At 72.5% G+C, this 56,375-nt stretch carries 56 protein-coding genes (1 of these 56 running past the window's edge); 28 read left to right on the plus strand and 28 right to left on the minus strand.

Annotated features, from left to right (window positions below):
- A partial coding sequence (locus K4B79_RS46375) for a maltotransferase domain-containing protein (RefSeq protein ID WP_232033512.1) occupies positions 1-661 on the minus strand: 661 nt, incomplete at its 3' end.
- Between the two features lie 76 nt (positions 662-737).
- Entirely contained in the window at positions 738-1,037 is a 300-nt protein-coding gene (locus K4B79_RS46380) for a DUF5133 domain-containing protein (protein ID WP_232033513.1), read from the minus strand.
- 305 nt (positions 1,038-1,342) lie between these two features.
- Between K4B79_RS46380 and K4B79_RS46385 the strand changes: the two genes are divergently transcribed.
- On the plus strand, positions 1,343-1,855 hold the full coding sequence (locus K4B79_RS46385; RefSeq protein ID WP_232033514.1) for a pep a2: 513 nt from the start codon (positions 1,343-1,345) through the stop codon (positions 1,853-1,855).
- Positions 1,852-3,993 (plus strand): glycogen debranching protein GlgX, encoded by a 2,142-nt coding sequence (gene glgX, locus K4B79_RS46390; RefSeq protein ID WP_374208596.1) that lies wholly within the window; start codon positions 1,852-1,854, stop codon positions 3,991-3,993. Before K4B79_RS46385 ends, glgX begins: the two co-directional genes overlap by 4 nt.
- A gap of 22 nt (positions 3,994-4,015) precedes the next feature.
- On the opposite strand, the gene K4B79_RS46395 is transcribed toward glgX, so the two are convergent.
- Entirely contained in the window at positions 4,016-4,819 is an 804-nt protein-coding gene (locus K4B79_RS46395; RefSeq protein WP_232033515.1) for a VOC family protein, read from the minus strand.
- Positions 4,820-4,983: 164 nt separating this feature from the next.
- Between K4B79_RS46395 and K4B79_RS46400 the strand changes: the two genes are divergently transcribed.
- Entirely contained in the window at positions 4,984-5,316 is a 333-nt protein-coding gene (locus tag K4B79_RS46400) for an ANTAR domain-containing protein (RefSeq protein ID WP_232033516.1), read from the plus strand.
- A gap of 15 nt (positions 5,317-5,331) precedes the next feature.
- Here the strand turns inward: K4B79_RS46400 and K4B79_RS46405 are convergent, their stop codons facing one another.
- Positions 5,332-6,123, minus strand: coding sequence for an RNA polymerase sigma factor SigF (locus tag K4B79_RS46405; protein WP_232033517.1), 792 nt, complete (start codon positions 6,121-6,123; stop codon positions 5,332-5,334).
- Positions 6,124-6,394: 271 nt separating this feature from the next.
- Between K4B79_RS46405 and K4B79_RS46410 the strand changes: the two genes are divergently transcribed.
- From K4B79_RS46410 to K4B79_RS46425, 4 genes are all read left to right on the plus strand, one after another.
- Positions 6,395-6,850 (plus strand): MarR family winged helix-turn-helix transcriptional regulator, encoded by a 456-nt coding sequence (locus tag K4B79_RS46410; RefSeq protein WP_232033518.1) that lies wholly within the window; start codon positions 6,395-6,397, stop codon positions 6,848-6,850.
- Complete coding sequence (locus K4B79_RS46415) at positions 6,847-7,695, plus strand: ABC transporter ATP-binding protein (protein WP_232033519.1); 849 nt, start codon at positions 6,847-6,849, stop codon at positions 7,693-7,695. The genes K4B79_RS46410 and K4B79_RS46415 overlap by 4 nt, the downstream gene beginning before the upstream one ends.
- Entirely contained in the window at positions 7,655-8,515 is an 861-nt protein-coding gene (locus K4B79_RS46420; RefSeq protein ID WP_232033520.1) for an ABC transporter permease, read from the plus strand. Before K4B79_RS46415 ends, K4B79_RS46420 begins: the two co-directional genes overlap by 41 nt.
- A gap of 226 nt (positions 8,516-8,741) precedes the next feature.
- Complete coding sequence (locus tag K4B79_RS46425) at positions 8,742-9,257, plus strand: hypothetical protein (RefSeq protein ID WP_232033521.1); 516 nt, start codon at positions 8,742-8,744, stop codon at positions 9,255-9,257.
- A 44-nt stretch (positions 9,258-9,301) separates the two neighbouring features.
- Here the strand turns inward: K4B79_RS46425 and hemC are convergent, their stop codons facing one another.
- The 7 genes from hemC to K4B79_RS46460 form a co-directional block, all read right to left on the minus strand.
- Positions 9,302-10,237: a hydroxymethylbilane synthase gene (hemC, locus tag K4B79_RS46430; RefSeq protein WP_232033522.1), complete on the minus strand. Its 936-nt coding sequence runs from the start codon at positions 10,235-10,237 to the stop codon at positions 9,302-9,304.
- A 71-nt stretch (positions 10,238-10,308) separates the two neighbouring features.
- A complete protein-coding gene (locus tag K4B79_RS46435; RefSeq protein ID WP_232033523.1) occupies positions 10,309-10,776 on the minus strand; it encodes a GNAT family N-acetyltransferase in 468 nt (155 codons plus the stop codon).
- Positions 10,773-11,291, minus strand: a complete 519-nt coding sequence (locus tag K4B79_RS46440) for a hypothetical protein (RefSeq protein ID WP_232033524.1) — start codon at positions 11,289-11,291, stop codon at positions 10,773-10,775. The genes K4B79_RS46435 and K4B79_RS46440 overlap by 4 nt, the downstream gene beginning before the upstream one ends.
- A gap of 50 nt (positions 11,292-11,341) precedes the next feature.
- Positions 11,342-12,358, minus strand: a complete 1,017-nt coding sequence (locus K4B79_RS46445; protein ID WP_232033525.1) for a questin oxidase family protein — start codon at positions 12,356-12,358, stop codon at positions 11,342-11,344.
- A 105-nt stretch (positions 12,359-12,463) separates the two neighbouring features.
- Entirely contained in the window at positions 12,464-13,240 is a 777-nt protein-coding gene (locus tag K4B79_RS46450; RefSeq protein ID WP_232033526.1) for an NPP1 family protein, read from the minus strand.
- Positions 13,241-13,435: 195 nt separating this feature from the next.
- Positions 13,436-14,416: an ATP-dependent DNA ligase gene (locus K4B79_RS46455; protein WP_232033527.1), complete on the minus strand. Its 981-nt coding sequence runs from the start codon at positions 14,414-14,416 to the stop codon at positions 13,436-13,438.
- A 95-nt stretch (positions 14,417-14,511) separates the two neighbouring features.
- Complete coding sequence (locus tag K4B79_RS46460) at positions 14,512-15,285, minus strand: SDR family oxidoreductase (protein ID WP_232033528.1); 774 nt, start codon at positions 15,283-15,285, stop codon at positions 14,512-14,514.
- A 112-nt stretch (positions 15,286-15,397) separates the two neighbouring features.
- Between K4B79_RS46460 and K4B79_RS46465 the strand changes: the two genes are divergently transcribed.
- Entirely contained in the window at positions 15,398-16,129 is a 732-nt protein-coding gene (locus tag K4B79_RS46465; RefSeq protein ID WP_232033529.1) for a TetR/AcrR family transcriptional regulator, read from the plus strand.
- Between the two features lie 52 nt (positions 16,130-16,181).
- Here K4B79_RS46465 and K4B79_RS46470 read toward each other — a convergent pair whose 3' ends face one another.
- On the minus strand, positions 16,182-16,865 hold the full coding sequence (locus tag K4B79_RS46470; protein ID WP_232033530.1) for a response regulator: 684 nt from the start codon (positions 16,863-16,865) through the stop codon (positions 16,182-16,184).
- Positions 16,866-17,119: 254 nt separating this feature from the next.
- Complete coding sequence (locus tag K4B79_RS46475) at positions 17,120-18,589, minus strand: MFS transporter (protein ID WP_232033531.1); 1,470 nt, start codon at positions 18,587-18,589, stop codon at positions 17,120-17,122.
- Positions 18,590-18,825: 236 nt separating this feature from the next.
- On the opposite strand from K4B79_RS46475, the gene K4B79_RS46480 reads away from it, so the two are divergent.
- The 6 genes from K4B79_RS46480 (at position 18,826) to K4B79_RS46505 (ending at position 23,772) form a co-directional block, all read left to right on the plus strand.
- On the plus strand, positions 18,826-19,476 hold the full coding sequence (locus K4B79_RS46480; RefSeq protein ID WP_232033532.1) for a TetR/AcrR family transcriptional regulator: 651 nt from the start codon (positions 18,826-18,828) through the stop codon (positions 19,474-19,476).
- 52 nt (positions 19,477-19,528) lie between these two features.
- On the plus strand, positions 19,529-20,254 hold the full coding sequence (locus K4B79_RS46485; RefSeq protein WP_232033533.1) for a response regulator transcription factor: 726 nt from the start codon (positions 19,529-19,531) through the stop codon (positions 20,252-20,254).
- A 217-nt stretch (positions 20,255-20,471) separates the two neighbouring features.
- Positions 20,472-21,704 carry a cytochrome P450 gene (locus K4B79_RS46490; protein ID WP_232033534.1) on the plus strand — a complete coding sequence of 411 codons (1,233 nt, stop codon included), beginning with the start codon at positions 20,472-20,474 and terminating at the stop codon, positions 21,702-21,704.
- A 53-nt stretch (positions 21,705-21,757) separates the two neighbouring features.
- Complete coding sequence (locus K4B79_RS46495; protein ID WP_232033563.1) at positions 21,758-21,952, plus strand: ferredoxin; 195 nt, start codon at positions 21,758-21,760, stop codon at positions 21,950-21,952.
- Entirely contained in the window at positions 21,949-23,136 is a 1,188-nt protein-coding gene (locus tag K4B79_RS46500) for an NAD(P)/FAD-dependent oxidoreductase (protein WP_232033535.1), read from the plus strand. Before K4B79_RS46495 ends, K4B79_RS46500 begins: the two co-directional genes overlap by 4 nt.
- Positions 23,137-23,256: 120 nt before the next feature.
- Positions 23,257-23,772, plus strand: a complete 516-nt coding sequence (locus K4B79_RS46505; RefSeq protein WP_232033536.1) for a MarR family winged helix-turn-helix transcriptional regulator — start codon at positions 23,257-23,259, stop codon at positions 23,770-23,772.
- Positions 23,773-23,778: 6 nt separating this feature from the next.
- Here K4B79_RS46505 and K4B79_RS46510 read toward each other — a convergent pair whose 3' ends face one another.
- Positions 23,779-24,933 carry an MFS transporter gene (locus K4B79_RS46510; protein ID WP_232033564.1) on the minus strand — a complete coding sequence of 385 codons (1,155 nt, stop codon included), beginning with the start codon at positions 24,931-24,933 and terminating at the stop codon, positions 23,779-23,781.
- Between the two features lie 81 nt (positions 24,934-25,014).
- Here K4B79_RS46510 and K4B79_RS46515 point away from each other — a divergent pair, with 81 nt between their 5' ends.
- From K4B79_RS46515 to K4B79_RS46530, 4 genes are all read left to right on the plus strand, one after another.
- Positions 25,015-25,785, plus strand: coding sequence for an AraC family transcriptional regulator (locus K4B79_RS46515; RefSeq protein WP_374208597.1), 771 nt, complete (start codon positions 25,015-25,017; stop codon positions 25,783-25,785).
- A 77-nt stretch (positions 25,786-25,862) separates the two neighbouring features.
- Positions 25,863-26,243: a MauE/DoxX family redox-associated membrane protein gene (locus K4B79_RS46520; RefSeq protein ID WP_232033537.1), complete on the plus strand. Its 381-nt coding sequence runs from the start codon at positions 25,863-25,865 to the stop codon at positions 26,241-26,243.
- Complete coding sequence (locus K4B79_RS46525; RefSeq protein ID WP_269464796.1) at positions 26,240-26,707, plus strand: peroxiredoxin; 468 nt, start codon at positions 26,240-26,242, stop codon at positions 26,705-26,707. The genes K4B79_RS46520 and K4B79_RS46525 overlap by 4 nt, the downstream gene beginning before the upstream one ends.
- Positions 26,708-26,771: 64 nt before the next feature.
- Positions 26,772-29,117: a SpoIIE family protein phosphatase gene (locus K4B79_RS46530; protein WP_232033538.1), complete on the plus strand. Its 2,346-nt coding sequence runs from the start codon at positions 26,772-26,774 to the stop codon at positions 29,115-29,117.
- Positions 29,118-29,132: 15 nt separating this feature from the next.
- Here K4B79_RS46530 and K4B79_RS46535 read toward each other — a convergent pair whose 3' ends face one another.
- The 4 genes from K4B79_RS46535 to K4B79_RS46550 all read right to left on the minus strand — a co-directional run bounded on the left by K4B79_RS46535 (position 29,133) and on the right by K4B79_RS46550 (position 32,211).
- A complete protein-coding gene (locus K4B79_RS46535; RefSeq protein ID WP_232033567.1) occupies positions 29,133-29,570 on the minus strand; it encodes a cupin domain-containing protein in 438 nt (145 codons plus the stop codon).
- 111 nt (positions 29,571-29,681) lie between these two features.
- Positions 29,682-30,701, minus strand: coding sequence for a non-homologous end-joining DNA ligase (gene ligD / locus K4B79_RS46540; RefSeq protein WP_232033539.1), 1,020 nt, complete (start codon positions 30,699-30,701; stop codon positions 29,682-29,684).
- Positions 30,702-30,706: 5 nt separating this feature from the next.
- The gene (locus K4B79_RS46545) at positions 30,707-31,321 is read right to left on the minus strand and encodes a DNA polymerase ligase N-terminal domain-containing protein (protein WP_232033540.1); all 615 of its coding nucleotides are present in this window, start codon (positions 31,319-31,321) and stop codon (positions 30,707-30,709) included.
- Between the two features lie 59 nt (positions 31,322-31,380).
- Positions 31,381-32,211 (minus strand): aldo/keto reductase, encoded by an 831-nt coding sequence (locus K4B79_RS46550; protein WP_232033541.1) that lies wholly within the window; start codon positions 32,209-32,211, stop codon positions 31,381-31,383.
- Between the two features lie 95 nt (positions 32,212-32,306).
- Here K4B79_RS46550 and K4B79_RS46555 point away from each other — a divergent pair, with 95 nt between their 5' ends.
- The gene (locus K4B79_RS46555) at positions 32,307-33,371 is read left to right on the plus strand and encodes a LacI family DNA-binding transcriptional regulator (RefSeq protein ID WP_232033542.1); all 1,065 of its coding nucleotides are present in this window, start codon (positions 32,307-32,309) and stop codon (positions 33,369-33,371) included.
- Here K4B79_RS46555 and K4B79_RS46560 read toward each other — a convergent pair.
- The 4 genes from K4B79_RS46560 to K4B79_RS46575 are packed head-to-tail and all read right to left on the minus strand — an operon-like array spanning position 33,334 to position 37,956.
- Positions 33,334-34,737, minus strand: a complete 1,404-nt coding sequence (locus K4B79_RS46560) for a glycoside hydrolase family 32 protein (protein ID WP_232033543.1) — start codon at positions 34,735-34,737, stop codon at positions 33,334-33,336. The genes K4B79_RS46555 and K4B79_RS46560 overlap by 38 nt on opposite strands.
- On the minus strand, positions 34,734-35,588 hold the full coding sequence (locus K4B79_RS46565) for a carbohydrate ABC transporter permease (protein WP_232033544.1): 855 nt from the start codon (positions 35,586-35,588) through the stop codon (positions 34,734-34,736). Before K4B79_RS46565 ends, K4B79_RS46560 begins: the two co-directional genes overlap by 4 nt.
- A 14-nt stretch (positions 35,589-35,602) precedes the next feature.
- A complete protein-coding gene (locus K4B79_RS46570; protein WP_232033545.1) occupies positions 35,603-36,550 on the minus strand; it encodes a carbohydrate ABC transporter permease in 948 nt (315 codons plus the stop codon).
- Positions 36,547-37,956 (minus strand): extracellular solute-binding protein, encoded by a 1,410-nt coding sequence (locus K4B79_RS46575; RefSeq protein WP_232033546.1) that lies wholly within the window; start codon positions 37,954-37,956, stop codon positions 36,547-36,549. Before K4B79_RS46575 ends, K4B79_RS46570 begins: the two co-directional genes overlap by 4 nt.
- Positions 37,957-38,210: 254 nt before the next feature.
- On the opposite strand from K4B79_RS46575, the gene K4B79_RS46580 reads away from it, so the two are divergent.
- Both K4B79_RS46580 and K4B79_RS46585 read left to right on the plus strand, forming a co-directional pair.
- The gene (locus K4B79_RS46580) at positions 38,211-39,764 is read left to right on the plus strand and encodes a glycoside hydrolase family 32 protein (RefSeq protein WP_232033568.1); all 1,554 of its coding nucleotides are present in this window, start codon (positions 38,211-38,213) and stop codon (positions 39,762-39,764) included.
- Positions 39,765-39,910: 146 nt separating this feature from the next.
- The gene (locus K4B79_RS46585; RefSeq protein WP_232033547.1) at positions 39,911-40,897 is read left to right on the plus strand and encodes a TauD/TfdA dioxygenase family protein; all 987 of its coding nucleotides are present in this window, start codon (positions 39,911-39,913) and stop codon (positions 40,895-40,897) included.
- 3 nt (positions 40,898-40,900) lie between these two features.
- Here the strand turns inward: K4B79_RS46585 and K4B79_RS46590 are convergent, their stop codons facing one another.
- Complete coding sequence (locus K4B79_RS46590) at positions 40,901-41,929, minus strand: LLM class flavin-dependent oxidoreductase (protein ID WP_232033548.1); 1,029 nt, start codon at positions 41,927-41,929, stop codon at positions 40,901-40,903.
- A 96-nt stretch (positions 41,930-42,025) separates the two neighbouring features.
- Positions 42,026-43,555, minus strand: a complete 1,530-nt coding sequence (locus K4B79_RS46595; protein WP_232033549.1) for a metallophosphoesterase family protein — start codon at positions 43,553-43,555, stop codon at positions 42,026-42,028.
- Positions 43,556-43,859: 304 nt separating this feature from the next.
- Here K4B79_RS46595 and K4B79_RS46600 point away from each other — a divergent pair, with 304 nt between their 5' ends.
- Positions 43,860-46,304 carry a zinc-dependent metalloprotease gene (locus K4B79_RS46600; RefSeq protein ID WP_232033550.1) on the plus strand — a complete coding sequence of 815 codons (2,445 nt, stop codon included), beginning with the start codon at positions 43,860-43,862 and terminating at the stop codon, positions 46,302-46,304.
- Between the two features lie 76 nt (positions 46,305-46,380).
- On the opposite strand, the gene K4B79_RS46605 is transcribed toward K4B79_RS46600, so the two are convergent.
- From K4B79_RS46605 to K4B79_RS46615, 3 genes are all read right to left on the minus strand, one after another.
- Entirely contained in the window at positions 46,381-47,316 is a 936-nt protein-coding gene (locus K4B79_RS46605) for an MHYT domain-containing protein (RefSeq protein ID WP_232033551.1), read from the minus strand.
- Between the two features lie 228 nt (positions 47,317-47,544).
- The gene (locus tag K4B79_RS46610; RefSeq protein ID WP_232033552.1) at positions 47,545-48,300 is read right to left on the minus strand and encodes a dienelactone hydrolase family protein; all 756 of its coding nucleotides are present in this window, start codon (positions 48,298-48,300) and stop codon (positions 47,545-47,547) included.
- 124 nt (positions 48,301-48,424) lie between these two features.
- Entirely contained in the window at positions 48,425-49,045 is a 621-nt protein-coding gene (locus K4B79_RS46615) for an L-threonylcarbamoyladenylate synthase (RefSeq protein ID WP_232033553.1), read from the minus strand.
- A gap of 139 nt (positions 49,046-49,184) precedes the next feature.
- Here K4B79_RS46615 and K4B79_RS46620 point away from each other — a divergent pair, with 139 nt between their 5' ends.
- From K4B79_RS46620 to K4B79_RS46635, 4 genes are all read left to right on the plus strand, one after another.
- A complete protein-coding gene (locus K4B79_RS46620) occupies positions 49,185-50,117 on the plus strand; it encodes a MerR family transcriptional regulator (RefSeq protein ID WP_232033554.1) in 933 nt (310 codons plus the stop codon).
- Positions 50,118-50,164: 47 nt separating this feature from the next.
- Positions 50,165-50,764: a GNAT family N-acetyltransferase gene (locus tag K4B79_RS46625; RefSeq protein ID WP_232033555.1), complete on the plus strand. Its 600-nt coding sequence runs from the start codon at positions 50,165-50,167 to the stop codon at positions 50,762-50,764.
- Between the two features lie 52 nt (positions 50,765-50,816).
- Positions 50,817-52,361: a helix-turn-helix domain-containing protein gene (locus tag K4B79_RS46630; protein ID WP_232033556.1), complete on the plus strand. Its 1,545-nt coding sequence runs from the start codon at positions 50,817-50,819 to the stop codon at positions 52,359-52,361.
- Positions 52,362-52,608: 247 nt separating this feature from the next.
- The gene (locus tag K4B79_RS46635) at positions 52,609-52,845 is read left to right on the plus strand and encodes a hypothetical protein (protein ID WP_232033557.1); all 237 of its coding nucleotides are present in this window, start codon (positions 52,609-52,611) and stop codon (positions 52,843-52,845) included.
- A gap of 106 nt (positions 52,846-52,951) precedes the next feature.
- Here K4B79_RS46635 and K4B79_RS46640 read toward each other — a convergent pair whose 3' ends face one another.
- On the minus strand, positions 52,952-53,830 hold the full coding sequence (locus tag K4B79_RS46640; protein WP_232033558.1) for an alpha/beta fold hydrolase: 879 nt from the start codon (positions 53,828-53,830) through the stop codon (positions 52,952-52,954).
- A 124-nt stretch (positions 53,831-53,954) separates the two neighbouring features.
- On the opposite strand from K4B79_RS46640, the gene K4B79_RS46645 reads away from it, so the two are divergent.
- Both K4B79_RS46645 and K4B79_RS46650 read left to right on the plus strand, forming a co-directional pair.
- A complete protein-coding gene (locus K4B79_RS46645; protein WP_232033559.1) occupies positions 53,955-55,937 on the plus strand; it encodes an AfsR/SARP family transcriptional regulator in 1,983 nt (660 codons plus the stop codon).
- 95 nt (positions 55,938-56,032) lie between these two features.
- Positions 56,033-56,375: the start of a hypothetical protein gene (locus tag K4B79_RS46650; protein ID WP_232033560.1), read on the plus strand. It continues 1,346 nt past the right edge of the window; 343 of the gene's 1,689 nt are visible here — the first part of the coding sequence; the start codon lies at positions 56,033-56,035; its stop codon lies off the right edge, out of view.

Raw genomic sequence — 56,375 nt, forward strand, 5'->3', positions numbered from 1 at the left:
AGGTGCCGTGCGGTTGTTGGGGGGTGCCCTCGGAGCGGGGGAAGAACTCGTACCAGGCGCCGTACAGGGCGCGTTCGCGTTCCACCAGCAGGGGCAGGGTGTCGGAGGCGGTGAGCAGCTCCCGCAAGGGGTGGCGGGCCAGCACCGCGTCCACCTCCGGCGTCAACGCCGACGCCAGCCGCGTGGCCACGGGCAGCGAGTCGTCCCGCAGTGTCTGCACGGCGGCCAGCATCGCCGCGCGCCCGGGCCCCTGGGGCACTCCGGCCGCCGCCCGCTCGTAGAGGTCGGCGCCCTCCTCCAGGACCAGCCCGGTGTCGATGCCGGCCGGGACCTTGATCCGGGCCGTGCGGCGCCAGGTGGACAGCGGGTCGCTCCAGGCCTCGACGCGGAAGGTCCAGTGGCCCTCGACGTCCGGGGTGACCTCGGCGCCCCAGCGGTCGGAGCCGGGGGACAGTTCCCGCATCGGTGTCCAGGGGCCGTGACGGCCCTCGGGGTCGGTGAGGACGACGTTGGCGGCGACCGCGTCGTGGCCCTCGCGGAACACGGTCGCGGTGACCTCGAACGTCTCGCCGGCCACCGCCTTCGCGGGACGCCTGCCGCAGTCCACGGCCGGCCTGACGTCCCGGACGGGAATGCGGCCGATGGCCTGGTGGGAACTCATGGGGAAACACCTCCGCCGTGCTCGACTGGGCCGGGTGCGTTGACCCGACGGGGAACGAAGCTGCGCCGGAAGGTGTCTACCTCCCCGCGGGGGACCGCCGATCAGTGGCCGGCGGGCCGCGTCTGGTCACCGGATGCGGGCCCGGACGGTCGCCCTCCTCCCGGAGGTAGGCGACCAGAGTGGTCCGCAGATAGCGCTCGGCGGCGTTCGCGGCCTCGCGCGCGCACCGCTTGCCCATCAGCACGCAGAGGGTGTAGCCCGAGTCCTCGAAGGTGGCCCGGATCCTGTGGTCGGTGGGGGCGGCGAGCATCATGCGTTCCCACGCCCGGTACCGACGCAGTTGGCGGGCCACTTCGGCTTTGGCCGGTAGCAGCATCGTGCGGTTCACCCTCCAGGGCTCGATCGCGGCTGTCCTGCCCGTAAGAGCTGTGCGCGTCCGCGCGCGAACGCGCACGGATCCGTTACGGGCATCGAGGTCTTCACACATGGTGCACGCGTGACGACTCAGCGTCTTGTTGGATCTTCAACCACCTCCTCCGTCGCTCGTGTTGCACGAATGGCGTAGCCCTCGCACAGTTGAGATGACTCAGAAGCGATCAGTGCTCACGCTTCGTGTCCGGGGCCCGTGCCCCGCAGGGGGCGAGGAGGAGCGAGAGCTTCGCCGGTGAGGAGCCAACGACGATGAAGACCGCAGTGCCCTGCTACTACCACCTCGATGTCGAGGTCAGTCCGGAGCGGGTCGGGCAGGTCAGGCGCATCCTGGCCGCACACCTCCGGTACTGGGACCTTCAGATCCTGGTCGAGCCCGTCTGCCGCGGCGCCGAGATGCTGCTGACGGCCATCGACGAGCACGCCACGGACAAGAACACGTCGATCGAGATGTGGTGGAACGGCCAGCATCTGATCACCGCTGTCGGGGACAACGACCGCGACCTGCGCCCGGACCAGGACCTGCGCGCCTGTCTCAGCCGCATCGCCGCGATGAGCGACGGCTGGGGCTGCTGCGCCACCGATACCGGCAGCAAGGTCATCTGGTTCTCGCAGCGCGCCCGCGCCGGCGAGCGGGTCCCGCTGGTGCCCACCGGGCCTGTGCCCCGGCTGCGCGAGGTGCTCCAGGTGCCGCGCGAGATCCCCGTGGCGGCACTGGCCGCACCCGGGATCGCGCCGGACGGCGTCCTCCAGGACGCCCGGTGACCGGGCGACGCAGCCGGAAAGGGGTGCCCGCGTGGAGCGGGCACCCCTACCCGTTGGGCGCCGTCCACGACGGCCAGGGCACCAACTTCGCCCTGTTCAGCGAGGTCGCCGACCATGTCGACCTGGTCCTGGTGGACGACGACGGCACCCACCGCCGGGTCCCGATGGCCGAGGTCGACGGGTTCGTCTGGCACTGCTACCTGCCCGGCGTCGGACCGGGACAGCGGTACGGCTATCGCGTGCACGGCCCCTGGCAGCCCGCCCTCGGGCACCGGTGCAATCCGAAGAAACTGCTGCTGGACCCGTACGCCCGAGCGGTGGACGGGCAGATCGACAACCACGCCTCGCTCTTCGAGCGCGCGGCCGACGGCCCGTCCCGGTCCGACAGCAAGGGGCACACCATGCTCGGCGTGGTCACCGACCCGGCCTTCGACTGGGGCGACGACCAACCGCTCGGACGGCCGTACGCCGACAGCGTGATCTACGAGGCCCACGTCCGCGGCCTCACCCGCACCCACCCCGAAGTACCGCCCGAGCTGCGCGGCACCTACGCCGGTCTCGCCCACCCGGCGGTGATCGACCACCTCACCTCGCTCGGCGTGACCGCGGTCGAGCTGATGCCGGTGCACCAGTTCGTGCAGGACGGCGTGCTGCAGAGCCGGAACCTGTCCAACTACTGGGGCTACAACACGATCGGCTTCTTCGCCCCGCACAACGCCTACGCCGCCGACGGCAGCCGCGGCCGGCAGGTCCCCGAGTTCAAGGCGATGGTGAAGGCGCTGCACGCGGCCGGCCTCGAAGTCATCCTCGACGTCGTCTACAACCACACGGCCGAAGGCAACGAGAAGGGCCCCACGCTCTCCTTCCGCGGCATCGACAACGCCTCCTACTACCGCCTGGTCGACGGCGACTGGGGGCACTACTACGACACCACCGGCACCGGCAACAGCCTGCTGATGCGGCACCCGTACGTGCTCCAGCTGATCATGGACTCGCTGCGGTACTGGGTGACCGAGATGCACGTCGACGGCTTCCGTTTCGATCTCGCGGCCACGCTCGCCCGGCAGTTCCACGAGGTGGACCGGCTGTCGGCGTTCTTCGACCTGATCCAGCAGGACCCGGTGATCAGCCGCGTCAAGCTGATCGCCGAGCCGTGGGACGTCGGCGAGGGCGGCTACCAGGTGGGCAACTTCCCGCCGCTGTGGTCGGAGTGGAACGGCAAGTACCGGGACGCCGTACGGGACTTCTGGCGGGCCGAGCCGGGCACGCTCGGCGAGTTCGCCTCCCGGCTGACCGGTTCCGCCGACCTCTACCAGCACAGTCGGCGCCGCCCGCGCGCGAGTGTCAACTTCGTCACCGCGCACGACGGGTTCACCCTGCGCGACCTCGTGTCGTACAACGACAAGCACAACGAGGCCAACGGCGAGGGCAACCGGGACGGCGAGAGCCACAACCGGTCCTGGAACTGCGGGGTCGAGGGCGACACCGACGACCCGGCGGTCCGCGACCTGCGCGCCCGCCAGCAGCGCAACCTGCTGGCCACCCTGCTGCTCTCGCAGGGCATCCCGATGCTCTGCCACGGCGACGAACTCGGCCGCACCCAGCGCGGCAACAACAACGCCTACTGCCAGGACAACGAGATCTCCTGGATCGACTGGCGGCTCACCGAGGAGCAGCGCGACCTCGCCGCGTTCACGCGCCACGTCATCGCCCTGCGCGCCGCCCACCCGGTCCTGCGCCGGCGCCGCTTCTTCCGCGGCGAGACCATGACGCACGCGGACCAGCCGCTGCCCGACCTGGTGTGGCTGCGGCCGGACGCCCGCGAGATGGCCGAGGAGGACTGGCGGCGCCCCGAGGCGTACGCGGTCGGCGTCTTCCTCAACGGGGACGCCATCGCCGAACCCGACCCGTGCGGCCGGCCCCTCGTGGACGACTCCTTCCTGCTCCTGTTCAACAGCCACTGGGAGCCGGTGGAGTTCCGCCTGCCGGACATCGCCTACGGCGAACGCTGGACGACGCTGATCGACACCGCCGAGCCGCAGGGCGCCGACGAGGCGGAACACAAGGCGGGAACGCGGATGACGGTCGAGGCACGCAGCCTGGTCCTGCTGTCGCGGCCCTCACGCACCGCCACCTGAAGACCGGCGTCGGCGCGGCCGATCAGCGTTCGCGGCGCGAGGTCACCGTGAACTGCGCGCCGTCCGGGTCGCGCAGCACGGCCTCGTCGCTGCCCTTGGACAGCACGCTCCCGCCGTGGATCTCCGCGGCCCTGGCGCAGGCCGCCACGTCCGCCACCGCGAAGTGCACCTGCCAGTGCGGCCGGATCGACGGATCGGGGGCCGACCCCAGCGCCCCCGACTCGATCCGGGCCACGATGTCGCCGCGGCTGCGCAGCACGACCTCGCCGCCCTCGTAGTGGACCTCGCAGCAGCCCGGGCGCTCCGACGCCCAGTCGAGGATCTCGCCGTAGAAGATGGCGGCGTCGAAGGCGTCGCGGGTGTGGAGCTTGATGAACGCCGGCTGCGCCTGGCGCCAGGCCTCCCAGTCGGCGAAGAGCTCGCCCTCCCAGATGCCGAAGGTCGCGCCGTCCCGGTCGGCGAGCAGCGCCGCGCGTCCGGGCGGGAAGGACAGCGGTCCGACCGCGGCGGTGCCGCCCCGTTCCTGGGCCCGCGCCACGGCCTCGTCCGCGCTGGGGACGGCGAAGTACGGCGTCCAGGCCACCGCCATCTGCCACATGGTGGCGACCGCGGCGATCCCGGCCGCCGGTGTGCCGTCCGCCAGGGCGATCCGGAAGCGGTCGCCGAGCTTGGCCGCCTGCCACTGCCAGCCCAGCACGGCCCCGTAGAACGCCTCCGTGGTCTCCAGGTCGCGGCTGGTCAGGCTCACCCAGCAGGGTGCGCCGAACACGGAATGCGTGGACAGGATGTCCGTCGTGGCACTGGGTGGTCGCGCGTCGTGATTCATGAAGTGATGTCCTGCTCTCGTCGGCCGGGGCACGCGCCCTGGTTCCAGTGTCCGGCCGGAATCGCTCGGGGCGCCTGCCGAGTACCCCTGAGACGGCGCCGAAACGGTGCTCCGTCTGCCTCCGGCCCGGTGGCGCCCACCCGAACGAGTGACAGGATGGAGGAGTGTCAGGACCATCGGACGAACCCTCCGACGAGCTGGACCGCGTCTTCGCGCTTCAGGCGGAGGTGGACCAGCTCAAGGAAGCCGTCGCCTCGCACGCCGTCGTGGACCAGGCGATCGGCATGGTCGTCGCGCTCGGCAGGCTGACGCCGGACCAGGGGTGGGAGGTCCTCAAGGAGGTCTCCCAGCACACGAACATCAAGCTCCGCAACGTGGCGGACCTGATCCTCGTGTGGGGGCGTGCCGGAGAGATGCCCCGGGAGATCCGCGCCGAGCTGGAGGACGCCCTCGACCGCTACGGACCGACGCAGATCCCGGGAGCTCCGACAGAGTGACGGCGGCCGCGTCCCTCAGCGGGCGTCGGTGAGGATCTCCTCGCGCAGCCGGTCGAAGCAGCCGCTGAGCAGCCGGGAGACGTGCATCTGCGAGATGCCGAGCTGCTCGGCGATCCGGCTCTGGGTCATGCCGCCGAAGAACCGCAGGTAGAGGATGGTGCGCTCGCGCTCGGGCAGCGCCTCCAGACACGGCTTGACGGCCACCCGGTCGACGACGGTGTCGAATCCGGGGTCCGGACCGCCGAGCGCGTCGCCCAGGGCGTACCCGTCGGTGCCCGGCATCTCGGCCTCCAGGGAGAGCGCCGAGAAGCACTCCAGGGCCTCCATGCCGGTGCGGGCCTCCTCCTCGGTCATCCGGGCGTACGCGGCGATCTCGGCCACGGTGGGAGGGCGTCCCGGTGTCGTCTGGGACAGCTCCTTGATGGCCTGGCGTGCGCGGTTGCGCAGATCCTGGACCCGGCGCGGCACGTGCAGCGTCCACATGTGGTCGCGGAAGTGCCGCTTGATCTCGCCGGTGACGGTCGGCACCGCGTACGCCTCGAAGGCGCAGCCCCGTGCCGGGTCGTAGTGGTCGACGGCCTTGACCAGACCGAGCGCGGCCACCTGGTACAGATCCTCCAGGCTCTCGCCGCGGCCGCGGAAGCGGACGGCGATGCGCTCGGCCATGGGCAGCCAGATCTCCACCAGTTCGTCCCGGAGCGCTTTGCGTTCCGGGCCCTCGGGCAGCCCCGCGAGCCGACGGAAATCCGCGGCCGTGTCAGGGGCGTCGTCGTGCGGGTGCGGCTTCGCCCTGCCGGTAACTGGCATGGTGCGCGCCTCCCTCAGCAGGTGCTGGATGGACGGACACCGGGGGAGGCGCGGGCGCGGACCTGACGGAGGGAACCCGGGGACCGGCCGGTCGGCCTCCCACGGACGTGCCTCCTGTCCGAAGCACATACCTGCTGATTCCCGGAGCCGATGTCCCCAAACAAATATGGGCAAAAGCTACTTTATGGATTCACCGGAGATCGGCGCGTGACCAACGGTCTTGACCGTCCTTTGGGTTCGTTACCTCTGCTACAGAGCTAATGTCGACAGTGTGGAACCAGAGACCTTTCCGGAGGAGCTGGCCGACGCGCTCGTCGCGGTCCAGCGGCTGATCCGGCGCCGCCTGCGCCCGCAGATGTCCGACCCGCGCCTGCGCGGAGCCGAGGTGGAACTGCTGCGCCTCGTCGTGACCCGGCCGGGCATCCGCGTCTCGGACGCCGCCAAGGAGCTGTACCTGGCGGGCAATTCGGTCTCCACGCTGGTCAACCAGCTGGCCCGGGAGGGCTATCTGACCCGCGAGACCGACCCCGCCGACCGGCGGGCCGCTCGACTGCTGCCCACCCCCGCGGCCGAAGCCCGGCTGGGCGAGTGGCGCAGGCGCCGCGCCGACCTCGTCGGACGCCAACTGGCCCGGCTGGCCGAGGCGGACCAGGAGGCCCTGCGCGCCGCCCTGCCGGCCCTGCGCCAACTCGCCGTCAACCTGCACGAGGAGGCCGAGGACTCATGACGTCGGACACCGAGGAAGCCGTCAGCTGCACGGGTCTGACCCACGCCTTCGGCGACACCACCGCCGTCGACGGGCTCGATCTGACCGTGCACGAGGGCGAGGTCTTCGGGCTGCTCGGCCCCAACGGAGCCGGGAAGACCACCGCCATCCGCTGCATCACCACCCTCCTGCCGGTCCCGGCGGGCATGGTCCGCGTCTTCGGCCGGGACACCGCCGAGGACGCCATGGCCGTACGGCGTCTGCTGGGCTACGTCCCCCAGCAGCTGTCCGCCGACCAGAGCCTCACCGGCCGGGAGAACGTCGCCCTGTTCGCCCGCGTCTTCGACGTGGCCCGCAGGGAACGCGCCGAACGCGTCGGCCAGGCCCTGGCCGCGGTCGACCTCACCGGGGCCGCCGACCGGCTCGTCGGCACCTACTCCGGCGGCATGGTCCGCCGCCTCGAACTCGCGCAGGCACTGGTCAGCGCACCCCGCCTGCTGATCCTCGACGAACCGACGATCGGGCTCGACCCCATCGCCCGCACCGGTGTCTGGGAGCACATCAACGCCGTGCGCGCCGCCACCGGCATGACGGTCCTGGTGACCACGCACTCCATGGACGAGGCCGACCAGTACTGCGACCGGGTCGGCCTGATGCACCACGGCCGCATCCGCGCGCTGGGCACCCCGGCCCGGCTCAGGGAGGGGCTCGGCGAGCGCAGGCGCGCCGCCGGCGCGGCGGCCACGGACCCGCTGCCCACGCTGGAGGACGTCTTCCGCGACATCGCGGGCAGCGGCCTCGACGACGAGTCAGGAGACTTCCGCGATGTCCGAAGCACCCGCCGCACCGCAGGCCGCGTCGGCTGACCGTGCTCACGAGGAGGCCGGGAACCTTCTCGTCCAGCCGCCCGAACCGCGCGCGGGCTGGCGGCTGCTGCCCGCCCGGGTCGTGGCGATGTGCGCCGTCGAACTCCAGAAGCTGCGCCACGACCGCACCGAGCTGTACACCCGGGCCGTCCAACCCGCCCTGTGGCTGCTGATCTTCGGCCAGACCTTCACCCGCATCAAGGCGATCCCCACCGAGGGCATCCCCTACGTCGACTACCTGGCCCCCGGCATCATCGCCCAGTCCGCGATGTTCATCGCCATCTTCTACGGCATCCAGATCATCTGGGAGCGGGACGCCGGCATCCTCGACAAACTGCTCGTCACGCCGACTCCGCGCTCGGCGCTGATCACCGGCAAGGCGTTCGCGGCCGGGGTGAAGTCGCTGATCCAGGCCGTCGTCGTGATCGTCATCGCCGCACTCCTCGGTGTGGCCCTGACCTGGAACCCGCTCAAGCTCCTCGCCGTCGCCGGGATCGTGATCCTCGGATCGGCCTTCTTCTCCTGCCTGTCGATGACCATCGCCGGCATCGTGCTCAGCCGCGACCGCCTGATGGGCATCGGCCAGGCCATCACCATGCCGCTGTTCTTCGGCTCCAACGCCCTCTACCCGCTGTCCGTCATGCCGGGCTGGCTCCAGGCGGTCAGCAGGTTCAACCCCCTCAGCTATCAGGTCGACGCCCTGCGCGGGCTGCTCCTGGGCACGCCCGCGCACCTGGCGCTGGACTTCGCGGTCCTGTTCGTGGCCGCCGCGCTGGGCATCGCCGCGGCCTCCCGTCTCCTGGGCCGACTGGCCCGTTGAGGGGCGGTCCGGGGGCGGTCCGGGGAGAGGTCGAATGAGGCGGCCGAAAAGTGATGTGCGGCACGCGGACGAACCGGGCCGTCCGCCCGGTCGGCGGATTCTTCCTGCGCAGCGCTTGATCACCGATCAAGGGGGCGAATGGGCTGGCCACAGCGCATTCTGCTCATTTGACAGTGTGCTGAGCGCAAAGATAGGAAGCAGCTCTCTGAGGTCGAAGAGGTGCACTGTGTACGAGCCGAACGTGGTCGGGGACTGGCAGGAGTACGACGCGCATGCCGGTCTGCGTGTCCGCGTCCACCGTCTGGAGGCCACCGAGCCACCCCGCGGACGGGACGACGCCGCCGAGGGGCTCACGTATTTCCGGCTCCGGGTCACCGTGGAGAACCGGGGCGAGCGGCCCTTCACCGTCCACCTGGAGGACGGTCAGATCGACGTGCGCATCGGTCCCGACGGGGAGAGCGCGTTCATCGACTGGCGCAACTCCCAGTTCATCGAGGGCTTCGACGTCCACCCGCTGCGCCGGGCGACCGCCGTGCTGTACGCGGCCGGACCGGAGACGTCCCTGAGCCACGTCGACGTCCAGATCCAGCTGCGGGTCGACGACGACTGGGCGGACCGCCGGCTGTGGGCGGGCGGCATCGGCCTGGCCGAGGGTGCCGTCGGCACCGGCGTGGTGCGCGACAACCTCGCCCTCCAGGTGAGCAACTTCCTGCGCGACCAGGCCGAGGAGGGCACGGCCTGACAGGGTGCCGTCGCTCGCCCGCGACCTGATCCGCCGGACAGTGCCTAGTGCGGGATCCCGTCGATGATCTCGCGTGCCCCCTGGCGCAGCAGTGCCACGGCGACCGAGGTGCCGAGGGTGGCCGGGTCGAGGCGGCCGGCCCATTCGTGGGCGTTGAGGCGGGTCTTGCCGTCGGGGGTGAAGACGCAGGCGCGCAGGGACAGTTCGCCGCTGCGGTCCACGCGTGCGTAGCCCGCGATCGGGCTGTTGCAGTGCCCCTGGAGGACGTGCAGGAACATGCGTTCGGCGGTCGCCTCGCGATGGGTCTCCGGGTGGCCGAGCGCACTGACCGTGTCGATGACCTCGGTGTCGCCCTCCCGGCACTGGAGCGCCAGGATGCCGGCGCCGATGGGCGGCATCATCGCCTCGGGGGAGAGGACCTCGCTGATCACGTCACGCCGGTCGATGCGCTCCAGGCCGGACATGGCGAGCAGCAGCGCGTCCGCCTCCCCGGCGGCCAGCTTCTCCAGCCGCCGGTTGGCGTTGCCGCGGAAGGGCACGCACTCCAGGTGCGGGTGGGTGGCGGACAGCTGGGCGATCCGGCGCACCGCGGAGGTGCCGATACGGGTGCCCGCCGGGAGTTCGTCCAGGGTGAGCCCGCCCGGATGCACCAGGGCGTCGCGGATGTCGTCCCGCTTCAGGAACGCGGCGAACGTCGTGCCCGCCGGGAGCGGCCGGTCGGCGGGCACGTCCTTGACGCAGTGCACCGCGAGGTCGGCCGCACCGGCCAGCAGCGCGGCGTCGACCTCCTTGGTGAAGGCGCCCTTGCCCTCGACCTGGGCCAGGTCGCCCATCCACTTGTCACCGGTCGTCTTCACCGGCACGACCTCGGTACGGATCTCCGGGTGCAGGGCCGCCAACTCGGTGCGGACGCGCTCCACTTGGGCGAGTGCCATGGGCGAGTCGCGGGAGACGATACGGATCAGTTCGGGCACGGACATGCGGCCACGATAGTCCCTCCGCGAGGTGCCGTGGCGCACTGCCTCCCCCATGCCCCGCAGGGCAACCCCCGTCAGCCCTCCACCGGGAGGCTGTACCGCAGCTTCTCCTTGGCACGGGCGCCGAGACGGTCGTAGAAGCGGATCGCGCCCTCGTTCCACGCGGGGGTGTTCCACTGGATCTCGGTGAGGCCGAGGGTGCGGGCCTCGGCGCGCACCGCGTCCATGAGGAGTCCGCCCACGCCGAGACCGCGGTGGTCGGGGGCGAGGAACAGGCAGTCCATGTGCAGGTACTCGCAGGCGCCCCAGGTGGAGACCTCGGGCGCGCAGGTGGCGTATCCGACGATCTCGTCGCCGGGCAGTTCGGCCACCAGGCAGCGCAGCCGGGGCGCCGGCGTGTCGAAGAGGAGCGCGGTCAGGCGGACGGCGAGGTCGCCGGCGGGCGGCGCGGCGCGTTCGTACTCCGCGTGCAGGGCGGCGAGTTCGGCCACCCGGGGCAGGTCGGCGGGCTCGGCGCGGCGGACGAGGGGGGTCTCGCTCACCGGACGTCCCCCTCGACGGTGTCCGCGCTCCAGGCGGCGAGACGTTCGGTGAGCGGACCGGTGCCGTCGAGCACCTGCCGGGAGAACGCGTCCCGCTCGTGCGCGAGGACGGCCGCCTCCCACACACAGGGCGTCAGACCGGCCCGGCCGGGACGCAACGCCTCGGGCTTGTCCCTCGGGCCGGCGAAGATCGCCAGGTCCGACATGTCCCCCTCGATCCAGGTGTGGATCAGCAGGTAGTCGCCGTCGCCGCCCGCGTGCACGATCAGCACGGCGAGCCCGAGGGTGCCCCGCAGCCGCCCGAGTTCCAGATGCGCTCCGGCGATCCGCAGCGCCGCCTCGGCGTCCTGCTCGGACACCGTGCGGCCGGGGGCCTCGATCGCGTACACCTTGACCAGGTGGCCGGCGGTGTCCCGGGTACCCAACGGCCGGGCGGGACGCGCGTGATGGGAGTCGGCCAGGGCGAGCAGCGCCTCCGTGTCCACGGCGGCGGGCAGGTTCTCGTGATGATCCATTCGGTCATCCTGGAACGCGGGCCCGCGGGATGTCCACCGTGAATACGGCCTCAGACCAGTGGCTCGCTCATGTCGACGGAGCGCAGCGCGGCGGCCAGCGCCTGTTCGTCGCCGACGTCCAGGGCCGTGTCCGTCAGCTTGATGACGTGCTCGTCGCCGTGGGCCAGGGCGCGTTCCATGACCTCCTCGGCCGTCAGACGCGCGGGCGGCGTGTACGCCACCGGCTCCACGGGCGCGTACATCGCGGTCACCGCCGCGGACGCCGACCAGGCCGCCCTGAGGCTCGGCGCCCACAGGTCCCGGGGCAGGGACTCCAGCGTGCGCAGTACGGCGTTGGGGGCGGTGGCCGCGTGCACGAGCATGGTCGGCTCGCCGTGGCCATGGGTGGCGTAGCGGTGGGTCGCGGCCCGGACCAGCTCGGTGAGCCGGTCCTTCGCGGTCTCCGGGTCGGTGACGTCCTCCGCCCACACGGGCAGTCGGCGCACCGCGGACAGACGGTCGCGGAATCCCAGGTGCCCCGCCTCGATCGCGGGTACGGCGTCCAGGGACGCGGTGGCCGACGGCGCGCCCGGGAGCGGCTCGACGCCGGTCACGGGCTGGTGGCGGGCCGCCCAGTAGCCGAGCGCGTGGGCGAGTTCGGTGAGCCGGGGCGCGTTCTCGCCGCTTTCCACGGCCCGTACGGCGTGGCCGACCCGGATGACCGTGTGCGTGGCCCCGCCGTACAGGCCGGGCAGCAGGCGCGGCCACCACTCGGCCAGGACGCTCCGCCAGGGACGCTCGGCGAGTGCGCGGGAGAAGTGGTCGGTCCAGTCGGCGATCCGGCGGGGATCGCCCAGCGCGGAGGGCCAGTTGTCGTCCGTGACGGGTGCCACGCGGTCGGGGAAGTCCTCCAGCTTGTCCCGGTAGAGGTCCACCCAGCGGTGCACCGCGTCCGCCTGGCCGTGCGCGGCCAGCGACTCCACGACCATGGGGGCGTGGTTGGACAGCCAGCCTCCCCGTTCCGGACCGGAGGCGTGCAGGCGTTCCAGGGCTTCTTCGAGCTGTCCGCTCGTGCTGCTCGTGTCCATGAGGGGGACGCTATGACGTGCCGGACCGGCCGGGATCGGGCGCGGGACGGAAGCAGTGGACACCGAGGTCCTAGGTCCCGCGACCGATCTCCGGGCGTCCGGCGGTCAGGCGTTCGGGTCGAACGCGATCCCCGAGGGCTTCGCCAGCGACAGGTGGTTCGCGAAGTTGGCGTCCTTCAGACCGAAGTTGGCGCTGCCGAAGTCGTACGCGCTCAGCTTGTCCCGCAGCCCGGCCGGGTAGCCGTTCCAGCCGACCAGCGGCGGGTACTGCCAGGTTCCCTTGTGGTTCTCCGGCGGCTCGTCATTGGAGTTGGCCAGGCGGAAGCAGTGCGTGCTCGCGCCGTCCTTGTGGTAGACGATCTTCGCGTGGGTGCCGTCGAAGCGGACCCCGGACGCGGCCGTGACGGTGAACGAGCCGTGGTTGGACGTCGACACGTACTGGATCGTGCCGTTCTGCACCCAGACGACGACGTGTTCGAAGTCGTGCCGGTGACCGCCGATGCTGCTGCCGGCGATGGCCTGGTCCTTCTCGAAGTACAGGCCGTACATGTAGGCGCACCAGCCGCTGTTGCACTTGGAGCGCGAGTAGCTGTTGGTGTTGTCCAGGTCCGAGGCGTCACGGCAGTCGCCGCTGAGTGAACCGGTCGGGTTGAGGCCGCCGTTGATCGTGCCGTCGGGTCCGATGGCGGGCGTGGGGTAGCACCCGTCCGTGTCGTAGTCGAAGGCCGGCTGGTACGTCTTCTCCGCGGTCTCGGCATTGGCCGGCAGGGCCTGCGGCGGGGCGGCGAAGGCGGCGGTGGGGAAGGCGACGACGAGCGCGGCGGCGCCGGCCAGGCCGGTGAGCCATCTCCTGCGGTGTGCCTTGAACGACGGTGACGACACTGCGTCCTCCTCTGGTGTGGGCGCAGCCCAACGGCTCTAGGGAAAGGGGAAGTTCAGCTTCCCCTCTTTACATGTCCCCGCCAAGAGGTCGTAGGCGTCTCTCCGGTTACGGGTTCCCCAACAATTGGATCTTGGGGGCCCGCCGGGCCCGCCGGGATCGCGGACGGAGTGTCGGGACGGACCGCCGACGGTGCCTCAGGCGAGATCGTCCGGCAGGTCGGCCGAGGACTCCTCGGGGGTGAGGTCCGGTCGCAGCCGCAGCCAGGACGGCTGTCTCAGCATTCCGGCCCGGGTGCGGGTGCTGTAGCGGACCTCGCCGACCAGCCGGGGCAGCACCCAGTGCGCTCCCGGCGCGGGCGGCACGGGGTCGAAGGGGCACACGTCGGTCTCGACGGCTCCCAGCAGCGCGGCGAGCCGGTGTCGTTCCGCCTCGCTCCAGCCGGTGCCCACCCCGCCGACGTAGCGCAGGCGCCCGGCGGCGCGCTGTCCGACCAGGACGGCCCCCGGCAGACCGGTCAGCCGCCCCTTGCCGGGCAGCCAGCCGCCCACGACGACGTCCTCGCTGCGCATGTTCCGGATCTTGATCCAGGCCCGGGAGCGCGTCCCGGGCTCGTACGCCGAGTCCAGGCGCTTGCAGACCAGGCCCTCCAGGCCGTGCTCCCGGGTGGCACGCAGGGCCTGCGCGCCGTGACCGACCAGCGCGGCCGGGGTCGACCAGTGGGGGCCGGTCAGGGCCAGTGCCTCCAGCAGTCCACGGCGTCGGACGTAGGGGAGCCGGAGCAGGGACTGCCCCTCCAGGTGCATGACGTCGAACAGCACCAGGTGCACGGGGAGTCCGGCCGCCCGACGGGCCGCCCTGCCGGGTGCCCGCACCAGGCCCATACGGGACTGCAGCAACTGGAAGTCGGCACGCCCCTGTTCGTCCAGCGCCAGCACCTCCCCGTCGAGCACCGCCGGTGTGGCACCGAGCGCGGCGCCCAGCGGCTGCAGTTCGGGATAGGCGCCGGTGACGATCTCCCCCGACCGGGCGCGCAGGACCAGGCTGCCGTCCCCGGCGGCGTAGACGACGACCCGCTGTCCGTCCTGCTTCGTCTCGTAGGCCCAGCGCGCGTCCTGGGCGGTGGGCGGGAGGGTGCCGGGCGTGGCCAGCATGGGAGGGATCAGCGGGAGGTCCACGGGTCAGTTGTCGACGGGCCCGCGCTCCCTCACGCCGGCTCCCCGGCGGTTTCCCCTGAACGGACGCCTCGCGCGGGGGCGGTTCCGGTGTGCGGTCAGATGATGCCGCCGTTGGCCCGCAGCACCTGGCCGTTGACCCAGCGGCCGGCCGGGCCGACCAGGAACGACACGACCGAGGCGATGTCCTCGGGGGTTCCGAGGCGCTCCAGCGGAGGCTGCGCGGCCAGCCGGGCGACGGTCTCCTCGTCCTTGCCGTCGAGGAAGAGCTCCGTGGCCGTGGGGCCCGGCGCCACCGTGTTGACGGTCACGTCCCGGCCGCGCAGCTCGCGGGCGAGGACCAGGGTCAGCGCCTCGACCGCGCCCTTGCTGGCCGCGTAGGCGCCGTAGCCCGGGAAGGCGAGGCCGACGATCGAGCTGGAGAAGTTGACGAGCGCGCCACCCGGACGCAGCCGGCGCGCGGCCTGCTGGTCGACGACGAAGGCGCCGCGGATGTTCGTGCGGTACAGCGCGTCGAGCTCGGCGAGGTCCAGCTCCGTGATCGGGGAGAGCGGCATCCGGCCCGCGGCGTGCACCACGGCGTCGATCCCGCCGTACCGGGCCTCCGTGAGGTCGAAGACGGCGGCGACCTCCGTCTCGTCGGCGACGTCCGCGCGCGCGGCGAAGGCGGTGCCGCCGGCGGTCTCGATCTCGCGCACGAGCTCCTCGGCCGCTTCCTTGTTGCCCGCGTACCCGACGGTGACGGCGAACCCGTCGGCGGCGAGCTGCCGGGCGATCTGCCGTCCGATGCCGCGCGAGCCGCCGGTCACGAGCGCCACACGCGTGGCCGTGGAGGACTGGGCGGACTTCTGAGTGGAGGACTGAGTGGTCACGACTGCACCCCTGTTATCGACGTTACGTTCAACTCGTATCGACGATAACACAGATTCGTAACGACGCTACCCCCGATTCGTATCGGCGCTACGAATGCCGTACGGTGAGCACATGGATGCGAGGGAGAAGATCCTGGAAGCGGCCACCGCGCTGCTGGCCGAGGCGCCGGTGGCCGATGTCTCCACCCGGGCCGTGTGCGAGGCGGCCGGGGTCGGGGCGCCGATGCTCTACCGGCTCTTCGGGGACAAGGCCGGGCTGCTGGCCGCCGTCGTGGACCGGGGATTCGAGCGGTACCTCGCGTCCAAGCGGGCGGCCCGCCCCGGTGACGACCCGGTGGCGGACCTGAAGAAGGGCTGGGACAACCACACGCGGTTCGCGCTGGAACACCCCAACCACTACCGCCTGATGTACTCGCCCGGCCTGACCGTCCCACCCGCCTCCGCCCAGGAAGCGCACGCGCTGCTGCACGCGATCCTGGAACGCTGCGCCGCCGCGGGCCGGCTGACCGTGCCGCCCGCCCTCGCCACCCAGGTCATCATGTCGGCCAACGTCGGGGCGGCGCTGTCCCTGCTCACCCGGCCCGAGCAGTACCCCGACCCGCGGTTCTCCGAACGGCTGCGCGACGCGGTGATCGGCTCGCTGACCCGCCCCGCCGACCCGGCCGACGCCACCGACGCCCCCGCTTCCGACGGGCAGGCCCCGGTCCCCGTCGCCGCCGCCACGCTCGCCGCCCGACTGCGGGCCGAGGTGCCGCCGACGTTCACTGCGGCGGAGTCGGCCCTGCTCCAGCAGTGGCTGGAGAAACTCTCCGCCGACCAGGGCGTTTCCGGTCGGCGCCGGTGAGGTCCCTTCGGGGAGGCGGCCCTACCCGTACCGGCCTACGCCGTACCGGCCCCTACGCCGTACCGGGCGGAAGCGCCTGCGCCAGCCCCGTCTGGTAGGCCATCACGACCAGCTGGGCCCGGTCGCGGGCGCCCAGTTTGGTCATCGCGCGGTGCACATGGGTGCGGACGGTCAGCGGGCTGACGAACAGCTTCTCGGCGATCTCGTCGTTGGAATGTCCCTCGGCCACCCAGATCATCACCTCGCGCTCCCGTGTGGTCAGGGCGGCGAGGTCGTCCGAGGCGGCCAGCCGGGTCCCGAGGCCGGGCGCGGTCAGGAAGCGCGTGATCAGGGTGCGGGTGGCACCGGGGGAGAGAAGCGAGTCGCCGGCCGCCACCGTGCGGATCCCCGCCAGGAGCGCGTCGGCGGTGACGTCCTTGCCGAGGAAGCCGCTCGCGCCCGACCGCAGCGCCTGGGCGACGTACTCGTCGATCTCGAAGGTGGTCAGGATCAGCACGCGCGTGCTGGACAGGTCCGGGTCCGCGCAGATCGCCGATGTGGCGGTCAGGCCGTCCGTCCCGGGCATCCGGATGTCCATCAGGACGAGGTCGGGGTGGTGCAGCCGCGTCAGGTCGACGGCCTCCGCGCCGTCGGTGGCCTCGGCGACCACCTCCATGTCGTCGCAGGAGTCGATCAGGATGCGGAAGGTGGCCCGCAGCAGGGCCTGGTCGTCGGCGAGCAGCACGCGGATGGTCATGGGGTCCGTTCCTGGTGTCACGGGCGGCGGGACGCGGCGGGTGGTGACCTCGGAGCCGCCCGAGCCGCCGGCCGGGCGGTGACCGGCCCACCGTTCCAGTCTTCCCGGTCCGGGCCGTGCTGTCGTCGTACGTGTGCCGGTGATCGGACCTACTGAGAACGCAGTACGCCCGGGGAGGGCATCTCCTCCCCGGGCACGACGGCAGCCTTCCGGAGACCGTCGCCGAGGACCCGCGCCTACTTGACGACCCGCGCCTACTTGGCGACGGCCGCTTCCCCGGTCGTCGGTGCCGCGGCGGCCTCGACGGAGGTCCGCTGCCGGGGGATGAGGGTGGCGATGGCGAAGGCGAGCAGCGCGGCCCCGGCCCCGATGGCCATCACGGTCCTGAAGCCGTTCTCCGAGGGCAGCGCGTAGCCGCCCAGGCTGATGGTCATCTGCGAGAGGACGACACCCGCGAGGGCACTGGCCGTCGAGGTGCCGATGGACCGCATCAGGGTGTTGAGGCTGTTGGCCGCGGCCGTCTCGCTCGCCGGCACGGCGGCCATGATCAGGGCGGGCATCGAACCGTAGGTGAAGCCGATGCCGGCGCCGATCACGCACGAGATCAGCGTCAGCTGCCACACCTGCGACATCAGCACGAGACCGAGGCCGTAGCCGCAGGCCACGATCACCGCACCGATCATCAGGGTCACCTTCGGGCCCTTGGCCCTGGACACGGCGGCGGAGAGCGGGGCGGTCGCCATCATCACCAGGCCGGAGGGTGCCATGACCAGGCCGGCCACCAGCATGGACCTGCCCAGGCCGTAGCCGGTCTGCACGGGGAGCTGGAGCAGCTGCGGCAGGACCAGGGACATCGCGAACATGGAGAAGCCGATCGCCACCGAGGCCAGGTTGGTGACCAGGACCTGACGGCGGGCCGTGGTGCGCAGGTCCACCAGCGGCTGCGTGGTGCGCAGCTCGAAGACGCCCCAGGCCGGCAGGACCACCAGGGCGGCGGTGAACAGGCCGAGCGTGGTGCCGCTGCCCCAGCCCCAGTCGCCGCCCTTGGAGACGGCCAGCAGCAGGCAGACCAGCCCGGCCGCCATGCCGAGGGCACCGATCCCGTCGAACCGGCCCCCGGTGCGCACCCGGGACTCCGGTACGAAGGCCACGACGAGCGCGAGGGCGATCAGACCCATGGCGGCGGAGGCCCAGAACAGCACGTGCCAGTCGAAGTGGTCGGCGATCAACGCGGCCGTGGGCAGCCCGAGCGCGCCGCCGACCCCCAGGGAGGCGCTCATCAGCGCGGTCGAACCGGCCAGCCGCTCGGCGGGCAGTTCGTCGCGCATGATGCTGATGCCCAGCGGGATCACACCCGAGGCGAGCCCCTGGAGCACTCGGCCGACGATCATCGGGATCAGCGTGTCGCTGAGCGCGCACACCACCGAGCCGGCCACCAGCATCACGACACTGATCATCAGCATGCGGCGCTTGCCGAACATGTCGCCCAGACGCCCCACCACCGGGGTGGCCACCGCCGCCGCCAGCAGGGTCGCGGTGACCGCCCAGGCGGCGTCCGAGGCCGGCGCGTCGAGAAGCCGGGGCAGCTCGGGCACGATCGGGATGACCAGGGTCTGCATCAGCGAGACGACGATCCCGGCGAAGGCCAGCACCGCCACCACGGCGTTCGGCCTCGGCGGCGCGGCGCCCCCGGCGTCGGCGGGTGCGGCAAGGGCGTCGGACATGCGGAGCCTCCAAGACGTGGCGCGTGAGGAATGCGAGCGCGTGCGGAGCACGGGTGGTGCACGCGCGCGGAGCACAAGTGGTGTGAAGAATTAAGGCAGCTGATTGACTTAGCTTAGTGGCCCGGTCCGCCTGCGTACGCTTCGGTCACCGGAACCCGCCGCCGATCGGCGGACCGTGGCGGCTCCAGGGACTGGCCGCCACGGGAGATCGCCCCAGTCCCGAAGCGGTGGTGGTCATGGCGGGCAGGACGGCGCGTGCGGAACAGGTCGGCGCGACACGGGAGCTGATCCTGACCGCCGCGGAGCGGCTGTTCGCCGAGCGCGGCGTGTACACGGTCTCCAACCGTCAGGTCAGCGAGGCCGCCGGACAGGGCAACAACACCGCCGTCGGTTACCACTTCGGCACCAAGACCGACCTGATCCGCGCGATCATCCGCAAGCACGCGGCACGCATCGAGGAGATCCGCGCCCGGCTCCTCGCCGCCACCGGCGACTCCACCGACGTACGCGACTGGGTGGACTGCCTGGTGCGACCGGTTCCCGAACATCTGGGGGCGCTGGGCAGCCCCACCTGGTACGCGCGGTTCTGCGCGCAGGTGATGACCGATCCGGCGCTGCGGCGGGTCATGGCCGAGGAGTCGCTCTCCTCCCCGTCCCTGCGGCAGATCGTCGACGGGCTGCGGCGGTGTCTGCCCGACCTCCCCGCCGAGGTGCGCGTCGAACGCGGCGACATGGCACGCCATCTCATCGTGCACGTGTGCGCCGAGCGGGAACGCGCGCTCGCCGAGCACACTCCCACCCCCCGCTCCAACTGGGACGACACCGCCACCGGGCTGGTCGACGCCGTCGTCGGCATGTGGCTGGCGCCGGTCACCCCGACGCCCTGACCTCGCTCCCCGGGATTGGTTGAGTTAGGCAAGTGGACGGTAGGGTGAGCGCATGGACGGCAGTGGCGCCCGAGCGAAACCGGCACTCACCCGGGGTGCCGGTCAACGCCTCCTGCTCGTCGCCGCGGAACCGGGCGTCGCCGAACTGCTCTCCACCACCCTGGAGTTGGCTGGCTACCGCACCACCCTCGTCGGGGCCGGGAGCGAGGCGCTGCGGCGGCTCGCCGAGCAGCGGTTCGACCTGGTCGTCGTCGACGCGGCACTGCCGGACATGGCGAGCCTGAGCCGGGAACGGCACGCGGTGGCCCAGCGCCCCCCGGTGCTCGTCCTGACCGAGTACGACTCCCTGGACGAACTCGTACCCGAACTGGGCCTGGGGGAGCGGGACTACGTCACCAAGCCCTTCCGGGTGGCCGAGGTGCTGGCCCGGGTGCAGGTCCTGCTGCGCGGCGCGCACCCCGGGCGTCCGCGGGACGCCGCGCTCGGCTACCGTGACCTGGTCCTGGACGACAACCGCTGCGAGGCGCGGCGCGGCGCCCGCGTCCTCGACCTGACGCCGGCCGAGTACCGGCTGCTGCGCCATCTCCTCGTCAACGCGCACCGGGTGCTCTCCAAGGAGCAGATCGGCCGGTACGTCTGGGGCGACCACCGTGGCGACAACGCCATCGAGCAGCTCGTCTCCCGGCTGCGACGCAAGGTGGACCGCGACGCGCCCGGCCTGATTCACACGCGCCGAGGGTTCGGCTACTGGCTCGGGCACGCCGACGCCGAGCGCTGACCGGCCGCATCGCGCGGCCTTCGAGGCTTACAACTTCCTTACGCGACACGGCACTTGAGCTCCTTCGCGCGCCTGTGATCTGAGTCACGTCAGCCTTCTGTCAGGAAACTGACCGGAAGGCGTCAGCCCCCTCTGTTTGCATGTGCTCATCGAGGCCTCGACCACTTCACCCCGGCGCCCCGCCCATCGGCGGAGCCCCCCACCACCGAGGAGAACCATGGCCGACACCCTGGCCGGACCCGCGTCCGGGACACCGCAGCCCCTCCCCGAGTTCCCGATGCCCCGCGAGGCCCGCTGCCCCTTCGACCCGCCCCCCGCCCTGAAGGACCTCCAGGAGCAGGCACCGGTGACGAAGGTGCGGCTGTGGGACGGCAGCGAGCCGTGGCTCGTGACCCGGTACGCGGACCAGCGCACCGTCCTCGGCGACCCCCGGGTCAGCGCGGACACCGACAGCCCCGGCTACCCGACCAAGGCCTCGCCCGAGGGCGGCGAGGGAAAGCTCGGCTTCATCATGATGGACGACCCCGAGCACGCCCGGCTGCGCCGGATGGTGACGGCACCGTTCGCCATCAAGCGCGTGGAGGCCCTGCGGCCCGCCGTGCAGAAGATCGTGGACGACCTGATCGACGGACTGCTCGGCAGGCCGGGACCGGTGGACCTCGTGGAGGAGTTCGCCCTGCCGGTCCCCTCCCTGGTGATCTGCGAACTGCTCGGCGTCCCCTACGACGACCACGCCTTCTTCCAGGACAACACCAAGACCATGGTCCACCGGGACGCCACCCCCGAGCAGCGGGGACGGGCCAGCAGGGAGGTCGCCGGGTACCTCGCCGCCCTCATCGGCAAGCGGCTCGCCGAGCCCCGGGACGACCTGCTCTCCAGCATCGCCGGACGCGTCACGGCCGGTGAGATCGACCACCAGCAGGCCACGGAGATGGCCCTGCTCCTGCTGATCGCGGGCCACGAGACCACCGCGAACATGATCGCCCTCGGCACCCTCGCCCTCCTCCGCAACCCCGACCAGCTCGCCCTGCTGCGCGAGAACGACGACCCGAAGTTCGTCGCGGGCGCGGTCGAGGAACTGCTGCGCTACCTGCACATCACCCACCTGGGACGGCGTCGCGCGGTGACCGGGGACATCGAGATCGGCGGCCAGGTCCTCAGGGCCGGCGAGGGCGTCATCATGGCCAACGAGATCGCCAACCGCGACCCCGAGGTCTTCCCCGACCCCGACCGGCTCGACCTCACCCGCGACGCCCGCCGCCACGTCGCCTTCGGGTTCGGCGTCCACCAGTGCCTGGGCCAGCCCCTGGCCCGGATGGAACTCCAGGTCGTCTACGGCACCCTCTACAAGCGCATCCCGACGCTCAAGCCGGCCTGCGCCCTGGAGGACGTCCGGTTCAAGAACGACGCGTTCATCTACGGCGTGCACGAACTGCCCGTCAGCTGGTGACGGCTTCCCGCCCCGTGAACGACCGAGAGCCACGTGTGACGAAGGGAATGGCCATGAAGGTGGAGCTGGAAGCCGACAAGTGCGTCGCGTCCGGACAGTGCGTGCTCGCCGCGACGGACGTCTTCGACCAGGACGACGACGGCATCGCGATCCTGCTGGAGGACCGACCCGCCGACGAACTCCTCGACGACGTCAAAGAGGCCGTCGCGGTCTGCCCGGCCGCCGCCATCCGGCTGGTCGAGCAGTGAGGCGGATCGTCGTCGTCGGTGCCTCGGCCGCCGGACTCGCGGCGGTCGAGACCCTCCGCCGGGAGGGCTACGACGGCACGCTCACCCTCGTCGGGGACGAACCACTGGCGCCCTACGACCGCCCGCCCCTGTCGAAGCAGATCCTGGCCGGGGAGTGGGAGCCCGACCGGCTGGCCCTGCGCGCCGACGACGCCCTGGCCGCGCTCGACCTCGACCTGCGCCTCGGCGTCGCGGCCACCGGCCTCGAACCGGCGGGCCGCACGGTGGAGTTGGCCGACGGATCGGTCCTGCCGTACGACGGACTGATCGTGGCCACCGGCGTCCGGTCGCGCAGACTGCCCGGCGGGGGCGCCCACGTCCTGCGCGGCCTCGACGACGCGCTCGCCCTGCGGGACCGGCTCGCGCCGGGGCGGCGGCTGGTCGTGGTGGGTGCCGGGTTCCTAGGAGCGGAGGCCGCCGCCGTGGCCTGGCGGCTCGGCTGCGAGGTCACGCTCCTCGAACCCGCCCCCGTGCCGCTGGCCCACGCCGTCGGCACCGAGGTCGGCGAGGTGCTGACGAGCGCCCACCGGGAGCGGGGCGTGGACCTGCGCTGCGGGGTCGGCGTGACCGAGGTGGCCGGGGACGGCGTACGGCTCGCGGACGGTGAACGGATCGCCGCCGACGAGGTGTTGGTCGCCGTCGGCTCCGTGCCCAACACGGAGTGGCTCGTGGGCAGCGGCCTCGCCGTCGGGGACGGCGTGGTGTGCGACGAGTACTGCGCGGCCGCGCGGAACGTCTACGCCGCCGGTGACGTGGCCCGCTGGTACAACCCGCTGTTCGGCACCGCGATGCGCATCGAGCACCGCACCCACGCCGCCGAACAGGGCATGGCCGCCGCCCGCAACCTCCTGGCCCCCGGGGCGGGAAGACCCTTCGCGCCGGTGCCGTACTTCTGGTCCGACCAGTACGACATGAAGATCCAGGCGTACGGCCGTCTCCGCGGCCACGACGAGGTCGCCGTCGTCGACGGCGACCTGGCGGAGCGCCGGTTCGTCGCCGTGTACCGCACCGGCGACCGCGTCACCGGCGCCCTCGCCGTCGGCATGCCGCCCAAGGTGGTCCGGCAGTGGCGGCAGGCGATCGCGGCGCGCGCGGCCTGGCACGACGCCGTCCGCACGGAGGTCCCGATGACCAAGGCCTCGTGAGCCTTTCCGGACCGCGGCACGGCCCTCCCGGGGCCGGGCCGATACCCTCCCGTGCGGTGGGGCGCCGACGCGGAACGGCAAGTTACTTGAGTTACGCAACAAGATGGTAAAGTGGATCCCATGTCCACACCACCGCTCCCCGAGGGCCCCGCGTCGCCGGAAGTGACCGAGATCGAGCGGGCGCTCACCCGCATCACCTACCTGAGCACCCGCGCCCGGCAGCACGACCGGCTGATGGCCCTGGCCCAGGTCCCGCTCGACCGTGCCGCCGTGGCGCTGCTGCGCCAGGTCGCCGACTCCGAACCGATGCGGCCGGGGGAGCTGGCCAACAGCCTGGGCGTGGAGGCCTCCCATGTCACGCGCACGGTGCAGCAGCTGGAGAGGTCCGGCTATGTGACCCGCGTCCCCGACCCCCACGACCGCCGGGCCCAGCGCATCGAGCTCACGGACACCGGCGAGGAGGCCGTCGAGCGGGTCCGCAACGCCAGCTCCCGGGGCATGCAGATGGCCCTGGCCGACTGGTCCCCCGAGGACCTGCGCCGGCTGGCCGGCCTCTTCCACCGTATGGTCGACGACTTCCTCGCCCACGCCGTCGACGAGGACACCGAGCAGCAGCCCGCCGCCCCCAAGGCCTGAGTTCCCTCACTTCGAGGCCGTGCGGGGGACACCAGGAGCCGGCACCGGTTCCCCCGGCGGCGCGGGCTCGCGCAGCCCGCACAGCAGCAGCCTGCCCAGAGCGGGCAGGGCCACCAGCGGCACCAGCGCGACCCGCAGCGACGTCGCGTCGGCCAGCGCCCCGAGCGCCGGCGCGGCGAGACCCCCGACACTCACGGTCAGCCCCAGGGTCACACCGCTCGCGGTCCCCACCCGCCGGGGCAGGAAGTCCTGCCCGAGCGTCACGTGCAGCGAGAACGGGACGTACAGCCCGGCGGACGTGAGCGCCACGAACAGGTGGACGGCCCAGCCGGGTGCCGGCACCACTCCGGCCACGGCGAGCACCGTCAGCGAGTACGACCACCGCACGACCGCCACCCGGCCGTACCGGTCCGCCAGCCGCCCCCCGACCAGCGTGCCCACCGCGCCCCCGGCGTAGAGCACGCACAGCGCGACCGTCCCGGCCACGTCCCCGCCGCCGGTCCGCTCGCGGACGTACAACGGCACGAAGACGCTCAGACCGACGAAGACGACCGACCGGCAGACAAGGGCACCGGACAGGCGCAGGAACGAGCCCCAGTCGTCGCGGCCGACGGCCTCGGGCCCGCGGCCGGCCTCGGCGCGGGCCCTCGTCGCACGCGTCGCCGCCGCGCACAGCACCGCTCCGGCCACGGCGGGGACGACCAGCAGGGGAGAGGCGCGCAGACCGCCGGTCGCGACCACGGCGGCCACGAGCAGGGGTGCCAGGGCGAAACCGACGTTGCCGCCGAGAGCGAACCAGCCCATCCCCGAGTTGCCCCCGCCCGCGGCGGCCCGGGCGGCCCGCGCCGCCTCCGGGTGGTAGGCGGCCACCCCGATCCCCGACACGCCGACCGCCGCCAGGGTGAGCGCGTAGGAGCCGCCCACCCCGCTCGCCGCGACTCCGACGCCGGCCGTCAGCGCGCTCACCGGCAGCAGCCACGGCATCGCCCACCGGTCGGTGAGCGCCCCGAACAACGGCTGCACCACCGACGACAACAAGGACGCGGCCAGGACGATCGCCGAGGCGGCGGCATAGGTGTAGGCACGCTCGGTGACGAAGAAGGGCACCAGGGCGGCCACCGCCCCCTGGTAGACGTCCACACAGGCATGCCCCAGGGACATCAGCGTGATGGCTCGGTTCTTGGACACCCGCCGATCGTCGCGGGACGGCCCGTGGGCCCGCTTCCGATAATCTGCCGCTTTGTGCCGAACATCCGCCACGGCTCCGTCCCGGCCGCCCGTCACACCCCCGCGGCGCCCACCCGCGCCCAGTACCTGGCCGCCGGGGACCGCATCGACGCCCACCGCCACGACGACCACCAGATCGTCTACGCGGGATCCGGAGTGCTCGCCGTCACCACCGACGCCGGCACCTGGTTCGCGCCCGGCACCCGCGCCATCTGGGTCCCCGCCGGCACCGTGCACGCCCACCGCGCCCACGGCCGGCTCGACCTGCACCTGGTCGGCCTGCCCACCGACGACAACCCCCTCGGCCTGGACACCCCGACCGTCCTCGCCGTCGGCCCCCTGCTGCGCGAACTGATCCTGGCCTACACCCGCGACCCCGACGACGACGGCCCCGAACGCCGCCGTCTGCTCGGCGTCCTGCGCGACCAGCTGCACGCCTCGCCGCAACAGCCCCTGCGCCTGCCGACTCCGAGCGACCCCCGGCTGGCCGCCGTCTGCCGGATCGTCCACGCCGACCCCGCCGACGTCCGCACCCTCGCCGCCCTGGGCGCGGCGACCGGCGTCGGCGAACGCACCCTCAGCCGCCTCTTCCGCCGCGAGTTCGGCATGACCTTCCCGCAGTGGCGCACCCAGTCGCGCCTCTACCACGCCCTGCGCATGCTGGCCGACGACATCCCCGTCACCACCGTCGCCCACCGCTGCGGCTGGTCCTCCGCGAGCGCCTTCATCGACGTGTTCCACCGCGCGTTCGGCTATACGCCCGGCACCCACAACCGCCGGTCCTGAGCCGCGAAACGGCCCTGCCCGCCACCGGGTCTCTACGCCCCAGTAATATCGCGCGGCAGGCCATCTGAGGAGGAACCGTGTCCCGGTCCGAACGCTCACCCCTGTTGCTGGCGGGCCTGTTGGCCGCCGCGGGGGTCGCCCACTTCACCGCCCCACGCCAGTTCGACGCGATCGTGCCGCGCGGCCTGCCGGGCGCACCCCGGACCTGGACCTACGCGAGCGGCGCCGCCGAACTGGCGCTGGCCGCGGGGGTGGCACTGCCGCGCACCCGGCGCACGGCCGCGCTGGCCACGGCCGCCTTCTTCGTCGGCGTATTTCCCGCCAACGTGAAGATGGCCCTCGACTGGCGCGACCGCCCCGCCCCGCAGAAGGCCGCCGCCCTCGGCCGCCTCCCGCTCCAGGTGCCGCTCGTCCTGTGGGCACGCGGGGTCGCCGCGAACGCGGAGGGCCGGTCATGAGCGCCCGCATCGAGGTCGGTGACACGGTCGAGGACTTCACCCTGCCGGACGAGACCGGCACCGCCCGCAGCCTGTCCGAGCTGCTCGCCGACGGACCCGTCGTGCTGTTCTTCTACCCGGCCGCCCTGACCCCGGGCTGCACCGCGGAGGCCTGCCACTTCCGCGATCTGGCCGCCGAGTTCGCCGCCGTCGGCGCCCGGCCCGTCGGCGTCAGCGGCGACCCCGTCGAACGCCAGCAGGAGTTCTCCGGACGCCACACGCTCGGCATGCCCCTGCTGTCCGACGCCGACGGCGCGATACGGGAACGGTTCGGAGTGAAGCGGGGCTTCTCCCTCGCACCCACCAAACGCGCCACCTTCGTCATAGCCGAGGACCGGACAGTGCTGGACGTCGTGCGCAGCGAGTTGCGGATGAACACCCACGCCGACCGGGCCCTCGAAGCGCTGCGCGATCGCCGGAAGTGACAGCGGTGCCCCGGTTGCCGCGTTTCGCTTGATGCGGTCTGACAAAGAGACCATCCTGGACGATATGGAGCACGTCTCCGCTGCGGCGACCATGGATGCCCACGGCATCCTGACGGGGTGGAGCGAGGGTGCCCGGCAGCTGACGGGATACCCGGCCGAGGAGGTCGTGGGACGCGCGGCCCGGGAGCTGCTCGCCGCGGACCCGTCGGAGCAGGCCGTGACGGCGCTGACCGGCGCCGTCGTGCTGCGGCGCCGGGACGGCTCCCCCCTCACCCTCGCCGTGCGGGCGTGTCCCGTGCTCGGCGCGGACGGCGCGCCGAGCGGCTATGTGATCACCGCCGACCCGGCGGGCGGCCCCGAGACCACCCTGGCCGGACGGGCCTTCCAGCAGGCCTCGGTGTCGATGTCGGTCTTCGACACCCGCCAGCGCTATCTGCGCCTGAACGACACGGCCTGCCGGGTCATGGGCGTCTCCGAGGAGACCCTGCTCGGCCGCGACTTCCCGGAGACCGTGGAGGACGCCGAGCACAGCCGGGGCTTCCACGACAAGCTCCGCCAGGTGGCCGAGACCGGGCGCCCGGTCCACTACGAGAGCTTCACGGGAGCGCCCGCCCTCAACCGGGAGCACGCCTGGAGCACCGAGATGTGGCCCGTCCGCGACGAGTCCGGCCGGGTGACCGGTGTCGCCCTCGCGGCCCTCGACAGCAGCGACCAGTACTGGGCCCGGCAACGGCTGGCACTGCTGAACACCGCGGCGGCCCGCATCGGCACCACCCTCGACGTGACCCGCACCGCCGAGGAACTGGTGGAACTCCTCGTCCCCCAGTACGCCGACTTCGTCAGCGTCGACCTGCTCGAATGGGTCCTCGGGACGGACGAACCCCCGACCGTGCTCGACGGCGACATCGTGCTGCGCCGCGTCGCCCACGGCTCCGGCACCGAGGGCACCCCGGAGGCGGCCGTGCACCTGGGCGCGGCCGACGTCTACCCCGCCTACTCGCCGCCCGCCCAGGCCCTCAGGCAGGGGAGGGCGGTGCGCAGGCGGGCGGGCGAGCCGGACTTCATGCGCTGGGTCGCCTCCCGCAACGCCCAGGCCCCCGCCGGCCGCCGCCACCGCGCCGGCGCGCACTCCCTCCTCACGGTCCCGCTGCGGGCCCGCGGCACCACGCTGGGCGTCATGGTGGCCGTCCGCATCGCCCACCCGGACGACTACGACGCGGACGACGCCGTCCTCGGCGAGGAACTCGCCAGCCGCGCCGCCGTCTGCATCGACAACGCCCGCCGCTTCGCCCGGGAACGCACCACCGCCCTCGCCCTCCAGCACAGCCTGCTGCCCCGGGGCCTGCCCGGACAGGCGGTCGTGGAGGTCGCCCACCGCTATCTGCCCTCCGGTTCGCTGGCCGGGATCGGCGGCGACTGGTTCGACGTGATCCCGCTCTCCGGCAGCCGGGTCGCCCTGGTCGTCGGCGACGTCGTCGGACACGGCATCCCCTCCTCGGCGACCATGGGCCGGCTGTGCACGGCCGTCCGCACCCTCGCCGACGTGGACCTGCCGCCCGACGAGCTCCTCACCCACCTCGACGACCTGGTCACCCACCTCGCCTCCGACGACCGGGACGAGGAGGTCGCGGAGCTGGGCGCCACCTGCCTGTACGCGGTCTACGACCCGGTCTCCCGCCGCCTCACCCTGGCCTCCGCCGGCCATCCGCCGCCCGCCCTGGTGCTGCCCGACGGCACCTCACGGCTCGTCCCGCTGTCCGCGGGACCGCCGCTCGGTGTCGGCGGCCTGCCCTTCGAGGCGACCGAGCTGGAGGTGCCCGAGGGCTCCGTCGTCGCCCTGTACACCGACGGGCTCATCGAGGACCGTGACCGCGACGTCGACCATTCCACCGAGGAACTCTGCCGCGCCCTGACCGCGCGCACCGACACCCTCGACGCCCTGTGCGACACCGTCCTCAAGGCCGTCCTGCCGGAGGAACCCGGTGACGACGTGGCGCTGCTGCTGGCCCGCACCCGGGCGCTGGGCGCGGACCGCGTGGCCACCTGGGACGTCCCGCCGGACCCCGCCCACGTGGCCGCGACCCGGCAGGCGGCCACCGAGCAGCTCACCGCGTGGGGCCTGGACGAGGCCGCCTTCGTCACCGAACTGGTCGTCAGCGAACTGGTCACCAACGCGATCCGCTACGGCGCCCCGCCCATCCGGCTGCGGCTGATCCGTGACCGCACCCTCATCTGCGAGGTCTCCGACGGCAGTTCCACCTCACCGCACCTGCGCCGCGCCCACGCCTTCGACGAGGGCGGCCGGGGCCTGCTCCTGGTCGCCCAGCTCACCCAGCGGTGGGGGAGCCGGCAGACGCCCCGCGGCAAGACGATCTGGGCGGAGCAGTCACTGGAGCCGCCGTCGCTGTGAGCACCCGCCCCCGGGTCACTCGAACGAGCAGCCCGGATTGGGCGCGTCCTGCGAGAAGGGCGCACCGTGCGGCAGCACATAGAGCACGTCGAGGACGACGGTGGTGTCGCCCAGGTTGCGGCCGATGTGGACGTTGCCCGGCCCGGCCGGCTCCTGGACCGCACTGCCCTTGGGGTAGACGCCGTCGGAGGCGCACGTGGAGTCGAAGTGGCTGAGCGTGCCCCGCTGCACGTAGGCGTAGAGAGGGCCGTCGTGGTAGTGCCAGCCGGTGGCCTGGCCGGGCGGGATCGAGACCTCCCGCAGGATGTAGTCCGTGCCGCCGACGGTGGTCTGGCTGATCACCCTGCCGGTGACACCCGGCCCCGGCGGGGTCGCCTGGGCGGTGGAACAGGCCAGGACGGTGGTGACGGCCACCGCCCCGGACGTCACGGCGGTACGGAACGCGGTACGCATGCGGGAGGCCTCCTGGAGCCGCGGTGTGTCAAGCATGTGCCGGACTGAACTTAGAGGCCCACAAGGGCAGTTGGGGCCGGAATCCCAGGATCCGGGGGCAGCGACCGGCGTTCAGGCGGCCGCCCGCTCCCGCACCACCTCGCCCGGCTTCTTGTCGTCCCGCAGCCCGAGGAACCGCGGGTGCCGCAGCATGCCGTCCCGGGTCCACTCGGTGAACGCGATCTGCGCGACCAGCTCCGGCTCGGCCCACCGCGCGCCCGCCTCCCGCACCGGCCCGTCGAACGGCGAGGCGGACACCCGCAGCCCGTCGAGCCGCTCCCGCAGCTCCAGCAGCGTCGGCCGGTCGAACCCCGTACCCACCTTGCCCGCGTACCGCAGCCCGCCGCCCGGCCCGTAGTAGCCCGGCAACAGCGCTCCGAGGCCCACCCGGCTGCCGGCCGGCTCGGTGAACCCGCCGACCACGAACTCCTGTCCCTGGGCGCACTTGAGCTTGAGCCAGTCCGTGGACCGGCGGGGCTGATAGGCACTGTCGGCACGCTTGGCGATCAGCCCCTCCCAGCCCCGGGCACATGAGGCGGCCAGCAGCTCGGCGCCGCCCGCGTTGCGGTGGGAGGTCGTCCGGAGCGGGGCGCGGGGCGTCAGCGCGCGGCGCAGCAGGGACTTGCGGGTCCTCAGCGACAGCCGGGTGGTGTCCCGGCCCTCCAGACGCAGCAGGTCGAAGACGTAGTACGTCACGGCGACCCCGCTCGCCTCGACGTCCTGCCGCCGGGTCAGGCCCATCCGCTGCTGGAGCCGCGAGAAGTCGGTGCGACCGCGGGAGAACGCGACGATCTCACCGTCGATGGTGAAGTCCCGGCACGACTGGGCGGCGAGCGCGTCGACGATCTCGGGGTAGGTGTCGTTCAGGCGCCGCCCGGTGCGCGACAGCAGCGCGACCCGTCGGTCCTCCCGCACGGCCAGCATCCGCACGCCGTCCAGCTTCCGTTCGAAGACCCATTCCTCCTCGGCGGGAAAGTCCCGCCGGTCGCTAAGCGTCGCGAGCATCGGCCGCGCGGCGAGATCGGCTCCCGGGGGTGCCTCGCGCAGCAGCCTCCGCTGCCCGGCGGGCACGGTGTCCAGGAGGCCGGTCATCGCGGTCACTTCTTACGGTCGTCCGCCGCGACCTGGGAGAGCGTGCGGCCGGAGCGTACGGACCGGGCCCGTCGGGGGTCGGGGGCGCCGTGGCCGCCGGCGCGCCCCTCCGCCTTCTTCACCAGCAGCCAGGACTCGTCGTCGTCGCCGCGGAAGCGGGTCAGGGCGTACGTGCCGCGCAGCTTCGAGCCGTGCAGCCGGAACGTGGCGTGGCCGTGCTCGATCGACTCGGCGAAGTCCACCGGGCGCCCCTGGCGGTCGTGGCTCAGCGGCTCGTAGGTGCCGTGATCCCAGACGATCACCGTCCCGCCGCCGTACTCGCCCTCCGGGATCACCCCCTCGAACTCCTCGTACTCCAGGGGATGGTCCTCGGTGGGCACAGCCAGCCGCTTGTCCTTGGGGATGTCGGACGGGCCCTTCGGGATCGACCAGGACTTCAGCACGTCGCCGACCTGAAGACGGAAGTCGAAGTGCATCGTGCTCGCGTCATGGATCTGCACGACGAACCGGGGCTCCGCACCGGTGACCCCCGCCCGTCCCTCGGGCTCGCGGGTCCGGTCGAAGTCACGCTTGGCGTGGTAGTCCCGCAGACGCTCACTGTCCCGCGGTCGCTCACTCACGTGCGGCTCCTTCCCACGACCCCGACAACCCCGCCGGCCCCGGGTACCCCTCCCGCAGGTCAGAACTCCTCGTGGCTCTCCGGATCGCCGCCGAGACGCCGGTGAGCCCGGTCGCCGATCGCCTTGACCTGGGCCTGGTCCAGCTCGAAGCCGAAGACGTCGAGGTTGGCGCGCTGCCGCTCCGGATCCCCGGACTTGGGGATCGGCACGGCGCCGAGCTGGAGGTGCCAGCGCAGGATCACCTGGCCGGGCGTGACCCCGTGCGCGTCGGCGGCACGGCCCACGGCCGGGTCCCGCAGCAGGTCCGAGCCCCGGCCCAGCGGACTCCAGCTCTCGGTGACGATGCCCTTGTCCGAGTGGAAGGCACGCAGGTCGTCCTGGGGGAGCAGGGGATGCAGCTCGATCTGGTTGACCGAGGGCAGGACGCCGGTCTCCTTCTCCAGGCGCTCGATGTGCGCGGCCGTGAAGTTCGAGACGCCGATCGACCGCACGAGGCCGTCCTCACGGAGCTTGATCATGGCCTTCCACGAGTCGACGTACTTGTCGACCCGGGGGAGCGGCCAGTGGATCAGATACAGATCCACGTACTCCAGGCCGAGGCGGGCGCGGGACTCCTCGAAGGAGGCGAGGGTCTCCTCGTAGCCGTGGTGCCGGCCGGGCAGCTTCGTCGTGACGACGATCTCCTCGCGGGGCACCTCGCTGCCGGCCACGCCCCGGCCGACGCCGGTCTCGTTGCGGTAGTTCGTCGCCGTGTCCACGAGGCGGTAGCCCAGGTCCAGGGCGCCGCGGACGGCCTGCTCGGCCTGCGTGTCGTCCATCGGCCAGGTGCCGAGGCCGAGCCCGGGGAGCCTCGTGCCGTCGTTGAGCGGGTGGGTCGGAATGCTGATCACTGCGGGACCTTCCCTCGGCTGTGTCGTCCCTCCAGCGTCACGGATAGGGTGAGCGTCGATCAACCTGGACGGCGGGGACGAGGGCAACGGACGGCATGGGCGACGCCGAGGACAAGCAGCGCACGAATCCGGGGCGTCCCACGTCACGGGATGTCGCGCGGCTCGCCGGCGTGTCGCACACCGCGGTCTCCTTCGTGTTCAACGGCCGCGCCGAGGGCAACCTCTCGCCCGCCACCCAGGAACGCATCCGGCAGGCCGCCGCCCGGCTCGGCTACCGCCCCGACCCCGTCGCCCGCGGCCTGCGCCGCAGCCGTACGGCCGTGATCGGCCTGGTCACCGACGAGATCGCCTCCACGCCCTTCGCCGGGCGGCTGCTGCGCGGCGCCATGGACACCGCCTGGGACAGCGAGCACCTCGTGCTGACCGTCGACTCCGGGGGCGACCCGGCCAAGGAGGACGCGGCCGTCGCCGAGCTCCTGGACCGGCGCGTGGACGGCATCATCTACGCGGCGATGTCCCTGCGCCGCGTCCGCGTCCCCGAGGGACTGCACCGCACCCACTCCGTCCTCGCCAACTGCCTGCCCGAGGACGACTCGCTGCCCGCCGTCGTCCCCGCCGAACGCGCCGGAGGCCGGACGGCCGCACGGCTGCTCCTGGACCAGGGGCACCGCAGGATCGCCCTGGTCGGCGGCCACGACGACATCGCCTCCGTCGAGCGGCTGCGCGGCTTCCGGGACGCCCTGCGGGCCGAGGGGATCACCCTGCCCAGGGAGTGGGTGGTACGGACCGGGGGAGAGATCTCCGGCGGATACGAGGGCGCCACGCGGATCCTCGACGGGATCCCGGCGGACCGGCGGCCCACCGGGATCTTCTGCTACAACGACCGGGTCGCGGCGGGCGCGCTGCACGCCTCCACCCGGCTCGGGATCACCGTCCCCGACGAGCTGTCCGTGGTGGGCTACGACGACCAGGAGCACATGGCCGCGTTCCTCACCCCGCCCCTGACCACGGTCGGGCTGCCGCACCGGGCGATGGGCGAGGCCGCGACCCGGCTGCTCCTGGACGCCATCGCCACGGGACGCACACCGCCCGCCACGGTGCGACGCCTCGCCTGCCCGGTGATCACTCGCTCGTCGGTGGGACCTGCTCCCATCCCGTGACCTCGGCCCCGGCGCCCCGCACGACCAGCTCCGGCACGTCGTCGACACGCCGGTAGACCCGCTCGGTGACCGTGGCCCGGTCGCCGACGAACAGTTCGAGGAGCGATCCGTCGACGAGGATCCGTACGGTGATGTCCTCCGCCTCCGGGACGGCTACGGTGACCGGCCCCCGCGCCCCGGTGCGGGGCCAGCCGTCGCGGTCCAGGGCGACCGTCCCGTCGTCCGGGTCCAGCCGGACCGTCAGCTGGGCGCCCGACGCCGAGCGCAGCAGGGAGACGGTCGTGGGGGAGCGGGCGGTGACGGTCAGGTCGTAGGCATCCGGCAGCGGTACGCGGGCCCCGGGATCCGTGACGAACGGATCGGGGGCCCGCAACAGGCGCAGCTCGGGCGCCGGTGCGACGCGCAGGGAGCCGTCGGGGTGGGTGTCCACGATCCGGGGCGCGGTGAGGACTCCCGCCCAGCCGGCCCGGTCCACCTCGGACTGCGCCCGGGCCTCCCAGGACCAGCCCCACAGCACGGCCCGGTCCGCCTCCTGGAGCACGGCGGGGGCGTAGAGGTCCCGGCCGTGGTCGAGGGGGCCGCCCGCGCGGGGAACGAAACGCAACTCCCCGTCTCCGTAAGGGAGCAGACGGCCCGTCAAGTAGCCGGTGGAGCCCGGGTTTCCGTCCCACAGGGACACCACCAGCACCCACTCCCCACTCGCCGTCGCGAACAGCTGAGGGCACTCCCAGCCGGTCGCCCCGTCGCCGAACACCCGGGCCGCCACCGGGTCGTCGCCGTCCAGGAGGACCCCGGCGAACCGCCAGGCCGACAGGTCGTCGCAGTCGTAGAGCAGCACCGACGGCGTACCGTCGCCGTGGCCCGCGCCGACCAGCGCCCAGCGGTGGCCGGCGTGGTGGAAGACGAACGGGTCGCGGAACATCACCACGTCCAGTCCGGGCGGCGGGCCGGTCACCACCGGGGTGGGAAGCGGCTTCCAGTCGGTGAGCGTCTCGTCGTCCGGGACCGTCGCGCGGGCGAGGCAGATCGCGCCGAGACCGGTGTGGTGGCGGTCCACGCCGGTGTACACGGCGGTCGGCACACCGTCGTCGTCGACCACGCACCCCGACCAGCAGCCCGCCTCGTCCGGGCCGCCGGGTGTCGGGGTGAGCGCGACCGGGTGGTGCTCCCAGTGGGCGAGGTCGGGGCTGGAGACATGACCCCAGTGGACGTTCGCGTGCACGGGCGCTTCGGGGTTGTGCTGGTAGAAGAGGTGGTAGCGGCCCTGCCAACGGAAGGGACCGTTGGGGTCGTTGATCCAGTGGGCGGGCGGTCGGACCCGGAAACGCGGGGCGTCGGGGTCCGGGAGGCGAGCGGCGAGGCTCAACGGTTGACTCCTGCGGAGGTGATGCCCTCACGCAGAGGGCGCTGGCCGACGAGGAACACGGCGACGGCGGGGATCATGGAGAGCACGACACCCGCGAGGACCACCGAGATGGACCCGGTGCCCAGATTGCCCTGGAGGGAGACCAGGCCCAGCGGGAGCGTGTAGTTCTGCCCGGAGGTCTCCAGGATCAGCGGCCGGAAGAACTCGTTCCAGTGGTAGTTGAAGGCCAGGACACCGACGATCGCCAGGCCGGGCGTGGCCAGCGGGGCGTAGACGGACCGGAAGATCCGCCAGGGCCCGGCGCCGTCCAGCATCGCCGCCTCGCCCAGGTCCTTCGGCATGCCCAGGAAGTACTGGCGCATCAGGAAGGTGCCGAACGCGGTCGGGAACGCCGGGATGATCAGCCCGAGCAGGGTGTCGGTCAGGCTCATCGACTTCAGGACCAGGAACACCGGCACGATGGTGACCTGGAGCGGCACCATCATGGTGGCCAGGACCAGCCCGAACAGCGGCTTCTTGAAGCGGAATTCGAGGCGTGCGAAGGCGTATCCGGCCAGACCCGCCGTGATCATCTGGCCCACCGCGATCAGCGCGGTCACCAGCGTGGAGTTGAGGGCCAGCAGCCACACGTCGATCTGGTCGAAGACCCCGCGGTACGCGTCGACGGTGGGGTCGGCCGGGATGATCCTCGGCGGCAGGTCGAAGGACTCGGCGGGGGTGCGCAGGGAGGTGGAGAGCGTCCAGATGACCGGTCCGAGGGTCAGCAGGGCGCACACGGTCAGTCCGGCTATCCGGGCCCAGGGGGCCAGGGAGTGCCGGGTGCGGCTCAAGGTCAGGGTCGCTTGGCTCAAGGGGCTCACCCGGCTCACTGGTAGTGGACGAAACGCCGGCTGAGCCGGAACTGCAGGGCGGTGACCGCCATGATCAGCACGAAGAGCAGCACACCCACCGCGGACGCCTCACCGAAGCGGAGCTGCTCGAACGCGGACTCGTAGATGACCATCACGACCGTGCGGGTGGCGTCCCCGGGACCGCCGTTGGTCAGCACGTACGGCTGCTCGAAGACCTGGAGCGCGTTGATGATGCCGACCACCGAGGCGACCAGCAGCGTGGGCGACAGCAGGGGCAGCGTGACGTTCAGGTGCTTGCGCAGACCGGTCGCGCCGTCGAGGGCGGCGGCCTCGTGGATCTCCTTGGGGATGTTGTTCAGGCCGCCGACGAAGAGCAGGAACGAGAAGCCGAACTGCTGCCAGACGTAGACCAGGACGACCGCGGCCATCGCCGAGTTCTCCGAGGTCAGCCAGGGCACGGGCGCGATCCCGATCAGCCCGAGCAGCCAGTTCACGACTCCGAAGTCCTGGTTGAAGAGGTACTTCATCACCACCGAGATCGACGCGGCCGACAGCACCAGCGGGAAGAAGAACGCCGAACGGAACACCGAACGCAGCCAGGTGGGCATCCGGCCGTTCACGGCCAGGGCGAGGGTGAGCGCGATCAGTAGCTGGAGCGCCACCGCGAACACCATGAAGACCAGGGTGTTGCGGAAGGACACCAGCACGGTGGAATCGGTGAACATCTCACGGTAGTTGGCCGTCCCCGCGAAGGACGGGGAGTCGATCACGTTCCAGTGGAACAGGCTCAGCACCACCGAGCCGACGATCGGCACGACCGTGAAGACGACGATGCCGACGATCGTCGGCGCCAGGAACAGGGCGGCCAGTAGACGGGTGCCGCGTTCACGCGCGGAGGGGCGCGGGGCGGTCACGGCAGGGGCCGGTGGCCTCGGCGGCGCCTGGATCTGGGTGTCGGTCATATCTCACGCTCCATGGCCTTCTCCAGGTCGCGCTGCATCCGGCGCAGCGCGGGACGCACCGAGCGCGGGGAGGACAGGGCGGTGCCGGTGTGCTTGAGCAGCACCTGTTCGACCTCGGCGACCTGGGGCGGCGCGGGGATCGGCCCGGTGTCGGGGAACTTGTCGAGGGTGTCGTAGAAGACCGGCCAGTGCTTCGGGCCGGTCTCGCGGTAGCGGTCGGCGGTGAGCATCGAACGGCGGGCCGGGGTGGTCTGGTTGGTCTCGAACAGCCGCATCAGGGTGTCCCTGCGGGCGGCGTACTTGATGAACTCCCAGGCCTCCTCCTGCCGCTTGGACGTGCGCAGCAGGGCGTAGCCGGCCGCGCCGAACTGCATGCGCTGGGTGCGCCAGCGCGGGAAGTACTGGGTGTCGAAGCCGTCGGGCCGCATGCCGGCCAGGTTCAGGCCGCCCGCCCAGAAGCCGCCCGCGGGGGTGACGCCGACCCGGCCGGTGGAGAACACGCCGATGAGGTTCTGGCCGTTGCCGCCCTCGGGGCGGGTGCACAGGTCCTCCCGGATGAGGGAGGCGAGATAGTCGTAGACCTCCTCCACACGGTCGTGGGTGGCCTGCGGGGTGGTCCAGCGGTAGCCGCCGCCGCGTCCGGCGCGCTGGGCGGCCGGGTAGAAGGAGTCCCACAGCCAGGACCCGCCCGGCGCCTTGGACTCGGCCAGCAAGTTGGTGTCGTTGGCGAACAGCCAGGGGACCACGCCGCCCCACAGCCGGTTGGTCCAGAAGTACGGCGTGAACTGCGAGCCGCTCGCCTTCTTCATGTCCCGCAGCAGGGCGGTGAAGTCGTCCCGGGTCCAGTCGGCGGCGGGGAAGTCCGCGCCCGCCCGTTTCAGCACCTGGTTGTTGAGGTAGATGTCGGCCGCGTTGAACTCGACCGGCAGCTGGTAGAGGCTCCCCTCGTACATCATCGACTCCACCAGCGAGGGGTGGACGTCCGCGAAGTACTCGCGCAGCTCCTCCGCGTCCCGCCGGACCCAGTGGTCGAGGGCGACGCCGAGGCGCTGCGCGAAGAGCTGGACGCCCTCGGTGGCGACGTAGACGAGGTCGGGAGCGGTGCCCGCCGCGATCTGGGTGAGGATCTTGGCGAAGAAGTCCGACCAGTCGACGGCCTGGACGGCGTTGACGCGCAGCTTGATGTCGGGGTGGACCTTCTTGAAGCCCTCGGTGAGCGTGCGGACCGCCTCCGGGCCGTAGGCGGGGCCGAGTGTGGCGACGACGAGGGAGCCGTCGTCGCGGCCGGGGATGTCGGCTCCGGTGAGCCGGTCCCAACTGGCGGCGGTGCCGGCCAGGGCGGCGGCTCCCGCGCCGTAGGCGCCGTACCGCAACAGGGTGCGGCGGGAGAGATGCGGGTCGGTCATCCAGAGTGCCTAACTCGTGTTAGCTCGGGTTGATGCCCCAGATGATGGGAACGGTGCCATGGCCGTGTCAAGAGCCTTGCACCCCTTGACCTTTAACGAGTTAGGTCGCACAGTTCCGTCGCGGGCCGCCCGGTCCGGGACGGGACGACTCCGGTTCAGGGCGGGCCCGTTCCGATCCGGTCCGGATCTTCACGAGCCGCAGTCCCGACGATGACGTCGGGGGAAGGAGCCGCCCTGTGCGTGGCACATTCGGCATGCCCGGAATATCCAGGAGGTCGCTGTTCGTCGCCTCGGCCGCGGGAGCGGCCGGCGCCCTGCTGCCCACCGGTACGAGACCGGCGTCGGCCGCCTCGGCGACGGCCGCGGCCTGCGCCGGGAGCTACCGCGCCGAGTACCACTTCACGGTCCCCGACCAGTGGATGAACGACCCGCAGCGGCCGGTGTGGATCGACGGCGAGTATCACTACTACTACCTCTACAACCCCGACTACTCGACGGGCGGCACGACCGCCGGCACGGCCTGGCGACTGGCCACCAGCACCGACCTGGTCTCCTTCACCGACCGCGGGATCGCCGTACCGAAGAACACCACCCCCAACGGCGACGTCTGGTCAGGCTCGGCGGTGGTCGACACCGAGAACACCGCGGGCTTCGGCGCGGGCGCGGTGATCGTCCTCGCCACCATGGCGCCCGACGACATCACCCAGGCCCAGTACCTGTACTTCTCCACCGACGGCGGCCGTACGTTCACCCCCCACGGCACCGATCCGGTCCTGCCCAACCCCGGCGTCCGGGACTTCCGCGACCCCAAGGTCGTCCGGGACGAGGAACGCGGGCGCTGGGTGATGACCCTCGCCGAGAACGACAAGGTGGGCTTCTACCACTCCGCCGACCTGAAGTCCTGGACGTACGTGGGCGGCTTCATCAAGGGCGGCATCGGCGTGCTGGAGTGCCCGGACCTGTTCCGTCTCCGGGCCGCGGACGGCACCTGGAAGTGGGTGCTCGGCGTGAGCGCCAACGGCAAGGGCTCCGGGCTGCCGAGCACGTACGCCTACTGGACGGGATCCTTCGACGGCACCACGTTCACGCCGGACCTGAGCGATCCGCAGTGGCTGGACCACGGCTGGGACTGGTACGCGGCCGTCACCTTCGACAAGCGGGACACCGGCGGCGCGCTCGACCCCGCCGCGCGGTACGCGATCGGCTGGATGAACCACTGGGACTACGCCACCACCACCCCCACCATGGAGTGCGACGGCTTCAACGGCACCGATTCGATCGTCCGCGAGATCACGCTGAAGCGGGCGGCGGACGGCACGTACCACCTCGCCTCCCGGCCGGTCGCCGGTCTCGACGCCCATGTCTCCCGCACGGTCGACCTCGGCGACCTGGAGGTCGACGGCTCGCTGCTCCTCGACTACAAGGGCACCGCGTACGAGCTGTCCACCGACATCACGTGGGAGCAACTGACCGGCGCGGGGCTCCAGTTGCGGCGCTCCCCGGACGGCGGACGCCACATCGACGCCGGCGTCTACGGCGACTACGCCTTCGTCAACCGCGGATACACGGTGAGCCCCGACAGCAGCGGCCGGTGGCAGGAGAGCCGGAGCCCCTTCGACAGGTCCGCGGGTACGGTGCGGCTGCGCATCCTGATCGACCGCACGTCCGTCGAGATGTTCGTCGACGACGGCCGGTACGTGCACACGACCGAGGTCTTCCCCGATCCGGCCGACACCGGGCTCGCGCTGTTCACGATCGACGGCCCGGCGGTGTTCCGGAACACGGTGATCCGGGAGTTCACGGTCTGAGGACCCGCCGGGCACCGGTGCCCGGGTCCTTGTCCGTACCCATGCCCTTGCCCAGGCCCTGTCGCCATGCCCGCCGCACCCTGTCACGATCTTCGGGGAACCGGCTCGGACCGGAGCCGACGCGGACGACGACCGACGGAGCGGGCATGGCGATGGGCAGGGGCACGGACAGGGACGCGGCGAACGGGACGCGACGGGCGCCGGGGATCGAGGTGAAGCCGGTCGCCGGGCACATCGGCGCCGAGATCACCGGTGTCGACCTGGCGGGCGAGCTCGACGACACCGTGGTGGCCGCGATCCGGGCCGCGCTGCTGCGCTGGAAGGTGGTCTTCTTCCGGGAGCAGCGGCTCGACCACGCCGGGCACGTGACGTTCGCCCGCCGGTTCGGCGACCCGGTGGTGCTGCGCAAGCGGGGCAGCGCCTCGCCGCCGGACGTCCCCGAGATCGAGACGACCGCCGACCGGCTCGAACTGGGAGGGAAGTTCGGCATGGAGCACGACGAGTGGCTACGACGCAGGCGGCACACCCTGCTGCGCGGCTGGCACTGCGACCACGGCGCCCGCGTCGACCCGCCGGCCGCGACGATCCTGCGCGCCGAGACCGTCCCGCCCTACGGCGGCGACACCACCTGGTCCAACCTGGCCGCGGCCTACGCCGGACTCTCCGCCCCGGTGCGGCTGTTCGTGGACGGACTGCGCGCCGAGCACCGCCTGGGCGTCGGCTACCAGCCACGGCACGGCGACGACGCCTACGTCCGGCATCTGCTGGACCACCAGGTCGCCTCCCTGCACCCGCTGGTGCGGGTCCACCCGGAGTCGGGGGAGCGGATCCTGTACGTCAACGGCTACTACGTCGAGCAGATCGCCGACCTCTCCCGGGCCGAGAGCGCCGCGATCCTGGAGATGCTGCTCGCCGAGGCCACCCGGCCCGAGTACACGGTCCGCTTCCGCTGGGAGCCGGGCAGCGTGGCCTTCTGGGACAACCGGGCCACCATCCACCTGGCGCCGAGCGACAACACCCACCTCGACTTCCCCCGGACCATGCACCGGGTGATGCTCACCGGTGAGGTCCCGGTCGGCGTGGACGGCAAGCCGTCGGAGCCGATCGTCGGGACCGAGGTGGGCCGCTGGTGACGCTCAGGCGGCCGGGCGCCAGCCCAGGGCGGGCCCGAGGCGGGTCGCCATGTCGGTCAGGATCTGGACGTAGTCCTCGTGGCCGAAGGTGAACGGCAGCGCGAAGGCCACCTCGTCGATCTCGCGGAACGCCGAGTGCGCGTGCAGCCGTTCGGCGATCTGCTCCGACGTGCCGACGATGTCCGGGGCGAACATCAGACGGGCCGGGCCCTGCGGCGACTCGGTACGAGGGGTGCGCTGCGCCGCGTACTCCTCGTACCTCGCGCGCTGTTCGGGCGAGGCGGAGTCCGTCGGGATGACGACCAGGCCCTGCGAGACGCGGGCGTCCTCGCCGTCGGGGTGCGCGGCGCGGAAGGCGCGGATGTGCGACAGCTGGATCTCCGCGAAGTCGTACGGCCCCTGCGCGGCCTCCGCCTTGACGACGCTGCTGGTCAGGAAGTTCATGCCGTGCTCACCGGCCCAGCGCGCCGAGCCGAGGCTGCCACCGCCGTACCAGAGGCGCCGGCCCAGACCGGGGGAGTGCGGCTGCACCCGGTCGGAGAACACCTCGAAGCCCTCGACACCGCTGAAGTCGGTCGCCGGCTTGCCCCGCACCAGGTCCAGCAGGCGCCGCACCCGCTCGTAGGAGAAGTCCTCCACGTCGGCGGTGTCCGGGTACAGCGCGCCCTTGACCTGGTCGTAGTGCATCGGCGGGCCCACGCTCACCCCGGGGTTGACGCGGCCGCCGGACAGCAGGTCGACCGTCGCCAGGTCCTCGGCCAGCCGCAGCGGGTTCTCCCAGCCGAGCGGGATGACCGCGGTGCCCAACTCGATACGGCTGGTGCGCTGCGAGGCCGCCGCCATCACCGCGACCGGGGACGAGATGCCGTACTGGAGATGGCGGTGACGCAGCCACGCGCTGTCGAAGCCCAGACGCTCGCCCAGCTCGATGATCTCCAGCGTGGACTCGTGTCCCCGGCGGGGGTCCGCCTCGTCGAACAGGCCGATGGTCAGGAAGCCCAGTTTGCGCAGGGGGCGGGGGGTCGGGGGCACGGGCTCCTCCGTGGTTGCTTGACGAATCAAGTAGTACGGCAGTGCCAACCGGGTCGGCGTGGGAAGTGTTCCCGTCCTGGTCAAGATCAGGTCGGTTCAGGCGAGTGGGATGGTCACCTCGTCCTCGACCGGAGGGTCGATCTCCTGGGCGCGGTTGCCGGTGGCGGCGTAGCAGCGCAGCCGGACCGCCTGCGGGGTGACGTCCAGGCGCAGGAAGCACTTGAAGAACGGCGGGCTGTAGGTCGCGGAGCTCGGCGAGAACAGCTGGGTGTAGATCTTGCGCACGGGGAGCCGGAAGCGGGAGGTGCGGTCGGGGCGGCCGCCGGCGCCGAGGAGACTCGCGACGAGGCGGGTGCGCAGGGTGACCCGCGTGGGCCCGCCGGGCCCGCCCGGTCCGCCGGGTCCTCCGGGGGTGCGGGTCGGCGGGATGCCCAGCCGCTGGGCGATCACGGCCGTCGCCTCGGCCTCGGTGAGGGTGAAGAAGCGGCGCAGGCGCAGGCGGCGGCCGTAGAGCGTGCTGTAGAAGGCCAGCGAGTCGCCGCGCAGCGGATAGCAGCGGAAGTCCTTCTCGGTGACGTTCGCGACCGAGACGCGCGGGATGGTGTGGGTGGCGTGCATGAACGCCCCGCCGCCGCCCGAGACCACGTACTGGATGGTGCGGCCGTCCACCTGGACCGGATAACGCTGGTAGTTGTGGATGTCGCCGCCTATCGCCGCCACGTAGTGGTGGTCCGGATCGCGGACGATGTCGTCCACCGTGCCGCCGCCCTCTATCGCGCAGGGGTGGTGCTCGCCGTCCACGTACAGCGGGGAACCCGTGATCAGGATCTTCGGGCGGGGCCCCCGGGAGACCTCGCGGAGCCAGGCGCCCTGTTCGGCGTCGACGGTGCCGAGCAGGCCCGTGTCGATGCCTATGATCCGTACCGGTCCGGCGTCGACGGCCCAGTACGGGCCCGGCTGTACGGCCTGTTGCTCCGGTGCCGACCGCAACTGCCGGGCCTCGTCCAGCCGTTGGCCGTCGTTCGCGCGCGGCCGGTGCCACAGCAGATGCCGCAGCCGGGCCCGGGTGAGCGGGCGGGGCGCCGGCTCGGGCTCCAGGGGCGGGGCGTCGCCGCAGAACACGCGCATGAAGGCGCCGAGATCCTCGTACCAGTCGTGGTTGCCCGGTATCGCGTAGATCGGCGCGCGATAGTCCTGGTACGGGCGGAAGAACTTCGTGCCGTAGTCGTCCGCGCTGCCCACCGGATAGATCACGTCACTGGCGACGACGGCGAACCGCGTGTCCTGACCGACCTTCAGAAAGCCCGGTACGACGGCGTACTGGGGGTCGTCGCCCTCGCCCGTGTCGCCGATCACCATGAAGGAGAAGGCGTCCGGGTCGTCACGCCGGATCACCGTGCCGACATCGATCCCGGCCGCCGCCCGCTGCGCCACCCACCGCCCGCGCGTCCGGCCCGTGGGATCACCGAACCAGGACGCCAGCACACCGTTGCGGGCCGCCCACAAGGTCTTCGGGTTCAGCCAGGACAACTTCTCGACCTTGGACGGCATCAGCCGCTGGTACACCCCGCGTTCGGCGGTGCCCCAACCGGCGCCTTCGGCGGTATCGCGTGAGGAGTCAGACACCGGTGCACCGTAACAACGATCTAGAACCGGCCGAGAGGGGGGAGCCCCCTCGACCATCCGGACCCCGACCTCGCGCGCGTCGCGGGGAAGGGCCACGGCCCGGCCTGAGCCTCGCCCGGAGTCACAGGTCCGCGTGCTGCCAGGGAGGATGAGGAGGCGGCGCGCACCTGTACGACGTTCAAGGGGGAGCGGCCAGGGCATTCACGAGCTGAGTCCAGGTGCCGCCCAGAGGAACGTCGGCCTCCGGGCGGGACGGCCGGCCTGACACCATCGCTTCAGTACCGCGTCTCCTGAAAGGCCCCGCATGCCCGACTTCCTGGACCTGCCCACCGACACCGAACGCCCCGGTGACCGGCTGCTGTTGGGCATTCGTCACTTCGACGAGCCGTTCCTGCTGACCGTTTCGCTTTCTCAGGGGCTCGGTTCGAGTGAACTGTGGCTGGACCGGGGCCGGGCGGGCAAGGCGCGGCTCGTGGAGTTCCGGCGGGCGGGGGACCGGGTCCTGTGTGTCGTCCGGAACAAGCACTTTCTGACGTCCGGGGACGCGGCCGCGGTCCGGGCGGGGCAGGAGTCCTTCGCCCTGTCGGTGGTGTGGAGCGGGCCGGTGCTGCTGGAGGAGGACGGCGCCGTGGTGGTCGACGGCACGGGGCTGGTCGTGGCCGACCACGACCAGATCGCCGAGCACCTCCACGAGCACGGTCAGGGCGAGTACGTCCTCGACGAACGCACCAGCCTGCCCCTCGTCGCCGACAGCCGCACCGGTTCGGAGAGCGTGCGGCTCTCCGCGCTCCTCACCTTCCGCGGGCCCGGACGCGGGGCGGCGGTCCGGGCGGTCGCCGCCGACCCCCGTGCGCTCACCCTGGTTCAGCAGCTGAACCTGATCCGGCTGCCCGCCTTCCGGATGCCCGTACGGCGCTTCCACCCCGCCGCCGGCGGCTACGGCATCGGCTACGCCGACCACGCACACGTCGGAGTCCGGGACACCCAGGTCAAGCTCCAGCCCCGCTTCCGCGTCGCCCCCGGAGCGGCGCCGATCGTGTTCCGGGTCGACCCCGCCGTCCCCGAGCCCTTCCGCTCGGCGGTCGTCGAGGGCGGCAACTGGTGGCAGGACGCCTTCACCCGGATCGGCTTCCCCGGCGCGTACCGCGTCGAGACCGGCGGCCCCGACTTCGACCCCTACGACCCCGAGGTCAACGGTGTGGTCTGGGTGCACCGGGCCGGCCGCGGCTGGTCCCTCGGGCAGGGGCTGACCGACCCGCGCACCGGCGAGATCCTGCACGCCCGGGTACGGCTCGGATCCCAGCGCGCCGAGCAGGTCCGCGCCCTCGGCGAAGCCCTCCTCGCGCCCTACGGCCGCCCGGACGAGGCCGAACGGCTCGCCGCCGTCGAGGAGTTGGTGCTCGCCCGGCTGCGTCAGCTCGCCGCGCACGAGATCGGCCACGCGCTCGGCTTCATGCACAACTTCGCCAGCACCCGGCATCCGCGGCCGTCCGTCATGGACTACCCCCACGCCCGCATCGGCGTCACCGAGGACGGCGACCTCGACCTCTCCGCCGCCTACGAGAACGGCCTCGGCCCCTGGGACCACTTCCTCGTCGCCCACGCCTACGGCCGGTTCGCCGAGGGGAACGAGGAGACCGGGCTCGCCGCACTGCGCCGGGAAGCCGCCGAGGCGGGCCTGATCCACGTCGCCGACGGCGACGCGAGCGGGCCCGGCGCCGCCCACGCCGACGCCGTCCCGTGGGTGACGGGCGGCGACGCCCCCACCGCGCTGACGACGATGCTGCGCGTGCGTGACATCGCCCTCCACGGCTTCTCCCGGGGGGTCCTGCCGCCCGACCGCCAGACCGGTGAACTGGAGGAGCGCGCCACGCTGTTGCACCTCCTGCACCGGCACGAGGTGGCGGCGGTGGCGCGGCTGGTGGGGGGAGTGCGCTACGAGTACGGGTTGGCGGGGGAGCCGGGGGTGCCCCGTGAGGCCGGTGTGGCGCCGTCAGGGGTGCCGGGTGGCGTGGGTTCCGGGGAGGGGGCCGTCGAGGCGGGGGTGCGCTCCGGTGAAGGGGCCGCCGAGCCCGGCGCGGACGCGAGTACGGCCACCCGACCCGGCACGGACGCCGGCACGGCCACCCACCCCGGCACGCGTCCCGTCGAAGCGGACGTCCAGCACCAGGCCCTCGCCCAGCTCGCCGACCTCCTGCGTGCCGAGCAACTCGCCCTGCCCGATGCCGTGTTGCGCACCCTCACCCCACCCGCGATCCGTTACGCGCGCACCGAGCAGTACCTGGACACCGACGCCGGCCGCGTCTTCGACCCGTACGAGGCGGTCAGGGTCGCTGTCACCCTGGTCACCGAACAGCTGCTGGAGCCCGCCCGGTTGACCCGGGTGGCCTGGCAGCACGCCGTCGATCCGGCCCGGCCCGGTGTCACCGACGTGGTGGACGCGCTGTTGGCCGCCACCTGGGGGCGGGTCGACCCGGTGTCCCCGGAGCTGCCCGGCGGGGCGGCGGTGCAGCACACGGCCGACTGGACGCTCCTGAACCACCTGCTCAGGGTCCTGGACGACGACGCGCTGCGCGCCCCGGTGCGTGACCCGCTGCGGGCGGCCCTGCTCCGCCTCGCGGCGGAACTGCGGGTGGCGGACGACGAACGGCGGCGCGCGGCCGCCGACCTGATCGGCCGTCACCTCACCGACCCCGGATCCGTACGCCTCGACCCCCTGCCCCGCGTCCCGCCCGGCGCACCCAACTGACCGCACACCACGGCCGGGGGCGGCAGACCACACCGACGGCTCGCCCCCGCCCGTCGCGGCTCACCCGTCCGCCCACTCACCCCTTCCGCGAGCGAGCGGAAGCCCACGTGGACCCCTGCGAACCCCTGGCGTGGCCGACCGGCGCGTCGCGTCGTACCGCTCCGGCCGGCTCGGCGCGCCCGGCGTCGGAGGCGGCTCCGAAGAGGGTGGCGGGGGAGGTGGGTGTGTCCTCCGGGGTGTCGGCGTTCCGGCGTGGTTCGCCCCGGGTCCAGTCGCCGTCGCCCAGGACCAGCAGCGGATCGAACATCACGACCACGCCCGCCAGTACGAGGAAGATGATCGGCCCCAGCAGCATGGGCAGCAACAGGGAGGTGGGCGAGTCGCCCGCCCAGGTCCCGCCGCCCTCGTTGTGCACGTGGACGCTGACCGCGGCCATCGCCGTGTAGTGCATCCCGGACACGGCCACGCCCATGATCAGGCTGGCCCCGAGGCTCGTCAGGAAGCCCCGGATCGTCACGGCCGCCCACAGGGCCGCGGTCGCGGCGACGATCGCGATCAGCACCGAGAGCGCGACGACGCCCGGGGCGTAGTTGATCTCGCCGTTGAGGTGCATGGCCGCCATGCCCAGGTAGTGCATGGCGGCGACACCGAGGCCGGTGATGACGCCCGCCAGGATCAGCGTGGCCTTGCTGGCACCGCGATAGCCCACGATGAACACGCCGATGCCCACCACCGCGATCGCCACGGCGAGACTCAGCACCGTCAGGCTCGCGTCGTACCGGACCCTGGTCTCCTCGACCTGGAAACCGATCATGGCGATGAAGTGCATGGTCCAGATGCCGCAGCCGATCGAGGCGGCGCCCAGCGCCAGCCATCCGGCCTTCCACGACTGCGTGTCCAGCAGGGTCCGGACGATGCAGCGCAACCCCAGAGCCCCTCCCAGGCACGCCATGAGGTAGGCCGCCACAGGTGTCACCACCCCGTAGCGGAACCCGTCGACCGTGCCTTCCATACGCGAACTCCCCCCGAGTCACGGCTGTTTGTGGGGAAGGTCTACGGGGTCAAGGCCGCGTAAAGCAAGGCCCTACCGGCGGTAAGAGACGAACTCTGAAGTCGTAGGGATTCACTTCGGTCACACAGGAATGAGTTCCGGCCAGATGTTGACGACTGTTCAAAAAGTGACACGCCCCGACCGACGCGTGCGGTATGCACATGCCGGCCGGGGCGCCCTCACGAACCGTCAGAACGTGCGCTTGAGCAGGTCCAGCAGAGCGGCCCAGTGCCGCTCGTCGCCCTCGCGGTCGTACGAGGCGGTGTCGGCCTGGGTGTAGCCGTGGTGCGCGCCGGAGTAGACCTCGCAGGTGTGGCGGACGCCGGCGGCGGTGAGCGCCTGCTCCAGGCGTTCGATCTGCTCGGCGGGCAGGGACGGGTCCTCGTCGGCGTGTCCGAAGTACAGCTCGGCGGTGATCTCGCCGGCCACCAGGTGCGGGCTGTCCGGGGCGTCGGTCGCCAGCCGTCCGCCGTGGAAACCGGCCGCGGCCGCGACCCGCTCCGGGTAGGTGCCGGCGGTGAGCAGGGCGAGCCGTGCGCCCATGCAGTAACCGGTGAGCGCGACCGGGCCGTCCGCGGCCACCGGGGACTCGGCCAGCCACCGCAGACAGGCGCCCGCGTCGCTCATCGCCGACTCCGCGGTCAGCGCCTGCATGACGGGGCCGATCCGCTCGAAGATCTCCGGACGCGCCCCCGGATCGATGAACTCCGGCAGATCGAACAGCGGCGCCCGGCCGTGGCGGTAGAACACGTTGGGCACCAGCACGGTGTAGCCGGCCTCGGCGAGCCGGTCGGCCATGGACTTCAGCTGCGGGCGCAGCCCGAACGCGTCCATGTAGAGCAGGACCGCCGGATGCGGGCTCCCGTCGGCCGGATGCGCCAGATACGCGTCGGCGACGCCGTCCTCGGTCGGAATGTCCAGGTCTGCTGTCTCTACGGAGGTCATGGCATCGCCTCTCTGCGCAGTGGGCCACGAGCGGGTCGCCGGCCCGGCGGGACCGGCCACCGGCGACATGCTTGCAGGCGCCATCCACCGCAGTGCGGCAGGCCCCCTCCGCTTGACCTGCGGATTACTCGAACCGGGAGACGTCACCCGCCCCGCGCCGCACGATCTCGGCCTCGCCGTCGGAGAAGTCGATGACCGTCGTCGGCTCGGTGCCGCAGTCCCCGGAGTCGACCACCGCGTCCAGCACGTGGTCGAGCCGGTCCTTGATCTCCCACCCCTGCGTCATCGGCTCCTCCTCGTCCGGCAGGAGCAGCGTGCTGGACAGCAGCGGCTCACCGAGCTCGGCGAGCAGCGCCTGGGTGACGACGTGGTCGGGGATGCGCACACCCACCGTCTTCTTCTTGGGGTGCTGGAGCATGCGCGGCACCTCCTTCGTCGCCGGCAGGATGAACGTGTAGCTGCCCGGCGTCGACGCCTTGATCGCCCGGAACACGTCGTTGTCGACCCGGACGAACTGACCGAGCTGCGCGAAGTCCTGGCAGACCAGCGTGAAGTGGTGCCGGTCGTCCAGCTTCCGGATCGTCCGGATCCGCTCGATGCCGTCACGGCTGCCCAGCCGGCAGCCCAGCGCGTAGCAGGAGTCCGTCGGATACGCGATCAGAGCCCCCGAACGGACGCTCTCGGCGACCTGGGAGATGGTGCGCGGCTGGGGGTTGTCGGGGTGCACGTCGAAGTACTTCGCCATCCGCCGAGCTTATGCCGTGGGCGCGGGAGCGGCGCGCAGGGCCCGCGCGGCCGGCACGGACCCCCGGGGCGCGCGAACCCGTACCGCCGGGAGAGCGGACACTTGAGTCTCCCGCAGGGGGAGACATCAAGGTGGGGGCATGGACGACGGCGACACTCTCTGCTCGATCGGCGAACTGGCCCGGCGCACCGGGCTGACGGTGAAGACCGTCCGCCTCTACTCGGATCGCGGCATCGTCACACCGGCCGAACGCACCGGCGCCGGCTACCGCCGCTACGGCCCCGACGCGGTCGCCCGGCTGGCCTTCGTGCGGACGCTGCGCGAGCTCGGTCTCGGCCTCGACGCGATCCGGCAGGTCGTGGACCGGGAGCTGACGCTCGGTGAGGTCGCGGCCCGGCACGCCGCCGCGCTGGAGGCACAGATCCGCATCCTGCGTCTGCGCCGTTCCGTCCTGACCGCCGTGGCCCGACGCGGCCCCACCCCCGAGGAGACCCGACGCATGCACGACCTGGCCCGACTGTCCGCGGCGGAACGCGCCCACCTCGTCGACGACTTCCTCGACGCGGTCCTCGATGACGTCCCCGGCAGCGACGCGATCCGCCGCTCGATGACCCCCGATCTCCCGGACAGCCCCACGGAGGAGCAGATCGAGGCGTGGGTGGAGCTGGCCGAGCTCACCCTCGACCCGGAGTTCCGTACCGGTGTGCGCCGCATGGCCGCGAGCTACGCGGAACACCTGGAGCCCGCCCTTCCCGTGCCTCCGCGCCCCGATGTCGTGGCCCTCGTCCGCGACCGGGCACAGGACGCCGTGGCCTCGGGAGTCCCGCCACGCTCGCGGGCGGCCGATCCCGTGGTCGCCGCCCTCACCGCGGAGTGCGCCCGCGCTCTCGGCCGTCCGGACGACGCCGGCCTGCGACGACAGCTGGTGCGACGCCTGGAGGCCGCGAACGCCCCGCACACCGACCGGTACTTCCGGTTGCTCGCCGTCATCCATGGCTGGCCACCGCCCTGGCGCCGGGCACCGGTCCTCGACTGGACGGTCACCGCCCTGCGCGCACGGATCGCCGGATGACCCCACGGGCGGGGACGAGCGCCGCCTACGCTGTGCCGGTGAGGATCATGGACAGTCCAGTCGTACGACTGGAAGCCCCCGCCACCGCGACGGCACCCGCCCTCGTACTGCGGCCGTGGCGCGAGGCGGACGCGCCCGACCTGGTGGCCGTCTACCGGGACGACGACGCTCTGCGCCGTTGGACGAGCCCCGGGCCGCAGGACGAACCGGCCGCCGTGCGCTGGGTGCGGGGGCAGCGGCAGGGCTGGGAGACGGGACAGCGGTACGCGTTCGCGGTGGTCGAGGGGGACGGGCGGGCGCCCGGCGGAACACTCGTCGGGCACGCCGTTCTCAAGCCGCGGGGCGGGGCCGCCGAGGTCGGCTACTGGACCGCCGCGCACGCACGCGGCCGGGGCGTCGCTCCCCGGGCGCTCCAGGCGCTGACGGACTGGGCGTTCACCGCTTTTATGGCGGACGACATGGCCCGTCTCGACCTGCTGCACCGGGTCGACAACACCGCCTCCTGCCGGGTCGCGGACAAGTGCGGATACCCCTTCGCCGAGCTCATGCCCGCCGCCCCGCCCGCCTTCCCGCACCAGGGCCACCGGCACGTCCGCGTCCGCGAGGGGAGCGAGGGTTCGCGCCGGGCGCCCCGACCGGGGGCGTGAGGTAACGTCCCCCGAGCGGTACGCATGGGCGAGGGGCGAGGAGAAGGCCGAGATGGCTGGCCGAGAGGACGGGACACGTCGTACGGAAGGGGAGAGCACCGCGGAGACGACCGCCGACAGGTCGTGGGCGTGGGGACTGCTCGACCACCTGCGGCCGACCGGGCGTGACGTCCGCCGGGTCGCCGCCTGGCTCGCCGACACCCTGGGCGCGACGGTCTCCCTCCAGGACGAGACCGGCGTCCTGCTCGCCGGCACCCGGATCGCCATGGACGAGGACCTGTTCACCGACCTCGTGACGGGCCGTATCGCCTCCGCCTCCTGGGAAGGAGAGGAGCGGTGCCTGCGCCTGGTCCGCGTCGAGCGCCCGCGGCAGGCCGCCGCCTGTGTGCTCGCCGTGTCCCGCCCGACACCACTGGACCGCCGCGCCTCCGAGATCGTCGTACACACCGCCCAGGTCGTCGAAGTGCTGCTGCGGGCGGACGAGACGACCACCACCGGGGACCGCCTGCGGCGGGCGGCGTCCGATCTGCGGCTGGCGATCCTGCAACTGCTGATGGTGGAGGACACCGTGTCGGCGCGGCGCGTCGCCGCCGGACTGTGGCCCGGCCTGCTCGACACCGACACCGCCTGTGTCTACGTCCTGGAGTGCGAGGCCGGGCAACGCGACCGGCTCGTCGAGGAGTGCCTCCACCTGACGGCGGAACAGGCCCTGGTCGTGCGCTGCCCCGCCGTGGACGAGCACGTGATCGTCGTCGCGCCCGGCGAGGTCGAGGGGCGGACCCTGACCTCTCTGGCCGGCCGGCACCCGCACACCTTCATCGGGGGCAGCAGCCGGCAGAGCCTGGCGCAGACCGCCGGCGCCTACGGACAGGCCGTCAGCGCGCTGGCCGTCGCGCACTTCCGGCCGGACAAGGCCGCGGTGTACGCCGAACGCACCCACCCCGAACGCCTGATGGACCCCGCCGCGCTGCGTGAGTGGACCGCCCGGGCCCTGCGCCCGCTCGACACCCTGGCGCACCACACGCGGGCCGAACTCCTCGCCACCACACGGCTGGGACTGGAGTTCACCGCCGTCAGCGCGGCGAAGGTCCTGGGCGTCAGCCGCAACACCGTGCGCGCCCGCATGGAACGCGTCGAGGCACTGCTGCGCACCGACTTCTCCGACCTCACCGTCCGCGCGGTCACCCACCTCGCCCTGAACCACCAGGTCGGCCTCGACGGAACAACCGGGACGGGCACCGGCGAGCAGGCACCCCGGGCGCGGCTCGCCGACCTGATGGCCGGGCCCGCGGTGCAGACCTGGGCGCAGGAGCTGCTGGCCCGACTGGACGCGGACAGCCGCGACCTGCGCCGGACACTGCGCACCTGGATCGCCGCCGGCGGCAACTCCGAACGGACCGCGCAGATCCTGGGCATGCACCCCCAGACCGTCCGCGAACACGTCCGCAGCGCGGAGCCCGTACTCGAACGGCAACTACTGAGCGCCGGCACCGACCTCTACGAGGTCGTCCTCGCCCATCTCGCCGTGGGCGAACTCCGGCCACCCGTCCTCGACCCGGCGAAACCGGACCATCCGGACGCACCTGTGCACGGGTGAGCCCTCACACGGGCACAGCGGGCACCGACGCGATTCACAACGGTTCGGTATGAGACGTAAGTTCTAGCCACCGCGGGGGCACGACCGGAACGGGGGACCGGTCGCGTCCCCGCGACGCATGCCCGGCATCCGCGACGGCCGACGCGGCGGACCGGTCGGCAGGATCGGCCTTCCCGGGGTGTTCCCTCCCCGGTCGGACGGGTACTCGTCCGGCTCCGGAACGACACAACCGCTGGAGGAGGCCGGAATGACCAGCAGCACGGAGACCGGCGGCGTGACCGGTACGCCGGACAAGGACTACAACCTGATCTGGTATGTCGAGGCGTGCCTGAGCAACGCGCTGCGTCTGGAGAGCTACATCCAGGACGCCGAGCGCGAGAAGGACACCGAGGTCGCCGACCTGTTCCGCAAGGCCCAGGCCGACAGCCGCAAGGGCGCCGAGCTGGGCAAGGGGCTCCTGCGGGCACGGCTCGACGGCAGCTGACACCGCTCCGCCCCGAAGACCCGGCCGCCGGGGAGACTCGGGCTGCCGGGCCTTCGGTGTGCGTGCGGGCGCCGGGCCTTCGGTGTGCGCGGGCGCCGGGCCCTTCCTAGCGGGCGATCAGCTCCCGCAGCGCCTTGGCGACGTCCGCCGGCGCCTCCTCGGCCATGAAGTGCCCGTAGGGGACGGTCGAGTGCCGCAGATCCGTCGCCCACGCCTCCCACAGGGCGGCGGCGTCGAAGCCGAGGGCCGCGCCCCAGTCCTGCTGGAGCACCGTCACCGGCATGGTGAGCCGGTGCCCGGCGGCGCGGTCGGCCGTGTCGTGCGTGACGTCGACGCCCGCCGAAGCCCGGTAGTCGGCGACGATCGACGACACCGCCTCGCGAGAGGCGCGCAGATAGGCCGCGCGGACGTCGGAGGGGATGGCGTCGGGTGTGCGGGCCCACAGGTCCAGGAAGTGCCCGAAGAAGGCGTCCGCACTCGCGGTGATCATCTGTTCGGGCAGGCCCGGCGGCTGGGCCATGAGGTAGAGGTGGAAGCCGACGGCGGCCGAGGTCCCGCGCAGCGCCTCCCACATGTCGAGGGTCGGCAGGACGTCCAGGCAGGTCAGGTGGCTGATCGCGGCCGGATGGTCCAGGCCCGCCCGGAACGCCACCAGGGCACCTCGGTCGTGCCCGGCCAGCGCGAACCGCTCGTGACCCAGCCGCCGGGCCACGGCGACGACGTCGGCGGCCATCGTCCGCTTCGCGTAGGTGTCGGGACCGTCCTCCCGCGGCTTGTCGCTGTCGCCGTATCCCCGCAGGTCGGGGCAGATGACGGTGTGGTCCGCCGCCAGGTCCGCGGCGACGTGCCGCCACATCAGGTGCGTCTGCGGAAAGCCGTGCAGCAGCACGACAGGCGTGCCGGCGCCTCCCACGGCCACGTTCAGGGCGACACCCTCGGCGGCCTCCACACGGTGGTACTCGAATCCCGGGACGGTCGGTTCCACGGTTCGGCTCCTCTGGCTCGGTTCGGTGACTGCGGTGCCCCCAGCCTCCGGGGCGCCGATGAGCAGCGGATGAACGCGTGTACGTTGAGGCCACGGCAGCAGGGTGAGGAAGGGCGCGAACGGCGTGCGAGTGGAGTTCGGGGTGCTGGGCCCCGTGGCCGCCTGGGACGACACGGGCGCGCCCCTGGCCCTGAAGGGCCCCCGGCACCGCGCCGTGCTGGCCCGCCTCCTCGTGGCCCGGCGCCGGGTCGTACCGGTCGCGCGGCTGGTGGCGGACCTCTGGGAGGAGCCCCCGGCCGACGCGGTGAGCGCGGTACGGACCTTCGTCGCGGGGCTGCGGCGCTGCCTGGAACCGGAGCGGCCCCCGCGGGCACCGGCCCGGCTGCTGGTCACCGAAGGACCCGGCTACGCCCTGCGCGCCGACCACGACAGCGTCGACGCCTGGCGGTTCGAGCGTCTCGTCGACTCCCTCACGCACGTCCCGCCCGTCGCGGCGGTGGACGGGCTCGGCGCCGCCCTGGAGCTGTGGCGGGGCCCCGCCTACGCCGACGTCGCCGGGGAATCCTGGGCCCGCGCGGAACGCTCCCGGCTCGCCGAGCTGCGGCTGACCGCCGTGGAGCGCCGCGCCGAGGCCCGGATGGCGTCCGGCGCCGCCGCGGAGGCCGTCCCCGACCTGGACGCCCATGTGGCGGAGCACCCCTGGCGGGAGGACGCCTGGCAGCTGCTCGCCCTGGCCCTGTACCGCTCCGGACGGCAGGCCGACGCGCTGGCGGTCCTCAGACGCGCCCGGCAGCTGCTGCGCGAGCACCTGGGCGTGGACCCCGGCCCCCGGCTGAACCGTATGGAGGGGGACGTCCTGCGGCACGCCGGCCACCTCGATCCGGGCCCCGGCGACACGGCGGCGCAGGTCTGGGCCCGGGCGACCGCGGCGTACGAGAGCGTCGTGCCCTCCCGGGCCCGGACACGGCTGGAGTCGACGGCCGGCCTGATGCGCGATCTGGCGGTGACCGGGGGCGGCGGCCTGGAAGCGGCCCGACGCCACCGGCTGGCCGCCGTGGAGGCCGCTGAGCAGTTGGGCGACCCGGAGCTGACCGCCCGCGTCATCGGCGCCTACGACGTGCCCGCCCTGTGGACCCGGTCGGACGACGTCCGCCAGTCCGAGCGGCTGGTGGGGGCGGCGGAACGGACGCTGGGCCTGCTGCCGCCGGACACCCACGACGCGGCCAGGGCCCGGCTGCTCGCCACCGTCGCCGTGGAATCACGCGGCACCCTGCCCACCGAGGGGCCCGCCTCCGGGGCCCGGCCGCTGCTGGCCGCGCGGCAGGCCGAGGAGATCGCCCGCCGGCTCGGCGACGCCACCCTGCTCGCCTTCGCGCTGAACGGGCGCTTCATGCAGGCCTTCGAGCACACCGGCCTGGCCGCCCGACGTGACCGGATCGGCGCCGAGATCCTGTCCCTGGCCGCGCGGAACAGCCTGGCGACCCACGAGGTGCTGGGCCACCTGATCCGCCTCCAGGCACGCTGTGCCCTGTCCGACCTCGCCGGGGCCGACCGTCACGCCGAGGCCGCCGACGCGCTGGCCGAGCGGCACGAACTCCCCCTGGTGACCGTCTTCACCACCTGGTACCGCGCGCTGCGCACGGCACTGACCGAGCCGTCGCCCGCCGCCGAGTCGGCCTACCGCGACGCCGCCACGACCCTGACCGGCGCCGGGATGCCCGGCCTGGAGTCCGGACTGCTGCCACTGGCCCTGCTGACCGTGCGCGTGCGCCACGGGGCACCCGTCACCGCCGACCCGCACACCGACTGGGGCCCGTACGAACCCTGGGTGCGTCCCCTGCTGCTGGCGCACGACGGACGGGAGGAGGAGGCCGCACATCTGCTCCGCACCGTTCCGGCCCCGCCCCGCGACCACATGACCGAGGCCCTGTGGTGCCTGCTCGCGCACACCGCGATCAAGGTGGGAGACGTCACGACCATGCGGCGGGCACACACCGCGCTCGCCCCGGCCGCGGGCGAACTCGCGGGCGCGGGCAGCGGCCTGCTCACCCTCGGCCCCGTCGCGGACCACCTGGACATACTCGCCCGCGAACTTCGACGTTCGTGACCAATATGGCGATTTCCCACGCACGAGGACCAAGCAGGGGAAAATCGGCACCTGGACATCATCCGCCGAGCGGGCGACACGTGCAGGAGAGACGCATGGAGTACTACGACCTCGGGCCCCACGGCCGATCCGTGACGACGACGTCGGCCGAGGCCCAACTCTGGTTCGACCGGGGCCTGGTGTGGACGTACGCCTTCCACCACGAGGAGGCCGTCGCCTGCTTCGAGGCCGCCGCGGCGGCCGATCCCGACTGCGCCATGGCCCACTGGGGCATCGCCTACGCCCTCGGCCCGAACTACAACAAACCCTGGGAGTTCTTCGACGAACGGGACCTCGCCACCACCGTCGACCGCACCCACGCCGCCGTCGAACTGGCCCACGACAAGGCCGCCGGCGCCACCCCCGTCGAACGCGCCCTCATCGAGGCGCTGCGCGCCC

The organism is Streptomyces lincolnensis (assembly GCF_021173675.1).
GTDB classification, from domain to species: domain Bacteria; phylum Actinomycetota; class Actinomycetes; order Streptomycetales; family Streptomycetaceae; genus Streptomyces; species Streptomyces lincolnensis_B.

Excerpts from the sequence above, each read along its gene's own strand:
- K4B79_RS46380 (WP_232033513.1), bottom strand. The coding sequence starts at position 1,037 with ATGCTGCTACCGGCCAAAGCCGAAGTGGCCCGCCAACTGCGTCGGTAC.
- K4B79_RS46385 (WP_232033514.1), top strand. The coding sequence starts at position 1,343 with ATGAAGACCGCAGTGCCCTGCTACTACCACCTCGATGTCGAGGTCAGT.
- K4B79_RS46395 (WP_232033515.1), bottom strand. The coding sequence starts at position 4,819 with ATGAATCACGACGCGCGACCACCCAGTGCCACGACGGACATCCTGTCC.
- K4B79_RS46405 (WP_232033517.1), bottom strand. The coding sequence starts at position 6,123 with ATGCCAGTTACCGGCAGGGCGAAGCCGCACCCGCACGACGACGCCCCT.
- K4B79_RS46415 (WP_232033519.1), top strand. The coding sequence starts at position 6,847 with ATGACGTCGGACACCGAGGAAGCCGTCAGCTGCACGGGTCTGACCCAC.
- K4B79_RS46420 (WP_232033520.1), top strand. The coding sequence starts at position 7,655 with ATGTCCGAAGCACCCGCCGCACCGCAGGCCGCGTCGGCTGACCGTGCT.
- hemC (WP_232033522.1), bottom strand. The coding sequence starts at position 10,237 with ATGTCCGTGCCCGAACTGATCCGTATCGTCTCCCGCGACTCGCCCATG.
- K4B79_RS46440 (WP_232033524.1), bottom strand. The coding sequence starts at position 11,291 with ATGGATCATCACGAGAACCTGCCCGCCGCCGTGGACACGGAGGCGCTG.
- K4B79_RS46445 (WP_232033525.1), bottom strand. The coding sequence starts at position 12,358 with ATGGACACGAGCAGCACGAGCGGACAGCTCGAAGAAGCCCTGGAACGC.
- K4B79_RS46465 (WP_232033529.1), top strand. The coding sequence starts at position 15,398 with ATGGATGCGAGGGAGAAGATCCTGGAAGCGGCCACCGCGCTGCTGGCC.
- K4B79_RS46470 (WP_232033530.1), bottom strand. The coding sequence starts at position 16,865 with ATGACCATCCGCGTGCTGCTCGCCGACGACCAGGCCCTGCTGCGGGCC.
- K4B79_RS46475 (WP_232033531.1), bottom strand. The coding sequence starts at position 18,589 with ATGTCCGACGCCCTTGCCGCACCCGCCGACGCCGGGGGCGCCGCGCCG.
- K4B79_RS46480 (WP_232033532.1), top strand. The coding sequence starts at position 18,826 with ATGGCGGGCAGGACGGCGCGTGCGGAACAGGTCGGCGCGACACGGGAG.
- K4B79_RS46485 (WP_232033533.1), top strand. The coding sequence starts at position 19,529 with ATGGACGGCAGTGGCGCCCGAGCGAAACCGGCACTCACCCGGGGTGCC.
- K4B79_RS46490 (WP_232033534.1), top strand. The coding sequence starts at position 20,472 with ATGGCCGACACCCTGGCCGGACCCGCGTCCGGGACACCGCAGCCCCTC.
- K4B79_RS46495 (WP_232033563.1), top strand. The coding sequence starts at position 21,758 with ATGAAGGTGGAGCTGGAAGCCGACAAGTGCGTCGCGTCCGGACAGTGC.
- K4B79_RS46505 (WP_232033536.1), top strand. The coding sequence starts at position 23,257 with ATGTCCACACCACCGCTCCCCGAGGGCCCCGCGTCGCCGGAAGTGACC.
- K4B79_RS46510 (WP_232033564.1), bottom strand. The coding sequence starts at position 24,933 with ATGTCCCTGGGGCATGCCTGTGTGGACGTCTACCAGGGGGCGGTGGCC.
- K4B79_RS46525 (WP_269464796.1), top strand. The coding sequence starts at position 26,240 with ATGAGCGCCCGCATCGAGGTCGGTGACACGGTCGAGGACTTCACCCTG.
- K4B79_RS46530 (WP_232033538.1), top strand. The coding sequence starts at position 26,772 with ATGGAGCACGTCTCCGCTGCGGCGACCATGGATGCCCACGGCATCCTG.
- K4B79_RS46535 (WP_232033567.1), bottom strand. The coding sequence starts at position 29,570 with ATGCGTACCGCGTTCCGTACCGCCGTGACGTCCGGGGCGGTGGCCGTC.
- ligD (WP_232033539.1), bottom strand. The coding sequence starts at position 30,701 with ATGACCGGCCTCCTGGACACCGTGCCCGCCGGGCAGCGGAGGCTGCTG.
- K4B79_RS46555 (WP_232033542.1), top strand. The coding sequence starts at position 32,307 with ATGGGCGACGCCGAGGACAAGCAGCGCACGAATCCGGGGCGTCCCACG.
- K4B79_RS46570 (WP_232033545.1), bottom strand. The coding sequence starts at position 36,550 with ATGACCGACACCCAGATCCAGGCGCCGCCGAGGCCACCGGCCCCTGCC.
- K4B79_RS46575 (WP_232033546.1), bottom strand. The coding sequence starts at position 37,956 with ATGACCGACCCGCATCTCTCCCGCCGCACCCTGTTGCGGTACGGCGCC.
- K4B79_RS46580 (WP_232033568.1), top strand. The coding sequence starts at position 38,211 with ATGCCCGGAATATCCAGGAGGTCGCTGTTCGTCGCCTCGGCCGCGGGA.
- K4B79_RS46585 (WP_232033547.1), top strand. The coding sequence starts at position 39,911 with ATGGCGATGGGCAGGGGCACGGACAGGGACGCGGCGAACGGGACGCGA.
- K4B79_RS46600 (WP_232033550.1), top strand. The coding sequence starts at position 43,860 with ATGCCCGACTTCCTGGACCTGCCCACCGACACCGAACGCCCCGGTGAC.
- K4B79_RS46605 (WP_232033551.1), bottom strand. The coding sequence starts at position 47,316 with ATGGAAGGCACGGTCGACGGGTTCCGCTACGGGGTGGTGACACCTGTG.
- K4B79_RS46610 (WP_232033552.1), bottom strand. The coding sequence starts at position 48,300 with ATGACCTCCGTAGAGACAGCAGACCTGGACATTCCGACCGAGGACGGC.
- K4B79_RS46615 (WP_232033553.1), bottom strand. The coding sequence starts at position 49,045 with ATGGCGAAGTACTTCGACGTGCACCCCGACAACCCCCAGCCGCGCACC.
- K4B79_RS46620 (WP_232033554.1), top strand. The coding sequence starts at position 49,185 with ATGGACGACGGCGACACTCTCTGCTCGATCGGCGAACTGGCCCGGCGC.
- K4B79_RS46625 (WP_232033555.1), top strand. The coding sequence starts at position 50,165 with ATGGACAGTCCAGTCGTACGACTGGAAGCCCCCGCCACCGCGACGGCA.
- K4B79_RS46630 (WP_232033556.1), top strand. The coding sequence starts at position 50,817 with ATGGCTGGCCGAGAGGACGGGACACGTCGTACGGAAGGGGAGAGCACC.
- K4B79_RS46635 (WP_232033557.1), top strand. The coding sequence starts at position 52,609 with ATGACCAGCAGCACGGAGACCGGCGGCGTGACCGGTACGCCGGACAAG.